This is a genomic window from Runella sp. CRIBMP (assembly GCF_009905605.1).
Classification (GTDB): domain Bacteria; phylum Bacteroidota; class Bacteroidia; order Cytophagales; family Spirosomataceae; genus Runella.
The window spans coordinates 229,942-287,612 of the sequence record NZ_JAAAKZ010000002.1 but is presented as its reverse complement, the minus strand read 5'-3'; the positions used below and the strand labels follow the sequence as shown (position 1 = coordinate 287,612).

The following is a 57,671-nucleotide window of genomic DNA, read 5'->3' as shown; positions in this document are numbered from 1 at the left end:
CGTTTTTGCAGGAACAAAAAAATCGAAATCCCAAAGGTGTACATTTAGTGGTGGTGCCTAAAACGTTGATATTCAACTGGCAAGCCGAGGCCGCTAAGTTTTGTCCCGAACTGACGCTTTATGTACACACGGGGCCGCAACGCACCAAAAATGCCAAGGTATTTAATCGCTACGATATTATCCTTTCAACGTATGGTTCTGTACGTTCAGATATTGAATTGTTGAGCAACTTTCGGTTTCATTATGTGGTGTTGGATGAGGCCCAGGCCATCAAAAATCCCGATTCGATGATTTCTAAGGCTGTAAAACTGCTCAACGCTCAAAATCGCCTGACCATGACGGGAACGCCCGTTGAAAACAATACCTTTGACCTGTATTCACAGTTTGATTTCTTGAATCCGGGCTTTCTCGGTCACGAAGATTTTTTCCGGACCGAATACGCTACCTTGATTGATAAATATCAAGACAAAAGCCGGGCGGCGGAGCTACGCCGTTTGATTTATCCGTTTATGCTCAAACGCACCAAGGAGGAAGTAGCCAAAGACCTGCCCGAAAAGACGGAAACGGTGCTGTATTGCGAGATGGACAAGCGCCAACGCAAAGTCTATAATGCGTTTCGAGATAAATACCGCGACATGATTGCGGGCAAAATGGCGGAAGTTGGACGAGAACAGGCGTCGTTTTTGATTTTGGAAGGCTTGCTAAAACTCCGCCAAATTTGTGATTCTCCAGCTTTGCTTTCCGACGACGAAGACTACGGACAAGATTCGGTCAAACTGGCTGAAATTGTGCGCGAGATTGAAGAAAATGCTTCTCATCATAAGATTGTGATTTTCAGCCAGTTTTTGAAAATGCTTGACTTGATTCGCCAAAAGCTCGAACGCGACCGCATCCCGTACGAATACCTTGATGGTAAAACGCAAGACCGCGCCGAGCGGGTCAATCGTTTTCAGGGCGACGACGAATGTCGCGTTTTTTTGATGAGCCTCAAAGCGGGTGGCGTTGGGCTCAACCTGACCGAAGCCGACTATGTATACCTCGTAGACCCGTGGTGGAATCCCGCCGTGGAGCAGCAGGCCATCGACCGCGTACACCGCATTGGCCAAACCAAGCGCGTTTTTGCGTACCGAATGATTTGTAAAGATACGGTAGAAGAAAAAATTGTGCAGTTGCAAGACCGCAAGCGCGCCCTCGCCGACGACCTCGTGTCGACTGAAGCGGGCTTCCTGAAAAAACTCACGCAAGATGATATTTTGGGGCTGTTCAGTTAAGGGTTCATGCAGGGCGCAGAGGAACAAAGTGTTTTACTCTGCGTCTTGGCGTCTTTGCATGAAAGAAAAACTGTTAGAAAGAGCGGGGTTTTTCCTTTGTAGAAAAATGTCTCTCAACTTCTAAACAATTAAAATGAAAAGATTTTTTCGGTACCTCAAACTTAGCTTTTTTACCCTTCCCTTACTTGCAGCCCAACAAGATAAACCCATTCGGGTCATTTTCTTCGGAGATTCCATTACCCAAGCGGGTGTTCGTCCAGGCGGATATATCGTAAAATTGGGTGAAATGCTCGAAAAACAAAACCTCAAAAGCAAATATGAACTCATCGGCGCGGGTATCGGCGGCAACAAAATTTATGACCTTTATCTTCGGATGGAAGATGATGTGTTGTCGAAAAAACCAGACGTGGTTATCATTTATATTGGTGTAAATGACGTGTGGCACAAAGCATCGCACGGTACTGGTACCGACCCCGACAAGTTTGTGAAGTTTTACGAAGCCATCTTGAAGAAATTGCAGGCGGCCAATATCCGCGTAGCCCTTTGCACCCCTGCCGCTATCGGTGAGCGCACCGATTTCTCTAATCAGCAAGACGGCGACCTTAATCAGTATTCCCAAATGATTCGGAATTTGGCCAAGAAAAACGGCCTGCCACTGATTGATTTGCGTAAAGCATTTTTAGACTATAATCTCAAAAACAACCCTAACAACGAAGAGAAAAATATCCTCACCTCCGACCGCGTTCATTTAAATGAGGTTGGTAATCAGTTCGTTGCGGATGAGATGTGGAAAGTACTTAAAGGGATGTAACAATCTTTTTATTTGTTCTATAGATAATGTGTTATGTTAAAGACCATAAAAATAACAAAAGTCGAATTTGACTCTACCATCAATGAAATGCAAAAACATGCTTTACATTGAGAAAAAGGTAACCCAAGCAAAAAAAACACTTAAACGAGTTGGCTTACCGAAAGATTTAGAGTATTGAGGGATGAAAAATACCCTATCATCTAAAAATCAGCCCTTCGCTTCTGAAATGTGGAGGTTTGAAAATGATTTTATTAAAATTGTAGCTTGGCGGTGAAAATATAACCAAAGGCATTTCTTTACCAAAGTCATTAGCGGTTGCAAAACCCTAATGGCTTTTTTGTTGCCCTAATTTTTGAAAATTTATAATTTGGTAAACTTATGTTTAAAATAAGTAAACAGAAATTTAGCAACTTTGCGAAAAAACGAATACGGTGCACAAAATGAGTTCAGGGAAATTGATGGTTTTTAACGGCCCAGGTCAGGAGATGCAGTTGCAGCAACGTGAGCTGCCTGAATTAGTGGCGGAAGAAGTATTGATTCGAAATTTATACACCACCATTTGCGGCAGCGACTTGCATACCTTTTGTGGGTTGAGAAAAGAAAACACGCCGACCATTTTGGGGCATGAGATTGTGGGGAAAGTGGTAAAAATAAGCGAAAGCCATTCGGGGAAAGACTACGCGGGCAATCCATTGAAAGAAGGTGATATTGTGACGTGGAGCATTTTTTCGGCCGACCCTGACTCTGAAATGTCGGCGCAGGGGATGCCACAAAAAACGGCAGGAGTGTTTAAGTACGGCCACGCATTGGTCACCGAAAATGACGCTTTTCATGGCGGATTGGCCGAATATTGCATCTTGAAACCGCATACCGCTATCCTTAAAATTCCTGATAATGTGTCGCTTCCAGTGGCGGCTACGCTCAATTGCGCGGTAGCGACGGTGGCAGGAGCGTTACGACTGGCGGGAACGGTGAGGGGCAAAACTGTGCTGATTACGGGCAGCGGTCTGCTGGGAATGGTTTGCGCAGCGATGTGCAAAGATGCGGGAGCTAAAAAAATAATCACGGCCGACATTGCGGCGACCCGGTTGCAACAATCCTTGGCTTTTGGGGTAGATGAAACTTGTCTCTTGACGCCCACATTGGGGGGGGGGAATGAAAGTAATTTATCTTCTTTTTATTCAAAAATAGAGGTAGTGTTTGATATGAGTGGCTCGCCAGAAGCGATGGAAGAAGGCGTGGCTGCCTTGGCGGTGGGTGGCGTGGCCGTTTGGGTAGGAGCGGTGTTTCGTCAACGAAAAGTAATGGTTGATGCCGAGCAAATCATTCGTCGGTTGATTACCCTCAAAGGATTACACAACTATAATTACGATGATTTTGTGTACGCCGTTGAGTTTATGCGTCGCTGTGCGCAACGGTTTCCTTTTGAGCAAATTGTCGGGAAGGAGTTTTCTCTGAATGAAGCCGAACAAGCCTTTGAATATGCCCTGAAAAACAAGCCCTTACGCGTGGGGGTTCGAATCGAAGAACCGTAACCAAAAGAGAAAATATGCAATCGCCTTTCAGAGGTCAGCAGTGGAAAATGTTGTTGGTAACGATGTTTTGTTACCTGTTTTTTTACACTGGTCGGCACAACTTTGGGTGGGCCGCCAAGGGCATGGCCACGTCACTCAATGTGTCTTATTCGTACATTGGATGGATTAGTTTTTCGATGTTGTTGGGCTACGCCATCGGCCAATTCATCAACGGCAACCTCGCCGACCGTCTAAGCGCCCGCGTTATGGTCACTACTGGCGCGTACCTGTCGGTTTTGACCAACATTGCCGTCAGTTATAGCGATTCCATCACCGTTATCATGATTTTATGGGCTTTGAACGGGTATTTTCAATCCATGGCGTGGGCACCAGGCGGAAAGTTAATCAGCAATTGGTGGAACGAGGAGGAGTTGGGAAAAGCATTCGGCTTTTATACGATGGCAGCGGGGTTGTCGTCGGTTCTGACGTATCTGCTGTCCATTGTGCTTTTGCAGCAAGGCATGGAATGGCGAATGCTTTTTCGTTTGCCAGTGCTGTTTCTGCTGGTAGCAGCAACCATTTTTTTGATTGTAGCTCGAGATAAACCCTCTGATGCTGGCTTTATTGACCCTGTTAAGAAAGACGGCACTTCCGAAAAAATTAGCTGGCTGACTCGCTACCGCGTGGTTTTGTCATACCCTCATTTTCTGCTTACTTCTTTCGCATTCGGTTTTGAAAGCATGGCGCGATATGGGCTTATTTTTTGGGTACCTGTACATTATCTTGGAAAAAACTGGAAAGACAACCCAGGCAACTTGTGGGTGACGTTTTTGCTGCCTGTTGGCATGGCGGCGGGAGCGTTGTCTTTTGGAATGTTGTCGGACTCACTGTTTAAGAAAAACCGCATCCATTCTATCCGTTTTGGGATGTTAATGAGTGCGGTTATGGCGCTGGTGGTTTATGTACTTCCCGCCAATAATCTGCTGTTGGGGGGATTTCTGATGCTTTCGGTCGGTTTTTTTGTGTACGGGCCTCAATCCTGCTTTTGGCCGTTGAGTCCCGAAATGCTCGGGCGGGATTATACCGGAACGGGCATTGGCTTTATGAACATGTTCGGCTACGTATTTGCGGCGTTGGGCGAACCGCTCTTCGGTTTTATCATTGATTGGGTGGGCAATACCAACATCATATTTGTATTTATCTCGGGTATTTGCCTCTTATCGGTTTTTATGATTTCCTTGGCCAAAAGGTCTTGGAATGCTGCTGGGCGCGTTGTATCACAGCCAGAAACATTGCGTTCTTAGCGTTTTTGTTGGCGAAATTCTCCACCACCAACAAAAACAACTTGCTTTAAAAATTACTGCCCAATTGCAATAATAGTATAGCTGTAGCTGAGGAGCGAGACATTGGTCGCGGTGGGATTGCAAAATCTGACGTATCCTCCCGTGCTCGTAACACTCTCGACCGTGAGGGTCAATCGCTGGTCGAATGTGCCACCCGCAGTCTTATTTCCTACTGCAACCGACGGAACGGCCGTGAATGTTCCAGCGGGAAAATTGAAGCCCGCTATATTGCAGCCGTTGCTTTGGACCAGAAAGGTAGAGGATGGTGTAGTGATGCTGCCGGTATATAATTTTAACTGGGTGGCGTTGCTATTTTGAAGCATCCCCATGTTGGCCGATGAGACATTTCCGCTGAAAGCTCCGCCTCCGCTCACGTTTAGGGTGGCGGTGGCAGATGGTACGGTACCTATTCCGATGGCACCACCGTTATTGATAATCATTCGGGGGGAAAAACCTGTTTCGGTTATTTCAAACCTATCCCCACCATCTGCGTAGGACAAGCGCCATAATTTTGCATCAGCCGTACTTTTAATGGCGATATTTCCATCCGTAATATGTAATTTTTCAACGGGTGGTATAGCGCTGTTGATGGCAACCTTTGCGCCGATGGAGAGCGGCGAATTGAACCGACCCGTACCGTTGACATCCAGCGGATAAGCAAGGGTAGATTTGTTGATGCCGACCAATCCTTTGGTATAATAGATGTTATTGTTGCTTCTTTCCCATTTGGATTCAGCAAAAGAAGAGGAGTTGACAAAGTTAAGGCAGTAACTCACTTTGTCATTGACGGCATTATAGTACAATTTACCAGTGCTTCCCTCGCTGCACGGAGTTGCCGTTAGGGTAGGCAAGGAGAGTGCATCAACGGCTAATTCACTGAATTGGGCCATTGATTTTTGGGTTAAAAACAATATTCCAAGGAAGATGAAAGCTAATTTCATGGCTCGATTTAGTTTTATATTATTGACCAATGCACAAAACGTTGAAAGTCACATTGGTTAATGTGATTGTGCTGGCCGTAGGGTTACAAAAACGGACCACGGCCTGGGTGGTGGTTGTGGATTGTACATTGATGACCAACTTCCCAAAATCTCCCGTACCGCCCGTAAGATTTCCAACTGTCACAGTTGGGGCAGCCGTGAAGCCAGCGGCGGTAAGGGAAGCATTGGCAGTAGCGCAACCTCCACTAGTGACCGAAAAGGAGGCGCCCGGCGCAACCGAGGCCGTATGGTATTTGAGTTGGGTACTTGTGGTACTTCTTACGATTCCTTTTCCGCTGTTTACGGTCAAATCGCCGCTGAAACTGCCGTTGCCTTCCACGGTCAATTTGGCGGTGGGCGCTCCCGAGCCGATGGTTATGTTGCCGCCGTTGGCAAACACCATGCGTGCAGTGCCGTTTTCACGAAGGGCTAGGCTGTTGCTTTCGTCAGCGTAATCAAATTTCCAGGTTTTGGCATCGGCAGTACTCGTAATGGCAATGTCGCCGTCTAGTACTTCAATGGCTGAAGAGGGCGTAGTGGTACCGATTCCCAATTTTTCGGTGTAGATGTCTCCCGTAAATCTTCCCGTACCGTTTACGTCTAGCGAAAATTGAGGTGTGGAGGTGTTTATGCCTACGTTGCCCCCGTTAAAATAAATGTCGTCAGGTTGAGAGAAAGGGGTGCTCCATTGCGAGGAGGCTGGTTTCCAGGTAGATCCATCACAAAACAGGAGGTTATTGGTGGTGCTGTTGTAATAAATTTTGCCCTTATCACTTACGGTACATCCAGGGGGCGTGGCTGATTTAGGGATGATAAAGCCGTCGGGCAGGATGGTGCCGTATTGGGCCTGTGAACAGAAAGGAATGAAAAAAGTGAGCGAGAGGAGTGGAAGATAAATAGTTTTCATGCGTTGTGTTTTCTTGATTACTGCTTCAAAGTTGGGTTATAACTAAGGCGAATTCGAAAAAAAACGTACGAATCGTTGAAAATGAAGCTTAAGTAAGGGCGTTTCTCTAAGTAAACCGTTTTGAACTCTTTGATTTAGATGAAGCCCCCCATGATAAAGTTTCCCCAATTTGGATATTCTGGCATTTAAATTGTTTTGAAAAATAAGTGAAGCTAAATTTACGCGTGGTGTGGTGCTTTTATGCTCATTAATGGCTTTTTTAACGTTGTGCGAAACTCACTGTCTATGAAATATTGTCTACTCTTTTTCTGCTACTGTTGTTTTCTGGTTCATTTACGTGCTCAATCAATCATTACTTTTGGTCAAGGAAATACCCCAAATGTTTCGGTGACGGCTTCTTCGCAAAGCAGCGCCGCGATTCAGACCTTAACTGGTACGGGCTTTTTGCCCAACTCTGCGGCGGCTTCGCGGTTTCTGTCGCAGGCTACGCTGGGGCATAATTTTGCTCACATACAGGATGTCGCCAATCTTGGCGTTGAGAAATGGCTGGATAATCAGCTTGCTCTGTCCAATTCTTTTCGTACCCAAACGTACCTAGCGCAGATTCACCAGATGATGGTAGACTCGTTAAAGTTTAAGTATCCCGCCAATACCTACACCCTTGCCAACGTGTTTGTGGGCAATACACATTTTGATGTTTCGTGGTTTCAGGGGGCCATGACCGCCCCCGATGCGGTCAGGTGGCGCGTGGCGTGGGCGTTGAGTGAGCTGTTTGTGGTGTCGAGGGTGTCGGCGTTTGACGATAACCCCTATGCGCTGTCTAGTTACTATGATTTATTGTTGGAAAATGGCTTAGGAACCTATCGTAATCTGCTGGAGAAAATCACTTACCATCCGGCGATGGGCGTTTATTTGACCTTTATGAACAACCACGCGACGGACTCGACCAATAAAGTTTACCCCGACGAAAACTACGCCCGCGAGCTGATGCAGCTTTTTTCGATTGGACTTTATAAACTAAATGTGGACGGAACAGAAATGCGGGATGCCAACAATAACCTCATCCCAACTTACAACAACAACGACATTGCGGGCTTGGCCAAGGTATTTACGGGACTGTCGTGGGGCGATAGCCGTTATCTGGGCGATAATGAAAAGAACAATTGGAGTTATACTTTGCCGATGAAGTTTTTCCCGATTGATTCGAGCGACGCCAAAAAAAATCCGTGGAAGACTAAACCGCGCATCGTGAACGGACACGAACCTGGCCCGAAGACGTTTCTGGGAGTAACGATTCCTGCCCGGCCCGTTTTGCAGGGAGAGCAAGACATCAAGGATGCCTTGGATGTGTTGGCAAATCACCCCAACGTAGGTCCGTTCATTGCCCGACGGCTCATTCAGCGGTTGGTCATGTCAAATCCTTCGCCCAGTTACATTCAGCGGGTGGCGACGGTGTTCAACAACAACGGAAGCGGAGTGCGTGGCGACTTAAAAGCGGTAGTTAGGGCGGTTTTATTGGATGCGGAGGCGCGAGATTGTGGTATCGACCAAACTGTAAGTACCGTCGGAGCACTTCGCGAGCCTTTTCTGAGATACCTGAATCTGATGCGTGGCCTGCCCCTGACAACGCAGGGAGGCGTATATCGAAATGTGATGGTGGATTTGTTCTCTCGATTGGAACAAAAACCTCTGAATTCACCTTCGGTGTTTAACTTTTTTCAACCCGATTTTCAACCCGATGGCGAACTGAAAACGCAGGGAAAGTTTGCACCAGAGTTTCAGTTGGTGAATTCCCAAACCATCACTGCCTACGTAAATGCGCTCGGTAAGTGGCTAATTGATGACGATCCCGTTGAATATTGGGGACTTTTTGACGGTGAAGCATATAAAACCGATCAAGATTCAAAATTTAATTTGGTGGCTGATTATGCCTTTACGCGCAACGATAAAATTGTTCAATTGCTCGACAAATATAACCTGCTTTTTACGGGCGGAAAACTGTCGGCCAAGACCTTGGATTTGATTCGTTCTATGGTCGTTAAAATGCCCTATTCCGAAAACTCCAACGGAGTGCCCAACGCGGACCAAGCCTATCGTCGCGTCAGATTGATGCTGGTATTGATTTTATCTTCGCCAGATTATCTCATTAACCGCTGATAATATGAGGGTTATCAAACAATAATTCATTTAAGGGTTTTATACTTAACTTATGAATAGACGGAATTTTCTGAAACAAGCTGGTTGCGTGGGTATGGGTTCAACCACCCTGCTCAGTACGCTGACCAACCTGACCTCCTTCAACGGGCTGGTGGGCAAACAGCCCAATGGAGCGGCTTATCCTACGGACTATAAAGCGCTGGTCTGTATTTTGCTTTCGGGCGGCGTAGACTCGTATAATATGTTGATTCCCATGGGAGTAAACGCTGGTGGTGATAACGGATTTAACGAATACAAAGCCATCCGAACCGACTTGTCGGTATTGAATCCCATTGCGCTCACCAACCCCCAATGCGTTGGTTTTCGGGGTATTGCGTGTAATTATGGTGCGTATGGTGTCCATCCCCAAATGACGGGTGTGCGCGATTTGTTCAACAGCGGAAAATTGGCTTTTATGTCAAATATCGGTACATTGGTCGAACCGATTTTGACTAAATCTGAATTTGAAAGCGGCCTCAAAAAGCTGCCCTTGGGGCTGTATTCTCACTCCGACCAAATCATGCAGTGGCAGACGTCGGTGCCGCAGAGCCGCGATGCCCTTGGTTTCGGTGGCCGCATGGCCGATTTGCTCAACGCCGCCAATGCCAATCATGAGGTGTCGATGAATATTTCATTGGCAGGAAAAAATGCTTTTCAACGGGGAAAGGATATTTCTGAATACGCCATCAGCAATAATGTTGAACCCAACCGTGTCGGTTTTGAAGCCCTGCCGTCGTGGTGGGGGAACTCTGGTTACCTGACCGATTTGCGCAACTCGACCATGGACAGTCTGGTGTCCCAAACCTACGCCAACCTGATGCAGCAAACCTATTCGTCGAGCACCAAAACGGCGACGGCGGCCTTTGCGTTGTTTAAAGAAGCCCTCAAAAAAGTACCAACTATTACCACTGCTTTTCCGACGAGCCGACTGGCAACCGACCTATTGGCTATCGCCAAAATCATCAGTGTCCGGAATGAGTTGGGCGCAAAACGGCAAATCTTTTTTGTCAACTACGGAGGCTGGGATATGCACGACGACCTGTTGTCGGGGTTGGATGACAAGCTGCCCGTAGTAAGTCAGGCGCTCAAAGCCTTTTATGACGCGACGGTAGAATTGGGCGTGGCCGACCGGGTTACTTCGTTTACCATTTCTGATTTTGCCCGAACCATCACCTCCAACGGTAAAGGCTCCGATCACGCTTGGGGAGCCAATCAAATTGTGATGGGTGGGGCCGTAAACGGCGGAAAAATTATGGGTGCGTACCCGAAAATGGATATTAATTACCCGTTAAATGTTTCGTTTAGAGGTAACTATATACCTGCTGTATCAACAGATGAGTTCTACGCGGAGTTGGCACTCTGGTACGGTGTTAGCCCGAGTGACTTGTGCTATGTGTTGCCTAATATCGGCAATTTTTACAGCTATTCGCCGGGCCAATATCCCATTGGATTTATGAATTTTAACGGAACCACAATTTCGTCCGACAATCTTCCACAAAACTGTTTGACGTATTAATGAATGGATTTAAAAGAAATAAGGATGGTATCCGTTGACATGACAATTCCGATGATAAAGATTTCATTTTTAGTTCGTTCCTGCTTTTGGGGAGTGTTGGTTTGGGTGGGTTTTTTCCTGAATACTAACGCGCAAACTTGCGTTGGGACTCCAGGGCAGGTCAAATGGTCTTACTGGTCAGGTTTTAATAACTCATTGCCCGACAGCGCCGATTTGGCCGCACTCGAAAATTTCCCCAGCCATCCCGACGGGACTCAGATGTTGAGTTCATTGAAAATGCCCGTCAATTATACCGAGTACTTCGCCGCCATGACCCGGGGTTATATTTACGTGAATCAAACCGCTACGTACACTTTTAACCTAACGGGCGATGACCACGCCCTTTTTTATCTGAGCACCGACGAGTCGCTTGCCAATAAACGCAAGCGAGCGGAAGTTACCTCTTACACGGACGTAACTGAACACAACAAAAGACCTGGCCAAACTTCCAAGACCATCGAACTGGTGGCGGGACAAAATTATTACTTTGAAATTTACAGCTTCGAAGGCTGTTGCAGAGACCATACAACGCTTTATTGGCGTAAAACCGCCAACTCCGACACCACTTGGCGAATCATTGACTTTAATAACATCAAACAATACGCTTGCGAGCAATCGTGCCCCGTACGCGGAACCGCTTGTAATGACGGCAATGCCCAAACCACCAACGACCAACACGACGGGTTTTGTAACTGCGTGGGAATCGCCCCGACGACGAACCCCTGCGTGGGTGAGCGTGGCGTGGTAGAAGCCTATTATTTTGACAATATCACGGGCAGTTATGTAGAACCCGATTTGGTGAATGCCCCAAAATTCCCGTTGTTACCCGACCGAAAAGAGAAATTAAAGGGGATTTCAGGCCCCGATTTTGCGTCTTATGCCAAAGACAATTACGGCTCGTTGGTGCAGGGCTATTTGACGGTTCCTGTTTCGGGAATGTATGAATTTAACCTCACGGGCGACGACCAAACGATGTTTTTTCTGAGTAAAAATGACTCTATTCAGTACAAGCAGTACCACCAAGCCATGGTGATTTTTGGAATCAACGAAACGGCTCACTCTACCTATACTTTTCAAAATACCTCACCCATTTACTTGCAAAAAGGCCAATTTTATTATTACGAGATAAGGCACAAAGAAAATGGTTGGCGCGACCATTTTAACCTGTACTGGAAAACACCCTTTCACGAGTTTAAAACGTGGAAACGGGTATCTGATTTTTATTTACACGACTACAAATGCGAGATTTCGTGTGTTCCCAACAATACCCCCTGCAACGATGGTAACGCTTTTACGAAGAACGATACCTACCAAAATTGCGAATGTGTGGGCACGCCTTGCACGGGCCCTGATTGCGATGACGCATCGGCGCAATACCAAAAATATGATTACTGCGCTCCGACCCAAAATATCACGAATTCGGGAGAAACGGGTTGGCTTTCGTGCGTAAAAGCGACCAATCCAAACCCCGCCAGAAGCGGTCAAAATCACTGGATTAAGTATGATTTGGGAAATTTATATACCCTAAAAGGAACGCGCGTTTGGAACTACAACGTGTTGAACGAAACGACCAAAGGCTTTAAGACGGTGTACATCGACTACTCGACCGACGGGGTGGTTTGGACGCAATTGGGGGGGCAGTATACGTGGCCCAATGCGCCTGGCGCGGCTCAATACGCGGGTTTTACGGGGCCTGATTTCAATAGCCTCACGGCTCGTTTTGTGCTGATTACGGCCACCGAAAACTGGGGTCATGCCACTTGTGCGGGTTTTAGTAAAATAACCTTCAACGCGCAACAGTGCCAACAAAGCGGCACCACCTGCGACGACGGCGACCCGTTGACGGTGTACGATAAATTTGACGGGAATTGCGGTTGCAAAGGCATCAAACTCGCCTGTTTGGAGGATACCATAAAAACAGGAAGAGTGACGCTCGTTCCAGCTGTTCACAAGGCCCAAAATGCGATTTTTTCAGAAGGACAGCTACCCACTACTCAGAATGTCGCTTTTACGGCGGGCAACAGTATCGTGCTGCTGCCTGGATTTCAGATTGATTCGGGCGCGGTGTTTTCGGCCAAGATTGAAGCTTGTTTGCAGTCGATATTTACCCAAAGTCAAATTTCGCAGGAAGGAAAATCACTCGCCACGGAATTTGGAGCGGAGCCAACCGACCAACCCAATATCAAGCGTATCATTTTTCGTCTTAACCAACCCGGGCAGGTGAAGTTATTGCTGAAGGATAAAAAAGGCCAAACGCTGGCAACAATCATTGACGATTACTACCAGAATTTGGGCACGCAAATCAAATACCTACCCACGGGCCGTCTTTCCAAAGGGGCATACGCGATTGAACTGACGGTCAATGATGCTAAAATCAACCAACAATTTATGGTGGAATAAGGGTTTACGAATATTTGGTACCTTTTCAAAAGATTGATTTTAGGCCTTCATTGGTATTCTTGGCAACAGGTCGTAAATTACCAACCTACTTTCTTACCCAAAACCGACCTACCCATGCAAGATGAAACCGCCGTTCAATGGCCCCTGTGGCGCAAGGTTATATTTCGTTTTACGGCTATTTATTTGGGATTTTATCTATCCTTTCTCCAATGGATGGGCAACTTGCCCGTCATTTCTACCTTTACTGAACTTTACAATGAGGTGGAGAAATTGCTTGTTGAGTGGGGCAATCACACGATTTTTCACGTCAAAGATGTACTAGTGCCAATGGGCGGCAGCGGAGATACTTCCTACGGCTACGCCCAATTGTGTTTTTTTGCGTTGGCCTCCATCCTCGGAACAGTGATTTGGTCGGTTTTTGACCGTCGAAAAAACTACGACAAGGCCTATCATTGGCTGATGGTGATTTTGCGGTACTACATTGCCATGATTGCCTTTACTTATGGTCTCATCAAGGTATTTGGTTTTCAGATGTCGTTCCCTTCGCTGAGTCAGTTGGCCACGCCACTTGGTGACTTTCTGCCCATGCGGTTTTCGTGGCTTTTTATTGGATATTCTACCCCTTATCAATTTTTTTCGGGTGCGGCAGAGGTGCTGGTGGGGATACTTTTGTTGTATCGTCGCACTGCCGTTTTAGGCGCTTTTTTGGCCGTAGGTGTATTTTTAAACGTGGCCGTTCTGAATCTTTGCTACGATATTCCAGTCAAATTGTTTTCTATCCACATGTTCGTTTTCAGCAACATTCTGCTGTTGGCAGATGCTAAGCGTTTGCTTAATTTCTTTGTTTTAAACAAACCTGCGCCGCCTACACTATCGTTTACTTTGCCCGAAAAATGGATGCGAATCGGTCGAATTGTGCTTAAAACCGCCTTCGTCGTAATATTTGCGGTGGTGCCTTTTTATAGCATGTACCAAAGCCTCCACCAGGTTAATGTGGTATCTCCCACAAATAAGCCCATCACCACGGGGATGTTTGAGGTGGTTTCTTTCGAAGCAGGCGGACGTATGAACGAGGACAGTCTTCGTTGGAAAGACATTGTTTTTGAGGACTACAACGGGGGCAGCATCTTGACCACCGATACCCTTTTTCGGCAGCGCTACAACCGGGCTTATTTTGCGTACGTAACGGACTCGTTGAAGCAGAATATCTCGTTTAAAAAGCGTTCGGGCGACAGCCTTTCTCTGTTTACCCTTCAATATTCCATGCCCGATACGAATCAACTTCTCTTGAAAGGAAAAATCAATAAAGACTCCCTAAAAGTAGTGCTCAAACGCCGTCGCCGAAACTTTCAACTGGCCGAAAGGCAATTTCATTGGTTGTCGGAAGATAACCGTTAATGTTTGATTATTTTATTTGATTTCGGCCCATGAAAAGGTATATTTTTGAATTAATTGTCTGTTTGTCAGTGTTTTGTATTTTTAATACATCTGCCCAAACATCGATACATTTCGTTCAAGAAACAATCAAAACCCATGTAAAAAGTCGCATTGATAACCGTTATTCGGTGGGAACGGTGGTTGCTTTTTTTGAAAATGGAAAAGAAACTTATTTTACGTATGGCTACGCGAACGCGGATAAAAAACAGGTGATTCTTCCCCAATCCGTCTTTGAAATTGGCTCCATCAGCAAAACATTCACGTCGCTGCTTTTGGCAGATTTAGTTCAAAAAAAGGCTATTCGCTTGGATGATTTCGTCGAGAAATACCTGCCCGATTCGGTCAAAATCCCGTCGTTCAATGGCCGTAAAATCACTTTTGCCGATTTGGCGACGCATACTTCAGGTCTCCCAAGAATGCCGACGAATATTGTGGCTAAAGATCCCGAAAATCCTTACGTCGAATATGGCGTAAAAGAATTATACGCTTTTCTGAAAACGGCTCAACTCGAAAATGGAATGGGGAATTATAATTATTCCAACGTCGGGGTGGGGCTGTTGGGCCATGTTCTGACGCGGATTTCGGGGAAAAGTTATGAACAATTACTCCAAAATGTGATTTGTAACCCCCTGAAAATGAACGAAACTAGTACCTTAAATTCCTCATCTTGGCTAACGACGGGGCATGTTGACAACAAACCCGTGTCGCATTGGGATTTTGATATCATGGCAGGCGCGGGTGCAATTCGTTCCAATGCCGAAGACCTCATGCGTTACCTGAGGGCGGAGCTTGACTTGTCGGCGGGGGCATTGGCCAGTGCTATAAAACAAAGCCAACAACCGCTGTACGTGGTGGATTCAACCCTAAAAATGGCCTTGGGGTGGCATATTTCTGCGGCCGCCAATGATGAGATCTACTGGCACAACGGCGGGACGGGGGGCTATCGGACGTTTGCGGGATTTAGTCAGAAAAGCAATAAAGCTATTGTGATTCTGAACAATTCTACTCAATCGGTTGATGATTTGGGGATGTATTTTTTCAACCCGTCCGTGACAATCATTCCTTCCAAAAAGTCCTTAACACTGCCAAAACTGGCAATGCAATCCTTCGTAGGAAAGTATAAAATAGACCCTAAACTTGAGTTGGAAATAACGCTGGACAACAATCAACTCTTTGCTAAATTGACGGGTGAGTCCATCGTGCCTGTGTACCCTGAAACGGTAACAAAGCTGTTTTGTCGTGAAGTAAACGCCACAATTGATTTTTTCAGGAATGATAAAGGAGAATTTGACAAACTAATATTAGACCTTAATGGGGATAAGATGCCCGCCACGCGGAAGTAAGAAAGGCTATATTTTTCGGTACTGTTCGGGTGCTTCTGCAGGGTGTAATTTTTGGTAAACCACCGTGCGCCAATGCAGCGCATCGGCATTTTCACCCCTCGAAAACCAAACGGCTTTGTCGAGCGAAAGGTAGGCGTTGTTCAATTCATCCAGTTCGTAATGAACCAATCCTTTCTTTAAGTGTACTTCCACCAGGGTGTTGTCAAACGATAATGCTTCGGTAAAATCATACAGTGCGGAGTAGAGATTGCCATCTTTCAAATTGCACTTTCCCCGGTATTCGTAAGCTAAGGCTGATTTGCGGTTTTCTTTTATTTTTTGGTCAAAATAAGCGTATGCGGCCGTATAGTCGCCTGATTCAAACAGCGCAATTCCCTCCGCAAAACGCTTCCGGTCTTTGTCGATTGGGGTGTCGTGGTCGGTGAGGTAGTAATGCAGAAAAAACAGCGATACGACAAGCGGGACAACGATGAGAGCATCCATGGTGGGTGATTTTTTTCTTGAAAGAACCGGTATATTTAAAAAAACCGTTTCTGGGTCGTTTTGGTTTCTGTAGGTCAAAAATTGGCAAAAAGATGTTATTAGTCATAAAAATAAGGGTACTTGTGTGACAAATGTCGCAGAACGTGCGTCTGGGCTGGCGGATATTTGCAGCGTACTTACGAAATACAATACCATTATGACACAGGAACATTTTTATGAAGTCTCGGTTGAGTGGAACAGCGAACGTAGAGGAACGATGAGCTCGCCTGTTTTGAATGATAGCCTTGAAGTAGCTACGCCGCCCGAGTTTCCCAAAGGCATGGCGGGCATCTGGTCGCCCGAACATTTGCTGGTGGCGGCGGTGAATAGTTGTTTAATGACCACTTTTTTGGCCATTGCCGACAATTCAAAATTAGATTTTACCCATTTTGCATCCAAGGGCGTCGGAAAACTAGAAGTGGTTGACGGCAAATACATAATCAGCGAAATCATCCTGATGCCCGTGCTGACGCTTCCCACCGATGACCAAAAAGAAAGAGCAATGCGGGTGCTTCACAAAGCGGAAGCGGCCTGTTTAATCAGCAATTCTGTAAAATCAAAAATTTTCTATCAACCCGAAATTATCGTAACGCAAGCGGAGTTAGTTGCTTAAAACCCCAAAAAATATGACCAAATACTCTTTCATGTTGCTGAGCGCGTTGGTTTTTGTATTCAATGCCTGCAACCAAAAAGGCGAAGGTGGCGGTGAAACCACCAGCGGAACGTTGTCGGCCAAGGAGTTTAAGGCCAAAATCGACGCCAATCCCGCCATTACGGTGGTGGATGTACGAACGCCCGAAGAATTTGCGGGCGGCCATTTGCCCAATGCGCACAACATTGACTGGAACAGCAACGGGTTTGAAAACAAAATTGACGGTTTTGAGCGTGACAAACCCATTTTGGTCTATTGCCTCAGCGGAGGTAGAAGCGCTGATGCGGCCCAAAAAATGCGGAGTTTCGGCTTTACGCAAGTGTTTGAACTGGATGGGGGGATGATGAAATGGCGGGCCGAGGGTTTGCCCGAAACTACCGCTGAAACGCCCAAATCGACGGGCATGAGTCGCCAGCAGTTTGATGAATTACTGAATTCCGAAAAACTGGTCTTGGTCGATTTTTACGCGGATTGGTGCGCTCCTTGCAAAAAGATGGCCCCGTTCCTCGAAGAAATCAAGACAGAGAAGGCCAACAAAGTCGACCTCGTAAGAATCAATACTGATGATAATCCAGAGTTGGCCCAGCAGCTTGGCATTGAAGGCCTGCCCACTTTGCTTTTATTCAAAAATAAAACCCTCGTTTGGCAAAACGTTGGGTACGTTGGAAAGGAAGAAGTGGAGAAGCAGTTGAACTGATTTTCGACATTTTTCGTCGCTTTTATACTTCATCAATACGTTATTCGTGATTGCATTCAGTGGCGAGGTTTCTTTCGCCACTCTTTTTTTGGCCGTTCTGACGGTCGTTTTCAAAAATCGCCCTAACTTTCGGGCTCACTTTTAGAAGAAGTAAACGACGCAAGCATAAAATGGCTGAACCTGAAATCAATATCCGAACCGTCAACGTAACCCGCTACGTCACGCCGTTGCGGGAGGGCGGCTCGCTACCTGCCATTGTGGAGGCCGACGATGATTTTTTGTACGTGATGAAATTTCGTGGTGCAGGGCAGGGCGCCAAGGCGCTCATTGCCGAACTGATTTCGGGCGAAATAGCCCGGGCGCTCGGTTTACGCGTCCCCGAAATCGTGTTTAGCAACCTGCACGAAGCATTTAGCCGGATGGAGCCCGACGAAGAAATTCAGGATTTGTTGCGCGAAAGCGTAGGGCTTAATCTGGCCCTGCATTTTCTGTCGGGAGCCATTACTTTTGATGCCTTGGTAACCACCATCAACGCCACCCTCGCGTCGCGGATTGTCTGGTTGGATTGCCTGATTACGAACGTAGACCGCACTCCACGCAACACCAATATGCTGATGTGGCACCGCGATTTGTGGCTGATTGACCACGGTGCATCGCTGTATTTTCACCACTCATGGGACAATTGGGAACAGCAGGCCAAACGCCCTTTTACGGCCGTTAAAGACCATGTTTTGTTGCCTTTTGCGTCCGAATTGGACGAAGTAGATGCCCATTTTAGAGCTATTCTGACGCCCGAACGGATTCAGCGCATTGTGGCGTTGGTGCCCGATGAATGGCTCGTGGATGAGTCCACGACGATGTCGCCCCAGGAGCGGCGGCAGGTGTACGCTCAATTTTTAGAAACGCGCGTTGCCGCGTCCGAACTGTTTGTCAAAGAAGCACAAAATGCCCGAAAAACACTTATTTGAGTACGCCGTGATTCGCGTGGTGCCGCGCGTCGAGCGCGAAGAGTTTTTGAACGTCGGGGTCATTGTCTATTGTTCAGCCGAAGGTTTTTTACAAACAAAATTTGAACTGAATGAGGCGCGACTGCGGGCGTTTTCGGACCGGATAGATATGCCCGAATTGACCGCACGACTGGGGGCTTTTGACCGAATCTGCGATGGCCGCTCTAAGGGCGGAACGATTGGACTATTATCACGCGCGGAGCGTTTTCGGTGGTTGACCGCCACCCGAAGTACCGTAGTACAGACGTCGGCGGTGCATCCGGGATTGTGCGAAAATGCCGCCGAAACCCTAGAGCGGCTGTTTGTCCAGCTAGTTTTGTAGGGCCTATTTCAGTGCTTTTTGATTTTCTTTTTCAGTTCTAAATAATCTTCCGACAGCGGGTCATTTCGTTGTTTTTGGGCTTTTTCGTATTCATTCATTACTTTTTTGAGCGAAAGTCCTTCGGGATTTACGTAATAGACATTGTCGCCCGCGTCGACGAGTAGCTTGCAGATTCCCCATTCCTGTTTGGAAGCGGCAGCTATGAGCGGCGTTACATTTTTGAGCGGTTCGAGGTCGCCTGTGGATTGTTTCAAATCTAAACCGTGTTGTATCAACAGTTGTACTTTTTCAAATGTATCATCGCCGTACTGAATGATGGATAAAATCAGCGGTTGGCCTTCTTCATTGGTCGCGTTGGGATTAGCCCCTTTTTCCAAAAAATACGCAAACATCGCTGGCTCCATAATTCCCGCATTTCTGACGTGCGTGTCAATTCGCCCTGCGGTCGTTGCTTCGATTTTTGCGCCTGCTTTGATAAGCAACTCAAACACGGGTTTCCAGTGAATGGGCGTGTGGGTATAGCGGCTAAAACGGTCGCGTGCGTAGTCGAGCAGATTGATATGGGCGTCGTTGTCGGCGTCGTTGAGGTTGGGCGGCGGATTGTGCAACAAAAACTTTAGCCGTTCTACATCGTACGAATCAATGGCTTGGGCAATTTTTTGCCGAGGCTCGTCTTTGAAGCAGGGCTTTGTTTCATCAGAATTCCAAGAAAACAAGCATAAGTCAGCAAGCTGTTTGCTGTAAAAGAGAAACAAAAACAGCCCCAGCAGCAGGGCAATGATGCGGTAATTTGCGTAAGGGTTATTGAGTCGTTTTTGCATGGCGGTGCTTCTAAAAGCGGTATTTCCCTGCAAAAATTAACGACACTACTAGCACTGAAAAATATAGAAGGCTGATATGGAATAAATGAATGCTGAAGCGTAGAATTCAGCAGTTGAATGCGTTACGAAAACCCACGAACAAAGTTTGTCAGGGCTTGCGGTCTTTGACCACCAAAAACAGGTCATTTTCGAGGGCTAAATACCCATATTCGTACACAAAGTAGTAGGTAGCACCTTTTTGGGTAGTGCGGGTATTGGTGAAAAAACCAAAGTCAAAGCCTTCGCGTAGGAGGGAGGCTTTGGAAATCTTGGCCTTGTCGTCTTTGCAGGCTTCTTCCAGAATCCGACGATTTTTGCGAAGCGTATTGTTGACGTTTCGGACAAAATTGTTGGAGTCAGAATTTAATTTGTTGTTGTAGGCGTTGCGGCACATGTCTGAGCAAAATTTCTTGTCAGACCGACCGATGATTTTTTCGCCACATTCTAAGCATTCTCTCATTTTTCTGGTTTTTCATTAAAAATTTTTGAAAACTGAATTTTAGCCTTTATACTTCAGTTGTCTATTGGCTCGATTTTACCATTGATTTTGGTTCACGAAAGCATAATTGTTTGAAAATCGGGTATCATATATTATGTTGAGTCTGCCTTTCAATGCCTAAATTGTTCAAAGGTTTGCGCTTGGTCTATTTGTTATCACTTTCATTGTCAAACAGTTCGTGTAATTTCTGTTGTAAAATCTTCTTGTCTGGTAGTTGTGTTTTGTATTCTGAAACCATTGTTGGTGATAGGCTTCTGCTTAGAGCATATTCCACAACTTCGCTGTCTTTGTCTTTGCACAACAACACTCCAATACTGAGATTTTCATTGGGTTTCTTCACGTCACGGTCTAATGCTTCTAAATAGAAGTTAAGCTGTCCTAAATGTTCGGGCTTAAACTTGTCTGCCTTGAGTTCAAAAGCGACCAAGCATTGTAGTCCACGGTGATAGAAAAGCAAGTCAATATAAAAATCGCTGTTGCCGACTTGTAATTTGTATTCTTCTCCAATAAACAGAAAATCTTTACCAAGTTCGAGAATGAAATTTCTCATCTGTCTAACAAGTCCACGTTGCAAATCACTTTCGCTATGTGGCTCAGATAAATTCAGAAATTCAAAAACATAGCTATCTTTAAATGTATTTGTAGTGTCTTGACTGGTTTCTCTCAACGCTGTTGATAGTTTTGTGTTACCAATCATTGTCCGCTCGAAAAGGCTTGCGGATATTTGACGGTCTAGTTCTCTAAAACTATAATTTTCTTGTTTGGTAAGTTTTAGATAAAACTCTCTTTCTTCGATAGTTTTACACCTTGAAAATATCGCCAAGTTATGTGACCAACTAATTTCTCTCAACACTGTTGAGAGTTTTGGAGAGTCCTTATAAGTCTCGTAAAACTGTTTCATTCTCCAAATATTCTTATCGGAGAATCCTTTTATTTCGGGTTCGTTTTGTTGAATATACTTAGCTAATTCTGCCACCACAGAGTCGCCCCAGTCAGATTGTTCAATTTTTTTACTGATGTATTCTCCAATATTCCAATAAAGGTTAATCAATTGGGCGTTTACGGCTTTTATCGCATTAATCCTAGATTGTTTAATAAGTTGAATTATGTCCGTAAACCGTTTGTCCATAGTATTTTAGCAAGCTACAAATTTAAAAATTATTGTCTTTTAGTGTAATTGTAATTAAGTTATTGTTATTCTTTGGATTACTCTAGCATTAACAGTGTTTTTCTTACTTTTTCATAGCGATATCATAAAGAACAGCTAGAATTGTTGTTATCATTTGAAAACTAATCATGCCAAGAAGATAAGCGGCCAATGCCATGAAAAAATTCTTTATGCTTTTATCGTAAACTACGCTTATGGCCCAAGAAATATAAGCAAACACAATCACATAAAAAGCATTGTCGACCAAAGAGCTGTTGAGGTAATAATTGAAAATTTGTTGCACTGAAAGTATTAGCATTCCCTCACCCATCACAAAGCAGATGATAACCACTACTTCAAAAAAATTGTACTGGTATTTCCTGAATAATAACTTGCAAAAAAAAGCAATCGGTAATATCATTAACAGGTTTGCATAGCCGTAGTTTTCTTGTATCCATTTATTCATTAAATACACACTTGAATTACCCAACATATTCTTCATACGCTGGTCAATCACTACATCTGTTTGTAGATAATGTGAAATTAAGGTATAGATAACAGATGATAAAATTAGAAAAGTAAGTGGCTTTGTGACCGTGTTTCTATTTATATAAAGGAAATGCTTGATTGTTTCAGCAGGCTTTATTAGTAGATTTTTAACGGTAAATAAAAAACCTCGCTCATATCCTACTAAATTTAATATTTCCTGACCAGCATATTTGGCATCAATTCTTTCAATAGATTTTTGGTGCCCGCAAAAAGAGCAAAAATTTTCCGTAATAATTTTATTACAATTGGGACAATTATCAGGCATTGATTGATTAAGGTTGCGTGATTTGATTTCTTTTTGTAAAATAATGTAGGTTTTAAAAAACGGCTAATACCAGCCGTTTTTATTTAGTATTTGCCGTGTAGAAGTCATAAGTTGCTTTTGCGATATCGGCTATAATTTTCTCGTTTGTATCAAAATTTTCTTTTGATTCGCTCACAAAAACACTGATAATAAAGTATTCACCATTTGGCAAAAAAACAATACCTATATTGTTAACGGCAGCCGTAATTCCAGTTGTTTTATTTGTTCCAGACCAACCTGTCTTATGTGCAACAATTGTTCCTTTTGGTAATTGCCCTTTTATTCTATTTTCGCCAGTTGTTGTTTCTATATTGGTTTTCCAAAAGAAATCATAGCTACTTTTTGAAAGCAAATTGTTTTTATTCTCATAAAACATCTTGAGCGTCTCACTTGCTGCTTTTGGTGTTGTCCAGTTCTGAAACATATTTTCCCACTTTGATTGCATTTCTTCTTCATTGTAGGTGATTTGTATGTCCTGAATGTTGTTTTTTTTGAAATATTCTTCCACCGTTTTAGGCGTTCCAATAAGTCTTATTAAAACATCGCAAGCGGTATTGTCACTATTTGAAACCGAATATTGAATTAATTTTTCAATGGTAAAAACTCCACCGTTGGGGTTTTCGTCTCTGAGTGGACTCCAAAAGTCCTTGGGTAAAAGTTCATCTTTTCGTATTTCTATTTTCTGGTCTAAGGATAGTTTTCCTTTGTCAATCTCCGATAAAACTGCTAATGCAATATGGAATTTAAATACGCTTTGCATCGGGAATCGCCTATCTCCGTGTAGCGACATGGTGTCTTTACCGTTGTTCCCGATAATTGAAACACCAACAATCGCATTCTTGCTTGATACGATTTGCTGAATGTTGCTCCTAAGAGCATCCGTCGAACTTTTTGAGGTCTGACAGTTTGTGAAAAAAAGTAATAATAAAAATATTACACTAACCGATTGAAGTATTCTTGTCATGTTTTTAAATGTTCATGCTATTTTTTAAAATCGATACTAAAGGTTTGGTAGATGTAACTTTACTCGGTTACAAGTCTTTATGCTAATTCGATTTTAGGGATTTTATCAATTGATTCTTTAAACCTAAATCATCTGGGAAGCACCATTGTTCTGCGAGTTTGCCATCCTTTATTCGGAAAATTGAGACTTCTGAGATCATAACTTTGGTCCCAGTGGAATCAATTCCTTCATAGTTTCCAGAATGTGTTCCCGTGGAATTATAACGTATTACCACCTTATCTTTCTCAATAATAAAATCAACCACTTCTTCATGCCAGTCAGGGAATAGTTTTCTCCAATTTGTGATTTCAGTTTTAGCTCCCTCAATACCGCTCCATTCAACATCAGTTAAATAATGGCAGATAAAGTCAGGCGCCACAAATTCACTTAATTTTTCTGTTTGGCCAGTGTTCCAGGCATCTTGCCACTTGAGCACGAGTTTTCGATTGTAATCTGCGTTGTCAGCTCCACTATTTGATTGACAACTCATACAAAGGAATAGAACAGCAATTAATGCTAGGATTGAATAATTGGATTTCGTCATTACAGATAATTATTTAAATTCTTTAATTTGTAAATTTACGAGTCATTGTTTGTTGAGCTAGTCCAATTATTGCCAGCGGTTTGCAGCTTGGCGTACGGGCGGATTTTTAGCACAAAAATTCAATAGAATTACTGCCGTTGAACCTTGCACAAATGTTTCAAAGAAGCACTTCAGCCGCCATATTGCCAAACCGATGTTATGGCTCGTTTTTCTTATCTGCATTGTTTCATTATTTCGTATTTCAAACTGTCTGTCTGTTTGTTGTATTGAAAGTCATAATACTTTTCCAAACTGTCTTTGGAAGAAACTATCATTTCCAAGTATTTGTATTCAGATAGTTTGTCAGGTGGAATCTGTGTCGCCATTCCCATACCTTCAAACCAAACACCAACTTCTGAACTGCTTGTTACTGTCTTGGCATCTTCCCAAAACATATAGTTTGCTCTTTCAGGAATTTTTGTCCTGTCACCCGTTTTAGTCAAGTAAAAATATTGGTGGTTTATGTATCCACTTTCTATTTTACCCTTATACAACAAAATTCCATTTTCAGGAAAGTTTAGTTGTTCTCTTCCGTCCTTTTTGATAATTTCTTGTCCGCAGTCGATTTGCTGAACTACGATTGCCTTTCCTTTAAAATTGTCAGGAAAGTTAAAGTCAAGTTTTTGAGCGGTCGCTGTTCCAATAATACCTGATAAATAAAAAAACAAATGCATCAAAGGATACCAAAATATTAATGGTAAAATTGTCCAAAGTGTTTTCGTCAAAATCTTTGACTTACTAAACCATAAAACTCCAACTCCGAAAATAAAAACAGGAACAGTAAAAATTAGCAAATACGGATTGAGCGAAACCAAAAAGGTCAGGGAAATTATTGTCAGTCCGATTATGTATTTTTTATCTTTCAATTCAGTTTCGTTTTGTTGTTTCGTGTCGGTCTTTTAAAATGAGCCATAACACCCATATACCTGCAAGTTACAAAAATACTACCCGTTTGCAAACGATTGTAAGCGGTATTTATGAGCTTCCAAATGCAAGGCGGCGGCCTTAAAATTTATGGCTGGCGCTTCTGGGTTTGGAATGGATGAAGTGAATCTGAATACTTTTCCAAAAACGAGGTTGTGAGCAACCTCAGAGCGGTTTTGAGAAACCGTTCTCAAAAGCCATTGTAAATTTTCAGACCCCCCAAAATAAAAAGTGGGCAGCGATTTTGCTGCTGCCCACTTTTACGCTTCTAATACTCAATTACTTCTCCGCTTCGGCGCCAAACATTCCACCGCCTTCGACAAGATTGGCGAAGAAAATACTGTTGAAAAACAGACGGGTAGTGCCGAGCCAGTAGCTGCGGTAGGTTGGGTCGTCGGCAAACAGTACGATTCGTCCGTTGCCCGTCGTGCTTAATATAATGGCGGCGCTGTTGCTTACTTTGCCGATGTTTTGCTTCGAGGCGTAGCCGTTTATGAAGGGTTTTTCGGCGTATTGGGCCACGGTAGCGTACTTGTCGGTACTTTTTTGCAGTAGCGTCGGGCCATTTTTGTTAATAAAAAGGCGGCGGTCGCTGAGTCCAAACCCAATTGGATGCGAAATGTCAATGTCGGCCAAAAAGATAGCGCCGTTGATTCGCTTCGAGCCTTCAACATCCTGTTTACTCACAAAATCAAGTCGTTCGGTGGCATTGGTGCCTTTGGGAGCGGGTGCTTTTTCGTCGGAGTCGGCCAATTTTTCCTTTACTAACTCATTCTGGACTGCCCAAGCCGTGGCGGTTTGAAAAGTAATGAGCGTACCGCCATCGGCCACCCATGCTTTGAGCTTGTCGATTACCGCTTTGTCCCAGGCGCTGTAATTTCCGCCGGGCAACACGATGGTGGTGTATTTTTTCAACGTCGCTTGCCTAAAATATTGCAGGTCAAGCTTCACCACAGGCATCCCCAGTTGCTGACTCAGCAGAAACCAAACCTGACCGGCTTCCCCCGCCGTCACACCCTGCCCAAACGCCAACGCCACTTCGGGTTTGCGAACGGTTTTGATGTTGTTGCTGCCGAGGTCAATCCCTCCGGCGCTAAAACCCGTGGAGATACCCGTAAAACGCACATTACAATCGGCCGCAATGAGTTGCAGGTGCGCATAGAGCGAATCGGCCGGGAGCGGCTGCCCCGCCACTGGAATCACCAATGTGCCGTAGCCAAAGGATTTTTTGCCGTTGTTGATGGCCGCCGTAAAGGGTTTAAAGGCCGTTTTTACTAAAATATTTTTGCCCAACAACTGATACAGTGCCTTTGCGGCGTTGTATTCAGTGTAGTTTAGAAGGTAAGCATACGATGATTTCCCGCCTTCTACGGCCCCTTTGGCTTGTATCGTTGCCGTTACGGGTGCGCCTTTGGCTATCTCTTTCGTTTTGAGTTTGGCGTATTGCAATCCGTACGCATGAATCACACTCCAGCCCGTATTGTCATAGAAAAGGCTGTCTTTCAGACTGATTTCTTCAAACAAAGAATGGATAACCAGAAAATTGGGCTGCTCTGCCGGAACGAGGTAGGCTTTTCCTTTCTCAAAACTTTTTCCCTCTACGGTGGTGTTGGTGGCAAGGTCATAGACCTGAATGCGGTGTTGCAACAACAAACCCAGAAATTTTTGAGTAAGGGATTCGTCCCGGCTGTCCCCGAAAACATAGGCTTTGGCGGTATTTGCCCTTGCCTGCTCCAGTCCGTAGTTGAAAAAGTCTTTCTGAATTTTGAACAGGTTTGTTTTTTCGGCGATGGCGGCTTTCAGGGACGAGAAGCTCGTGGCCAAGTGGTTGCGGATGGTAAAGGGAAAGGTAAGCAGGCCATTGGCGGTTTCTTTCATCATCCCGCCGCTGCCTGCCTGCTCAAAAGTAGCCGCGATGGTGCCGTAAAACTTGGGGTAGGTTGAGCCGTAAATGGGGGAGAGGTTATCAAAGTTTTCTTTGGTAAAATACAACGAACCTATTTCATCCAAGGCTTTGGCGTGGTATTTGGCAAAAATCGCATTTTCATCGTAGATGAACTGCGGAATAATCGGGCTTTCGTGCCGTTTGGGAGTAGGTTCAAAATAATATGTAGCGTTGGCACCCATTTCGTGAAAATCAATCTGAACGTTGGGGTACCACTGATGAAAAAACTCAACCCGATTGCGACTTTCTACGTGGACGAGGTTGAGCCAGTCGCGGTTCAAATCGGCAAAATAGTGGTTGGTGCGCCCGTTGGGCCACACTTCCATGTGTTCTTTGTCCAGCGGGTCGGCTACGGGCGGGAAGGATTTGTAGCTGTTGAACCAATTGGCGGCGCGGTCTCTGCCGTCAGGGTTGAGGGAAGGGTCAATAAAAATGACCGCTTCTTTCAGCCATTGGGTGGTTTCTCCGTACTGCGCGGCGGCTAAATAATACCCCATTAGTAAACTCACCTCGCTGCAGGAGCCTTCGTTACCGTGGACGCTGTAGCCCAGCATGACAATCACGGGGGCTTTGCTGCTCAATACGGGTTTGGAAGGGTCAACGGTAGTGATGTGCTCTTTCCTGATTTCTTCCAAGCGGCTGTAATTTTCGGGAGCGGTAAAAGTGACCACGATTTGCTCTCTTTCTTCGTAGGTTTTACCGAGAGATTGCACATGGACGCGGTTGCTTACTTTGGCCAATTCTCTGAAATAACCCACAATTTGGTCATGCCGCGTATAGTGCGACCCGATGGCATACCCCAGAAACTTTTCGGGAGTCGGAACCGTGGGGTCAAACTTGGTGGCTTTAGGGAAGTAATAATTGGTTTGGGCGTGGGCAAATTGAACGGCCAAAAAGACCGTTAAGAACAGCAATCGGGCTGTTTGACGTAAAATTCTCATAGTTCGCTAGGTTCATTTGGTTTTATAAGTAAATGTAAATTTTTAATTCATTGGCAGGAAATAAAATCTGCGTTCATTCAGTCTCTTTTTCGGGAGGGAAGTATTATTCGTTTGTAAACGCTTACAATTGTTTTTATCCAACTGGAAACGTGTACTAACCGAATCGTTTTTGGCCTATCCACCACCTTTGTATCGTCAATTCGGGGTAAAACCATTGGCGGGAACAAATTCAATAAACACAAAACTGTAAGGAACATGAACAAGGTAACATTGATTGGCAACGTAGGAAACGAAGTGATTGTACGGGATTTCGACAACGGCAAATTGGCCTCTTTTACGATGGCAACGACCGAAAGCTACACCAATAAAAACAATGAAGAAGTGACCAATACCACTTGGCACAACATCGTGGCATTCGGAAAAGTAGCGGACGTGTGTAAGCGGATGGCGGCCAAGGGTAAGCTGCTTTCGGTAGAAGGAAAGATTAACTACCGGACGTACAAGAACAAAAAAGATAAGATGATTTACGTCACCGAAATTCAAGTGTATAAAATTGAGGAAATAGAAAAAAAATAGTCGTTTAAAGCCTGCTTTCTTCAATGGGAAGCAGGCTTTTTTATTCAGGGTTTTGGGGAGGAATCAAGATGTGAAAAATACGATTCGTTGATTTTTATATACCGTTTGATAACTATTTGGTAGCATTGGTATGTTTAAAGGGGGGGAAATTTGATTTTTAGAATCGAAATTAGAACCTTGCACTATACTTCAGCGAAATGAAACATCCTTGATGTCTTATAAGGGTTAATACATGCATTATTGTTTTATCATCAACAAACCCAAAAGGGCATTCAAGCCATTCTCGTTAAACACTTACATTCATTGTTTGATTGCTTTTGAGTACACACTTTACCCTTAATCTATGAGTGCTTTGAATGGGAAAATCCTTTTAATTGAGGATAAGCTTGACAATATTCCTCATATTGAGAATATGATTAAAGAAGCCGGCTATGAAGTTTTCAGGGCGGCGGGCACTCCTCAGGAGGCGCTCAGAATGACCATATTAATGCTTCAATCAACCATCATTATTGCCAATGATTCATTGAGCAATTCGATTCTTTCAACCGCCCGCGAACTGAATAAGGAAATTTCTATTATTATGTTGGGAACGTCTGACGAAACGCTGTTGCTCCCAAGTAGCGAAGCAGGTAAAACGGCTTATCTAAAAGCCCCCTTTACAACGTCTGTTTTAAAAGCAGTAATTGACTTTATCAGCCGCTAAAAAAGTCTCTCGCAATATTGTGTTTTCTTCTTGGTGCCTATAAAACCTTTCCCTAATCTGGGGAGGGTCAGCGACATGGTTTTTAAATAATCTTCTTCACAACCCAAAGGCTATCTTCTGTATCAAAACAATTGGGATATTTTCATTGATTGGCACTGCTTTTGGAGGATTATATAAAATACGTATACCTACAACGTTAGAAGGGTGCTAAAAAAGTATGTCAATGGATAAATGTGTGGCATAGTGGGAATATTACGCCCCTTTAGAATGGGGACTTTTTTCCATGTTAGCAACTTTTCGTGTTTGAATAAACTTTGAAAAGTCATGTTTGAAAAATATTTTTTTATTAGTCTATTATTTTTTGTCGGTTTCCTAAAGAGTTCTTTCCAAGTCGACTATCCATATGAAGTGCGTTATTTTTCGTTTATGTTGGAAAATCAGCCCGTGAAAATGGCGTACATGGACATAGCACCCGTGGTTAATACGGGCAAAACCATAGTTCTGTTACACGGCAAAAACTTTAACGGTTATTATTGGAAAGAAGTAATCCCTGGGCTGCTTAAACAGGGCTACCGCGTCATTGTGCCCGACCAATTGGGCTGGGGCAAATCCGATAAGCCAAACGTGCAGTATAGTTTTCACTTATTGGCAACCAATACCAAGCAGTTGTTGGAGGGGTTGAGAATACCCAAAGCCGTCATTGTTGGTCATTCAATGGGCGGGATGTTAGCGATTCGGTTTTCGTTACTTTATTCCGAAATGGTCGAAAAATTAATCCTTGAAAACCCCATTGGCTTAGAAGATTATAAAACATTTGTCCCTTATCAAGCCCATGAAAAATTGGTTGAGAAAGAAAAAAATGCCACCTACGAATCGTATAAAAAATACCAGCAGAGCTATTATCCCGCTTGGAAACCTGCGTATGAACAATACGTAAAAGCACAGGCCGAAGCACTTTCTGAGCCTGTATTTCCACAAACGGCGCAGGTCAATGCGTTTACTTATGAGATGATTTATGAGCAGCCTGTGGTTTATGAATTGGGGAATATATCGGTGCCAACGTTATTGATTATTGGCCAAGCCGACAGAACAGTGGTAGGGAAAGAATACCTGACTGCGGAGCAGAAAAAAACGCATGGGAATTATCCAGTCTTGGGTAAAAAAGCAAATCAGCAAATAAAAGGCTCGAAGTTGGTAGAGTTGGAAGGGGTGGGGCACATTCCGCACATTCAGGATACGGAACGATTTCAGAAAGAGATTCTTAAATTTTTATAGCATTAGGTCGTCGTTTTTATCCACTTATAACGCACTAAACTGTTACGTATATGAATAAGGTTAGCATTTACATTATTGTTTTATTGGTTCTTTTTTCGGTGGCTATTGTGATTTTTTAACGGCTCATGGTTGTATTCTAAATGAAAAGTCCCTGCACATGCTTGAGCAGGGACTTTTGTAAGGGGTTATAATGAGCTTATGGTACAACCTTTTCGACGGCATGGCCGCCAAATTCATTCCGCAGGGCGGCCACCACCTTGCCCGTGAAGGTATCATCCTGCTGCGAACGGTAGCGCATAATCAACGATAGCGCAATGACTGGGGTAGGAATCCCCATATCAAGGGCGGTTTCAAGCGTCCATTTTCCTTCGCCCGAAGAATGCATTACTCCTTTGATGGTATCTAATTTTGGGTCTTTTGAGAAAGCACTTTCGACGAGTTCCATGAGCCAGCTCCGTACGACCGAGCCGTGGTTGAACACCCGCGCTACCTGTTGCAGGTCGAGGTCGTATTTGGATTGCTCCATCACCTCAAAGCCTTCTGCAATGGCCTGCATCATGCCGTATTCGATGCCATTATGCACCATTTTTACAAAGTGACCGCTTCCTGGGCCACCTGCGTGCAAATAGCCGTTTTCTACCGAAATATCTCTAAACACAGACGCGCAGTGGTTAAACACTTCATCTTCGCCGCCAATCATGGTACAAGCGCCGTACAAAGCGCCCTCAACCCCCCCGCTAGTGCCACAGTCTAAGTAGTCTATGCCTTTGGATTTGAGGTAGTTGTAGCGGCGTACCGAGTCGTTGAAATTAGAGTTTCCACCATCAATGATGATGTCGTGTTGATCGAGATGAGGAACCAGCAATTCAATACAATCATCAACGGGCTTACCGGCAGGAACCATTAGCCAAATTACTTTTCGACCGTCTAACTGTTGACACATTTCGACGAGGCTGTAAGCGGGAGTTACGCCTTCGAGCGATATATTCTTAATGTTGTCGATTGCAACGTCGTAGGCTACCACTTCATAGCCATGACGATGCAGGTTTAGCGCCAAATTGAAGCCCATTTTGCCAAGGCCAACGAATCCGATTTGCATCTTGTAAGTATTGAAAAGTTAGTATTGAGTAGATAGATAGGGTGGATATTGAATCGTTCGAAAAACAAAAATAGAATTCTCATGACTCAATACCCACTACTCACTACTTAAATTTTATTTGTCCCACCACACTTTGGTATCCAAATCGTCGGCTCCTTGCCGGCTAATGGCCTCTTTGACATTGGTGCTATTGACCGAAATCTCTGAGTTCGGGTAAGTTAGGCGTCTGATAAAGTCACCTTTGATGGCTTTTCCCGGAAACGGATTGGGCGTCAATTTAGGGAAACCGCTGCGTCTGAAATTGGCAAATGCTTCTGGCCCGTTCAGAAAAGAGGCAATCCAATATTGAGTATTGATTTGCTCCAGCGCCGTTGCTGCTCTGAAGGGATTGGCTTCCAGATAAGCTGTAATGGCGGCTGCAGGTACTGCTGAGTTGGCATCGTGGATGGCCAATTGTTCCATGTGTAGGCGCACTCCGCGATTATAGTAAGCTTCGGCTGTAGCACCCGTAACCCAGCCTCTTTGGGCGGCTTCGGCCAACAGCAGTTGTGTTTGGGCGGCGGTTACCAGAAAAGTAGGCGCTTGGTTGCGGCCCATGCGGGTGCGGTCCAACTGCGTAAATTCGTAAAAACTCGCAAATTTATTGAGGGCTACTTGGGTGGCAATGGTACTGTTGTTAAACCCAAAAGGCATACCCGTTTGCACGGCTGGATCAGTGCTGGCCCGGGCCGCTACTTGCTCTGGTCCTGACTTGGCTCCCACGTAACGTACTGCGATGGAACGCAAGCGGGGGTCGTTGGTGGCTTTCAGATAATCAACAAAAGGCGCTCCCAAATATACGTTGGCGGCCTCCGTGGCATTGAGCGTGTTTCCAATTCCATTTACATAGTTGGCGTCGTGCCGAATCATCGCGTTGTCGGTGTTGGTTTCCATTACGCCTGCTTGGACCGCCCGGCCCACTACCTGCTGTGCTTGGGCCGCATCTACTTTGCTTAGGCGCATCCCCGCCCGAAGCAACAGCGAGTTGCCGTATTTTTTCCAAAGGGCCACGTTACCACCGTATAAAATATCGGCGGTTTCGATGGGTTTAGACGCATCCAACGCGGCGGAGGCTTCAGTCAACTCTTTGATGATACCTGCATATACAGTTTGCTGGGTGTCGTATTTCGGGAGGAAAACTTGTGAGGTATACCCCTTTGCGGCATCTGCATAAGGGACATCCCCGTAGCTATCGGTTAGAATCATAAAGGCGTGTGCCTGAAGAATCCGCGCCATATTGGTCAAATTGCTGCGGTTGGGCAGGGCTTTAGTCTGATCAATCACATCTTGGGTGTGTCGGATTACCGTGCGGTAGTATTTCTGCCAGTTTTGCACCGTATTGTCGCGGATGTCTTGGTTGAAATTGGCCCCTGCCAAAACCCCTTCGTTGGGAGTTACCATTTGTTGTACAATACCTGCTTCGTACCAAATTGTACCCGTGGTATAAGACGAATTGACAACCGCGTTGTTGAGAATAAACGCGGGGTTAATGGCCGTGGCCGCCGTTTTGTTGATATTGAGCTCATCAAAACCTTGGTCGCAGCCCCCCAACCCAGTAGCGACTGCCGCCCAAAGGGGGAGTGAAAAGGCCAATTTTTTAAGTATTTTTTTCATTGTATATATCAGTTTTGAAAATTTCCCCGAGAATGATTAAGCCCCCTCGGGGGTTTTGGGGGTTTGGCTTAAAATTTCAGGTTCACGTTAAAGCCCAAACTGCGTGTGGAAGGCAAGCCCGTTGATTCCATGCCCACAAGGTTGTCTGACGAGTAGCCGAAGGTTTCAGGGTCAATGTTATCAACCCATTTTTTGAGCAAAAATACGTTGTTGGCTACAAGGCTGATACGTGCAGCTTTGATACCAACATTTTTAGGTAAAAACTTCGTTAAATCATAGCCTGCCGTGATTTGACGAAGCTTCCAATAGCCGCCATCATAAATAACGGGTTCGATGAGGGCTTGCGAGCGCACCACTGACCAATAATCCTGCACTGGTGCCTTAACTGTATTGGTCTCGCCTTTTTCATTGACGCCCACGCCCACTACACCACCTTCTCGGCCCGTCAGGGTCATTTTGTGTAAACCGTGGCGTACGGCGTTGAAGTTGGTACCCGACAAAACAGTATTGCCCAGTTTAAAGTCAATCAAGAACGAAAGGTTGACGCCTTTAATATTAAAAGAGTTGTTGATACCACCTATCCAACGCGGTAATGCCGTGCCGAAAGAAATCAGGTCGGCGGTGCGGAGCGGTAGGCCATTGGCCCCAAATACCATTTGCCCCTGCGGGTCTCTTCTAAAACCGAATCCGTAAATCTGGCCCATTTCCTGTCCTACCACTTGGCGTAGTTCTCCGTTGAATACGTGCGTACCCACCGTGATTCTTTCACCAGGGGTATCGGTCAAAAGACTAAGCACGTTGGTTTTGTTATAAGAACCATTGAGGGTCAAATCCCACTGGAAGTCAGCATTTTTGATGGGGACTAAACCGAGTAGCATTTCTGCTCCGTTGGTGCGGCTGCGGCCACTGTTGATCAGCGTGTTGATAAAACCCGATGCGTCGGAGATTTGGGCCGACACGATTTGGTCGGTCGTGATTTTCTGATACACGGCCACATCAAGTGTTACACGATTTTTAAACAGTTTCAATTCCAAACCTGCTTCTTTTTCCGAAGCCCGCATGGGTCGGAGGTTGGCGTTGGGTAGTGTATTGCCTGACGAGCCACCTACGGGCTGGGCAGCCCCGGCGGGGTTGGTCAACAAGTTGGCGTTGATGCCGTAAAATAAGTTGTTGGAGTAAGGCGATACGTCGGTGTCGCTGCCCACTTCGGCGTAAGCTACGCGCACTTTACCAAAATTAAGCCAATTGGGGATATTTTCAAAGGACTGAGAGAAAACATAACTACCCGAAATAGAAGGGTATAAAATGCTGCGGTTTTCTGGAGAAAGCGTTGAAAACCAGTCATTTCGTGCTGTAACGTTCAAAAACAGAAAGTCTTTGTACGAAAACTCACTCGACCCGTAGATGGAGTTGACGGCACGCTCCGATAAGCCGTAGATTGGGTCTTTGACCCGTCCGTTCATAACGGTATATAGCCCGCGCACCACAAAATCGGTTACTTGAGTGGAGTTCAAATCAGAACGTCGGTACATCTGATTTCCTCCGACGTTGATGTCAATGCCAAAATCACCGAAGGTTTTGGATGCCGAAATCAAGATGTCTGCGTTGGTTTCTCTAAATCTACGCGATTCTTGGGTATAAACACCGTTGACAAAACCCGCAGGTGCCGCCGCCAATGACGCTTGTCCTGTAGGAAAATTGTTGTAGTCTTGGTCGCGGCTCCAGTAGTCTTGTCCTACACGCCCCTGTACAAACAGCCAAGGGGTAAGGTTATATTTGATTGAAATATTACCAAAAATCCGGTCGCGGCGAATGTTCTGAAACTGCTCGGCCAACGTAAAATAAGGGTTGGTACGGTTCATGAAGCGCGAATAAATGTACTCATTGCCGGCGGCATTATATTTTTTGGCTTCGAGCAAATCAAACGGCATGGTATTGGCCATGTTGTAAATCGCTGTAGGGATAGAGTTGTCTTGATTGGCGATGTTTGGCGGGTTTTTGTTATATTCGTTTGAATAGTTAACGTTTCCTGAAAAACTTAGCTTTTTAGATAAGTCATACGCAAAGCCCAAGTTGATGGTTTTGCGGTTAAAGCTGTTATTAGGCACAATTCCTTTGCTGTCCATGTTGGCAAATGACAGATTAAAACCACCTTTCTCAGAGGCTGCCGCCAATGATACCGTATTGGTGAAGTTGGAGCCATTACGGAAAAATTTCCGAATCCGATTGCGTTGGGCCTCATAAGGAACAGTCACGTTGTCAAATAATATGTGCGTCATACCAGGCTGGATTTTCTCACCAAACGACCACTGTCCTGAGGTAGGGTTGGGGGCGGTGGGGCGTACACCGTTTTCTCCTTGACCGTATTCATACTGATAGTCCGTAAAATCGAGCGGGGTTTCGTTGGTGTAGTTGGAGTTTACCGTTACGCCGATGCCCTTGCTATCGCCTTTGGTTTTGGTCGTAATCATGATGACCCCGTCTTTGGCGCGGCTACCATAAAGCGCCGCAGCTGTGGCACCTTTCAGTACAGTCATGCTCTCGATGTCGTCGGGGTTAATGGAGCTAAGGCCATCGCCACCATCGGAGGTATTACCACCTCCCCGCACACCAATAGAGTTGTCGGAAGCCGCGTTGCCTGGGTTGGTACCAAAGTTAGTGTTGTCAATGGGCACACCGTTTACCACAATAAGGGGGTTGTTTTGACCCGAAATAGACGACTGTCCCCGTATCCTGATTTTGGAAGTACCCGCAGGTCCAGTACCAAGCCCCGAGATGTTGACGCCCGCAATTTTGCCTTGCAGGGTATTTATGAAATTGGGGGTACGGTTTTCGGTAAGGGCTTGCGAATTAACCGTTGTAGTAGCATAGCCAAGCTTTTTGGCTTCTTTTTTGATTCCAAGAGCCGTCACGACAACTTCTTGGAGGGCTTCGGCGCTTTCTGCCAATGAAACATCCACTTTGGTTTGGTTACCGATGGCAACTTCCTTGGAGCCGTAGCCAATAAAACTAAAGACCAAAGTGGCACCCGAGGAGGCTGTAATGGCATAGTTTCCGTTTCCGTCGGTAGAAGTACCCGTGTTGGTTCCTTTTACAAGTACAGATACACCTGCCAAGGCCGATTTGTCGGCGGTGTTGGTAACGGTTCCCGTAATGCGCATTTGGGCCCGGAGCATAGGGGCTAGGGCAAGGAGAGCTGTCAATAGCAGGGTAGCTCGAAGCAAGAGTAATCGTTTTCTCATCTTTCTAAAGTAAAATTGTTTGTTCAGTAAAATTTAGGGTATTGAACTGACTACAAAAAAAACACAGAATTGTGCAAAAAACTTCTACGATTAGACGATGTAGAATTTTGCAATATTTTGATGTTTTATTTAAAAAAATTAATAATGTAAGATTTGGTTAATGAGTTTACTAAACTGGCCCATTTTTTCGATGACTGAATTTCGGCATATCAAGGAATTGATACGGCTTAAAAACCCAACGGTGCGATTGGACGAATGGCCCGTACGGGTCAGGGGAGGGCTACAGATAGTATGTATTCTGGAAGGAAAATTTGAGTGGCTGATTGAGCATCAACGCCATGTGCTATACCCAAACGACGTGGTTGTATTGTGCCCGTGGCACGGCTATGGTAGCCCGACCAATACCCTCGAAATCGGCAGTTTGGCGTGGCTTACCATCGAACCTGCGTCTTTTGAGCCCTCTAAAGAACTTTTTTTGGGAGAATGGTCGGCCATTGCAGAAGCTGAGCAAAAGCTGATGGGTAGGTTGTTTATGACCCAAGCTCCGATGGTTTTAAACAATTTTAAATGGGTCTGTGATTTACTTCAACGAATTGAAACTGAAGTGAAACAGGCTGAATTTGCCTATCAAACCCGTGTCAATCAGCTGCTGGATGAACTTTTAGTTACAATTGTACGACAGCTCAGTCAACAACAAAATCAGCGCCGTGATTTTCCGCAGGCTTTTGCGCAGCTGGAGCAACTGCTTCGTAATAGCCTTGACCACCCATGGACGGTCGAAGAAATGGCGGCGGTGGTGGGCTTAGGAAGTACGGCTTTTACGGAGAAGGTAAAAAGTTTTTCGGGTTTTTCTCCGCTCAACTACCTCATAAATATACGAATAGCCGAGGCCATGAAACAATTGAGACAAACGGCCAAAAGCCTGACCGACATCGCCTTGGATACGGGGTTTTATTCCTCACAACATTTTTCAACCACGTTTAAAAAACTCACAGGCTACACGCCTGGGCAGTTTCGGAAACGAGGCACGCAATAAAAAAATACTACAGCCAGATTTAGACAATAAACAAGTTCAAATCACTAAATTTTTCATTCACAATTCACAGCTTTTAACGAATGGATTGTATTGTAACCATAGATATTGGTACTACCAAAGTAAAAGTATCGGCCTTTGACCAAGCGGCCAATCTCATCGGTTGGCGTCAGGGAACGTACCCTACGTTTCACCCGCAGCCCAATTACAGCGAGCAAGACCCCGAACAAATTTTTCTGACGGTTTTGTACGCCTTGAAAAGCCTGTTGAACGATGAATTGACCAAAAAACACAAGCCCGTGGCGCTGGTTTTTGGGGCGTCGATGCATAGCGTTTTACCCATTGATAAACAGGGGGTTCCGCTTAGAAATGCCGTTATTTGGGCCGACAATCGGGGCCGTGACGAGGCCAATGCCCTCAAAAATTCTGACGAATGCCGACTGATTTATGAACAAACAGGAACGCCGGTGCACCCGATGTCGCCGTTGATTAAAATCCGTTGGTTTCGTACCCATACGCCCGCTACTTGGTTTGAAAAAGTCTATAAGTTTATCTCCATCAAGGAATATATTATTTACCAATTGACGGGGCAACTGGTTGTTGATCAGAGTATTGCTTCCTCAACTGGACTGTTCAATATTCATACCCACCAGTGGGAAGAACGGGCGCTAAACTACGCGGGGATTCAACCGCACCAGTTGTCGGAATTGGTCCCGATTGATTATTCTGAGTTAAAACTGAAAAAAGAGTATGTGCGTCTTTTTAGACTGACCAGCGCGGCCAAACTTATCATTGGCGCGAGCGACGGGTGTTTTGCTACCTTGGGGGCGGGTGTAGTTACCGAAGGCGACGCCACCATCACCATTGGGTCGAGCGGTGCCATGCGTGTGGCGGGCAAACAAGTTATCAAAGACCCTAAACAGCGGTTTTTTAACTATTTATTAAATGAAGGAACGTATATTTCAGGCGGGCCGACGAATAATGGCGGCGTTGTTTTTGAATGGTTTGTGCAGCAGTTTGGGGCTTCGGGCATTCACTTAGACTTGGAATACACCGTTAATCAACTCTTGATTGAAGCCGAACGAGTGCCCGCCGGTGCGGGGGGGATGCTGTTTTTGCCATATTTATTGGGAGAACGTGCCCCGCTCTGGAACGCCAACGCCCGAGGGGCGTACATTGGTGTGAACATTACCCATGAGCGCCGCCATTTTATCCGCGCTACCGTTGAAGGAATTATTTATGAAATGCATAGCATCGGTAAGCTTCTCCAGCAATATCGTTCCATTCAAAATCTTTACATTAACGGTACTTATGCTACTTTACCGCTTTTTGCGCAAGTATTGTCGGATGTCTTTGGCAAGAAAGTGTATGTCAATGACAAGCATGATAGTGCCAGTGCTGGTGCGGCTTTGCTGGCGTTGACGCACTTGGGTGTTTATCCAGATTTGGAAGCGGCCGCTAAAACCATTCGTTCGGTAGAATCGTATCAACCCAACCCCGTAAACCACGAACGATATGCCCGTTTTACGGAGATATTCGACCGTTTAAGTCAAAAATTGGCGGAAGATTTTGATGCATTAGTAGCATTACAATAGCTCTGGCATGATTTATGTGGTGAGGGTGTTAACGTGATACTAACCACCTAAAATTATGTTGAGATTTGTGACTTTGTGGATTGTTGTTTTTATGGTTAGCGCTGTTTCATGGGCGCAAAACAGTGAAAATTCGTCTAAAATTTGGCGGTTGAATGAGGAGGGGAAGATACAAGCCTCTCATAATGAAGGAAAAACGTGGGAAGATGCTGGCGCCAATGCAGAAGCTCGATTAAACGCCCTTCATTTTGTGAATACAAACGATGGATGGGCCGTAGGACAAAACGCCACCCTGCTGCACTGGGATGGGGAAAAATGGGGAGAGGTACTTATTTTCAGTACGGCTAATCTTTTCTCCGTCTATTTTCAGGATACTAAAAACGGATGGGTCGCTGGAAGTAACGGAACCCTGCTGTTTTGGGATGGAACAAGTTGGAATGAGGAAGTTTCCCCAACGGCCGAAACGCTCATTAATGTAAAACGAGCCACCAACGGAAACTTGCAAATTACTGCACAAAGCGGTGCCCTATTTGAAAAGGAAAATGGGCAATGGAAGGCGAAAGCGGCACCTATAGCTCCTTTACTTTCGGCTTCATTGAGCAAACTGGAAGAATAATGTCACTTTAAATATGTTTTTATTTCCTTGATAAGCGCCTTGTATTCAGCAAGTTCTTCTGCTTTCTTGTAATACAAGGTGGCTTTGGCACGGTCGCCGGCACGCAGGGCAATGCGGGCCAATCCTGCGTAGGCAAATGCGTGGTATTCCTTGGTATACTCAGAATCAAAAGGCTGCCTGAGTGCTGCCTGATAGGCTTTGGCCGCTGCGCCGTCGTGTTTGAGATGCTTTTCTTCCACTATTCCTTCAAATGTGTGGGCGGCAATGGGAAAAAATTTGTCAGTTCTTCGTTTAAATCTTTCCAAAAACGGCTCTGCCTCTTCGTACTGCCCCAAAAGCAAGAGTGCTTCAATGTTTTTCATCAGAAAAACGGGGTTATTTGGGTACTTTTGTGACAGTGATGATAAATAATTTGAAGCTTTTTCGTAGCGTAATTCATGTTTTAAAAAAATTCGGGCTAAATAAAAAGCCGATTCTGTACGCGTAAATATGCCTTTTCGGGCCGCAATATCCATTTGGCGAAGCCCTTCTTCGCGGCTACCATCTTTGAAGAAAAGAATCAGGGGTTTCACAATGGGGTGGTCTTCGGGATAGCGAATCACGTAGTAATTATACAGTCCCGATGAAAAATAAAATTCGGGATTTCTCTCCATGTATTTAAAGCCATCCATGACGTAGTTATAGGCCTTTTTCCCTTCAGAGGCCGCCTTGATTTTGTCGTCGTTGTAGTTGTGAATCAACGCAATATACCCGTGGCCAGCCATCGAAAAAAACGCCGCTTCAGGGCGCGTTTTTGCGTCCTTTTCCAGCACTTTTGCCTTATTTAAGCACTCTTGCAGATAGCTTTGGTATTGCCCGCTCATGGCTTTATTGTCTTTGACGGGCAGATATTGCCAATGCAATTGGATGGCCTTCAACAACGGATTGACGGGGTGATTGGGGTATTTTGCCTTGATTTGCCTAGCCAAAGGTTCAACCGCACCAAACTCATAGTTGTAAATATGGTCGATGGCTTCCAAAACCAGATTTTGGGTGGGCGCATCGTATAAAAGTTGTGCTTTGGCAAATGGAGGAATAAGAAAAAATAGAAAAAAAACAATTCGTTTCATGTGGCTGTTAACGGACAAACAAATAGATAGAATCGGCTAATTTTTGGCATTCAACTTGAAACCATTAGCTTTGTTCTTAACGTTAAATCACCAATAAAGAGTTTATTGATTTTTGTTTTTTCCGGGAAAGATTCACAGATTTTTACTCGACTCATTTATTTTTACCTGACTCCAGTTGCTAGCCAGTTGACTGTGAACTTATTACACTATGATACATTACGCGCATTTTACCCTTGACAACGGGCTGGAAGTTTACGTTCATGAAGATCATTCTACGCCGATGGCGGCAGTCAATATCCTTTACAACGTCGGTTCTCGCGATGAAGAAGAAAATCGCACGGGTTTTGCTCACCTTTTTGAGCATTTGATGTTTGGCGGTTCCCAAAATATTCCGGCTTACGATGAGCCGCTTCAGAAAGTAGGGGGCGAAAACAATGCCTTCACTTCGCCTGATATTACCAATTATTATATTACCCTTCCTGCGGTCAATCTTGAAACTGCTTTTTGGCTCGAATCCGACCGCATGATGAGCTTGTCGTTTGACCCAAAAGTTTTGGAAGTACAACAAAAGGTAGTGGTTGAGGAGTTTAAACAACGCTATCTCAACCAGCCCTACGGTGATGTATGGCTCAAACTACGCCCTTTGGCTTATGAGGTACATCCGTATCGTTGGGCCACCATCGGCAAAGAAATCAGCCACATCGAAAATGCTACCTTGGACGATGTACGTCACTTTTTCTATAAATATTACCTACCCAACAACGCGATTTTGGTGGTAGCGGGTGATGTGACCGTGCCCCAAATAAAAGCACTAGCCGAAAAATGGTTCGGTCCGATTGCTCCAGGGGAAAAATATGTACGAAATTTGCTCCAAGAACCGCGCCAAACAAAGGCCCGGTTTGCCGAAATTGAAGCAAAAGTTCCGCTCAATGCCATTTATAAGGCATACCACACTTCAGGCCGTTTTGCTGATGATTTTTATACAGTTGATTTAATGACAGATGTGTTGGGACGTGGAAAATCGGCCCGTTTGTACCAGAAATTATTGAAAGAACGCCCCTTGTTTGCCAATATCAATGCGTATACTACCTCATCGATTGACCCAGGCTTGTTGGTGGTGCAGGGAAATTTAAACGCGGGTGTCACCTTGGAAGAAGCCGATGCCGCCATTGAAGAAGTGTTGCAAGAGTTGGTCGAAATTCAGTTGCCTGCGCAAGAGTTGGCCAAAGTGAAAAATCAGGCCGAGTCTACGTTGGCATTTTCGGAAATAGAGCTGCTCAACCGTGCCATGAACTTGGCCTTTGCAGCCAATGCTGGCAATCCAGAGTTGGTTAATCAAGAAGCAGAGAAAATACAGGCAATTCGGGTGGAGGATATTCAAAACAAAGCGAAAGAATTGTTGCTAAAAGAAAATTGTTCTACCCTGTATTACAGAGCGGCCATGGTTTAGGAAGAGAAATTGATTAGAATGTAACAAATAATGGTTATAAAGAATGAAATTTAGAGTTGGTTCGGGATACGACGTTCATAAACTGGAAGAAGGCAGGGATTTTTGGTTGGGTGGTATTAAAGTGCCGCACACCCACGGGGCCAAAGGCCATTCAGATGCCGACGTGGTTTGTCATGTGATATGTGATGCATTGTTGGGGGCTGCCAATATGCGCAATATCGGCTATCATTTTTCCGATAAAGACCCGCAATGGAAAGGCGTAGACAGTAAGTTGTTATTGGCAAAAGTGATGGAAATGATTCGCGAAGCGGGCTTCGAAGTGGGCAATGTAGATGCCACAGTTGTGTTGCAAGAACCAAAACTCAATCCGCACATTCCTGCCATGAAGGAGTGTTTGTCGAAAGTGATGAACATTCCCGAAGAAGATATTTCTATCAAGGCCACAACCTCCGAATGGATGGGTTTTGTGGGTCGTAAAGAGGGCATTGCGGCGCACTGCGTAGCGCTGATTTATAAAGATTAATTCCTATTTATTAACCCTTTCTTAAAATTCCATCTTATGAAAATACTGGCAAGCGGTGTTTTGTTTCTCGGAGTGTTGACGGGCATGGCCCAAACGATTGAGCCGCCCCTCGGATTTGAAGAGTACGATCCAGTCTCAACACTTAAAGTAGCAGAGCACAAAGTTACCCGCTCTAAGTTTCCATTTATTGACGTTCACAACCACCAATACCGGATGAATTCACAAGATTTGTCAAAGTTGGTAGCCGACATGGACGCCCTTAACATGGGAATCATGGTCAACCTGAGCGGGCGTGGATTTTCGCAAGAGTGGGAGGAAGGCACCGCTACCATCAACGGAGCCCTAGCCAATGCCCGTAAAAATTATCCGAAACGCTTTCTGGTTTTTACGAACCCCGAACTCAAAAACATCGGCTCGCCAGGCTGGGGCGCGCGTGCGGCCAAACAAATAGAAGACGATGTAAAAGCGGGGGCCGTAGGCATGAAAGTATATAAAAATCTGGGTTTCAACGGCGTAAAAGATACCGATGGCAAACGCGTGGCCGTCAGTGACCCGCGCTTAGATCCACTTTGGGCCAAATGCGGAGAATTGGGGATTCCTGTCATCATCCACACCGCCGACCCGAAGTCTTTTTGGGACCCTATGGATCGGTACAATGAGCGCTGGCTGGAACTCAAAACCCACGCCGGGCGTAAACGAAGCAATAATGACCCCGTACCGTTTGATTCATTGATGCGCGAACAGCACGCGGTTTTTGCGCGCCATCCCAAAACTACCTTTATTAATGCGCACATGGGTTGGTATCCCAATGATTTGAAAAAATTGGATAGCTTGATGCAGAAATTTCCAAATATGAACGTCGAAATCGGGGCGGTGATTGCCGAATTAGGCCGTCAGCCGCGTGCCGCAAAAGCGTTTTTTAACAAATGGCAGGACCGAATTTTGTTTGGAAAAGATAGTTGGGTTCCTTCCGAATACGCCACGTATTTTAGGGTATTGGAAACCGAAGATGAGTATTTCCCTTATCACAAAAAATACCACGCTTTTTGGCGGATGTACGGCATGGGGCTGTCGGATGAGGTGCTGAAAAAAGTCTATTACAAAAATGCCCTTCGGATTATACCGGGTATTGACAAAACGCAGTTTCCAGAGTAAATCATTACGCATACGGACACTGCATTAATCATCAGCCCTGATTTTACGTTTTTACTTTCCAATGAATATACCCAGTCATACGCTTTCCTCCGTTCAAACCCTGCTTCAATCTCGCGGCTACATTGCCGACGAATACGTGGCTATGTCGGTGTATTTGGCAATGCAGCTCAATAAACCGCTTTTGATTGAAGGCCCTGCGGGGGTGGGTAAGACCGAGATTGCCAAAGTGATGGCCCAAGCCCTCAACACCGACCTGATTCGGCTGCAATGTTATGAAGGGCTAGATGCCCACCACGCCATTTATGAATGGAACTATCAACACCAATTGCTTTTCCTGAAAATGGGGGAGAATGATAAAGACGGACGGAATCAAGAAGCGTTGGAGAAGACGATATTTAGTGAAAAGTTTTTATTGAAAAGGCCTCTCTTGCAGGCGCTTACGCATTCAAAGTCGCCTGTGTTGTTGATTGATGAAGTAGACCGGGCCGATGAAGAATTTGAAAGTTTTTTGCTCGAAATGCTCTCAGATTGGCAAATTACCATTCCCGAATTGGGAACCATCAAAGCCACGCACATGCCGCACGTTATTTTGACTGGTAACCGCACCCGCGAATTGTCGGAAGCCTTGCGCCGCCGGTGTTTGTACCTGTGGATTGATTATCCGCCTTTTGAAAAAGAGCTCGCCATTGTCAAGTCCAAAGTAGAACAAATTGATGCCACTTTGGCGCGGCAAATCACGGCTTTTATGCAGGCATTGCGTGAACAACGACTCAATAAGGTGCCGGGCATTGCCGAAACGCTCGATTGGGCGCAAGCCTTGGCGGGGATGCACATTACTCATTTGGAAAAATCATTGGTAGAATCTACACTCGGGGTTATCCTCAAAGATTGGCAAGACATCCGGGAAACCCAACTGAGTCTTTCGGAGCTGTTTGACAAAGTGGGCATAAAATCAAAATGGGAAGATAGTTAAGGAAGCTATTCATTCGTGAAAAGCTATAAAGTTGTCGAATCAAAGCACTATTTTTGTGGCCAAATAATTTAAATTTATGCAAAAGAAAATCGTTCGCGTAGGCGATATTGAATGTGGTTCCGACGAATTGTTCCTGATTTCGGGGCCATGTGTGATTGAAGACGAAAAAATCATGATGACCGTAGCCGAACGCCTGAAAGAAATTTCGGAGCGGTTGGGCATCAAAATAATTTATAAGTCTTCGTTTATGAAAGACAACCGCAGCAGCCTTGACTATTACATGGGCCCTGGCTTAGAAGCGGGTATTAAGATTTTGGCCAAAGTGAAAGAACAATTTGGTTTTACGCTTCTGACCGACGTGCATTATCCAGAGCAGTGCGCTCCAGTGGCAGAAGTGGTGGATGTATTGCAGATTCCAGCTTATCTGTGTATGCAGACTACCTTGGTGGTAGCCGCCGCAAAAACAGGCCGCGTGGTGAATTTGAAACACGGGCAGTTTTTGGCCCCCGAAAACATGAAACATCCCGTCAAGAAAATTGAAGATAGTGGAAATGAGCAGATTATCCTGACAGAGCGTGGTTATACGTTTGGATACAATGACCTCATCGTAGACCCGCGCAGTTTTTATCACATGAACAAAACGGGTTATCCAGTGGTTTTCGACGTTACGCACGCGATTCGTAAATACGGAATCCCTTCCAAAGATAGCAAAGGCGGTGCGCGCGAATACTTGCCAGTACTAGCCCGCGCGGGCGTAGCGGCAGGCGTAGACGGACTTTTTGTAGAAGCTCATACTTGCCCATCAGAAGCTTTGTGTGATGCCGCGAGTCAGTTGGATATCAACTACTTGGAAGAGTTTTTGAAGCCATTGATTGAACTCCACAACGTAGAAGTAAAATACCGCGCTACTGCCCAGGAATTGGCGTAGTAATGACATCTCTCCATACGCTGGCAACCTAAAAAACCTCCTGCCTTTTGTGGTCATTCAACCACAAAACAGGAGGTTTTTCGGTGTATTTTATGCTGGATAAACTTCTTCCAAAAACTGAATAACGGCGTTGGTGAAAGCGTGATTGGAGTCTCCCGCCACCATGTGGCCCGCTCCCGAAACCGTTAGACTTCGAACGTGGGGTACGGCATCCAGAAACTCGGCCATCACGCGGTCGCTTACCACGTCACTCATTCCACCGCGCACAATTAACGTCGGTGCTTTGAGGTTTTGGGCGGCTACAAAGAGACGCTCTTCATAGGCAATCTGCTGGTCGGGCGTAGCATCTTTCCACACTTTGAGCATGGTTGGGTCCCAATGCCAGTAATAGCGTCCGTTGCGAAAACGAAGATTTTTTTCTAAACGAGAATAATTGTCTTTTCTGGAACGTTGCGGAAGATATGAGGCTACGGCATCAGCGGCTTCTTCCAACGATGCAAATCCGCTTTCCAGATGCGAACTCATAAAAGCAAAAATCCGCTCGATTCCTTTTTGTTCGGCTTTGGGGGCAATATCTACTAAAATGATGGCGGAGGTAAGTGATTCTGCCGATTCTCCTTCCAAAACCAATGCCGTGATTCCTCCCATCGAAGCGCCGATGATGGCGGGTTTGCCGCCTACTTGGTGAATAATGGCTTTTAAATCACTGACCAGTGCATCGACCAAATAGGCTCCTTTCGACGACCAACTGCTGTTGCCATGTCCGCGCGCGTCGTAGGTGATGGCGTACCAACCCCGCTCCGCGAGCCGCTGGGCGGTATCGCCCCAAGAGTGGTGCGTTTGGCCACCACCGTGCAACAAAAGAATGGGTGGAGCGCTTGCATCACCCCACCCTTCGGCATGAATAAAAAAATCGGGCTCCGTTTCAAAACGGATAATAGAAGATTGCATAGTTGATTACAGCGCTGGAACAAGCTCCAGATAGACATTAAAAGTTAATCCGTTGTAATTTATTTTATTTAACAAAACCATGCGCGAACGTTCCAGTTTGTTAATCGGAAATTGTCCTTTCAAATCTTTAATGTCAATGTCCAATGTTTTTTCATTGTCCAGAAAATTCCAAGTACCGCCGTTGATAACCGTGCGCGCAACGGGGTCAATGGCGCGAACGGTTTTATCATCGCTGAATTGGATATTGATACCAAAAAGCGCCTTTGATTGTTCTGGTAATGAAGCGGTGTTGATGACATTGCCGTTCAAATCAGTAATTTTGTCTACTTTCCACGGGTTGGTCGTCAGCACCCTGACCGTTGCCTCATTCGTGGGTTCGTCGGTTTTTGAACGGTCGCAGCTAGCCAAAAAGAAAGTAAGAAATAGAGAATAAATGAACGTCAGTTTTTTCATAGCTTGTGTTACGAATTAAATTTGTACTCAAAATTAGTATTTTTATTATTTCATGTCCTAATTTATCAGCCCTAAAGTTAAGCGTTATGAAAAAGGAAATGGTTCTTTAGGGATTGATTATTAACGAATAATGTATTTTTTATGCGACAAAATTGGTGTTGGTTGACAGGGTTGATTGTCTTAGTTTTTAATTCGTCCTTTGCGCAAGAGTGCGTTGCTCCTTTACAATGGACGCCCGTGCAGAGAAATAACGCAATTGAATGGGAAAAATTTCCAGATTTTTCACTTCCTTTTAAGATTATTTATGAAGGGCCGCGTTTTGGCGACACACAATCTTGGCCTTTACGACGCGGATTTAGCCATTTAGCTAGTTTTTCAGGTAATGAAAGTGCCACACTTCCCGTAAACAAAAGGGCCATCACATGGTATCATATTGCCACCGATGCCAATACCCAACCTTGGTCAGAACGCAATCTGGAAAGCCCTTGGGCCAATGATTTGGGACTCTATCGGGATACTTGGAACAATCAATTGCGGAACATGGCGGGAATGTTCGACGATTCTCGGGGCAGTGACCGACCTGCTTATGATATCATAGCCCTTGATATTGAGCGAATTCACGATACCGATCGCGAAATCCTGACCATTAAAAACAATCCACGTGTTCCAGAAAATTATCGTAATCTGAGTGATGCCCAGTTTGTTGAACGCTACAAACGAGATATTCAGCGCCTGTATGCTGCACCTGCTGATTATGTAAGAGAGCGTACGAGTGACTCAACCCAATTTGGGAGTTACAGTGATGTGTTGATTCGGGGGAGTTTCAATAATTGGCTTGGAATGACGCTCACGCCGTGGAGCGACTGGACAACCGACCCCAGTCTAATTTTGCACGTGATGCGAGATACCCTTTCGGGAAAAGTGGGTGGCCCGTTTCATAACAACCTCAACTTTCTGACGCCTTCGTGCTATTATTACTACGATTACAATACATCCCCTTTTGGTAAAGATTATTTGGCCTATATTTTATTTGTTATTGAGGTGAATCGGGCGTGGTCTACCAAGCCTATTATCCCCTTCGTTTGGTTGCGGTACCACGATGCTTTTAACCCTACGATTCCCTTTGTACCCAATTTTGTGGCCGAAGCCACGGCCATATTTCCTTTTTTCTCAGGGGCCAAAGGCTTGTGGTTATGGGAGGGACCCGTAGACCTCGCGCGACAGGATAACTTTGGGACGTACGAATATTTTATTGCGGGCTTGCATCGGCTGTCACAATTTAAAAATTTCTTTGAAGGTGATAATGAGTTGGTTATCCCGCAGCCAGCTGTTGAGTCTGCCAAAAGCAAATCTCCGATTTGGCGCGGTGTCATCAAAGGCAATGAGATTTTAATTGCCGCCCAGAATCCCTATGCTACCTCCGATACCCAGGAGACCGAAGTGAGGATGACGCACCAAAACTGGCAAAAAACCATTACCTTGAAAGGACGAGAGGTTTTTTTGTGCAAGTTTGACTATAATACGATTTCGTCCATTCCTAATGTATCTTCTCTGTTGAATCTCAAAGTGATGCCCAATCCTGCCACCGACAAAATTATGTATAGCTTTGAAAGTATCACGGGCATGTTGGGCCATGCTCGATTGGTGGATATGACTGGGCGTACGTTGGCTCAGGAGGAATTCAACGTGAATGTAGGCCTTCAAAAGCACGAATTTAAAGTCAACCATCTGCCAACGGGATTGTATATTTTACAAGTACAGGCGGGTAAATATACAATGAGTGAACGGGTGGTTGTTGTTAGATAATCCATTAAAAAGGGGCTGCATCTACAGCCCCTTTTTAATGGATTTGTTACACCTTACCACCAAAGGGTTGCCCAGTGCGGACGAGTGCTTCAAAAACTGCTCGTTGACGAATTGCAAAGGCTTCAAACTTTTTAAACAAATTTTTGGGTTGACCGCCTTCAAAATAAGCGATAATATATTCAAAATTGATAGTATTCATGGTCTTAGTTTGTTGATGAATCTAATGCAAAGTTCGGAATAATACAACATATCGCCAAATGTGTAATGAGAATAGTACAAATTATGGTGGACGTAGTCCCAGAAACACCTTAAAGTTGTTGAGTAGATGCAGTAAGTTCTTGAAATAATTACATGCTATATTGTCTCGAAATTTGCCAAAAATAAGGTTTTAAATGGTAATATCATGTTAAAAATCTACTGATTTTTCCCTTTAAAATGGGTAAAATGAGTCATGCTTGGGAATATGTTAGATTAAATTCCGAAAAGTACACAGTAAGAATTCTACCACTACACGTTTGTTTTCCAAAAACATATCCTTCATTTCTACTTACCACGTATGCAAAGTTTAAAATCAGGTCCTTTCGAAATTGGTTATCAAAATGGCTTCTTACGTCAAATCACCCATCAGGGCGTCGAAGTGCTGCGGATGATGTATTTTGCGCTGCGCGACCATAATTGGGGTACATTTGGTCAATTAATAACAAATGAAGTTATTGATATTCAGGAAAATAGCTTTTCTATTTCGTATACTTGTACCAATATAAATGAAGCACAGGTAGCCATTTTTGAGTGGAATGTGCGCATTCATGGAGACAACGACGGAACAATCACCTTCCAAATTCAAGGTGAGACATTGCAGGCAGTTCGGCGAAACAGAGCTGGTTTTTGTATTCTGCACCCTATTCAGGGAACGGCAGAGCAACCCGTCACGATTTTTCACGAAGATAACACTAAAACTGAAACGCACTTTCCGCGCTACATTGCCGCGCAGGACCCTTTCTTGGACATTCGGGCCATGCAATGGCGGGCGGGTAACGGCGGTGAGTATCGTCTTGATTTTGAGGGAGATATATTTCAGACGGAAGACCAACGCAATTGGGGCGATGCGTCTTATAAGACGTTTTGTACACCGTTGTCACGGCCTTTTCCCGTGCAATTGCAACCAGGAGATAAGGTTTGGCAACACGTTACGATGCGCCTGATTTCCATTCCTGCGTATTCTTCATTACAGCGGTCGGAAGAGAAATCATCCCGCAGGAAATTTCAGTTGGGAATTGCTGCTTCGGTCGAAACTGAGCGTTTGTCTGAAAGGGCTGTGGAATTGCTAAAATCGCTAGATTTGGGTCACTACCGCATTGACTTGGCCCTTTCAGACACAAATTGGATTGCGAAATTTTCAAACCATTGTGAAAACGCCGCTTTGCTGAATTTGCCGCTCGAAATTGCGCTTTTTTTAGCCGAGGCTTTTGAGAATCAATTGGCTGATTTTGTGGGTGTTTGTGAGCAGAATAACCTTAAAGTTAAACATCTACTTTTATTCTCGGCCCAACAATTAGTGACGCCACAGGCGTTGATTGACTATGTACCAAACCTAAAGCGGCAATTGCCCAATACGAAAATCGGCGTTGGTACCGACTATAACTTTACAGAGCTTAACCGAAACCGATTTGACGTTGGAGCGGCCGATTTTGTAAGTTTTTCGTTTGACCCACAAGAACACGCCTTTGATGATTTGTCACTATTAGAAAACACCGAAACCGTGCAATACTCGGTAGCAAGTGCCGAAAACCTCTACGGTAAACCAGTGCATTTGTCATTTATTGCGTTGCGCAAACGCTCGAATCCTTACGCGACCAATCCGTCTGATTTTGTGTTACCGATTGAAAAACAAATAGATAATCGCCAAAAAAACAATTTCGCAAAGGAGTGGACCGCAAAAGTGTTAGCGCATTTATCCCAAACCAACGTTGTATCGGTCACGATGTTTCGAACAGTAGGTGAATTGGGAATTATGAATGAAAAAGCAGAGGCGTATCCTGTTTTTGAGGCGTTGTTGAAGCCCTAAAAAAATACTGACCCCACGTTGATATTTGTAGGAAAAGTCTTCACTACAAACCTCTGGCGTGGGGTCAATTTTTATGAAATAAAGCAATCCTATATAAAATGCAAAACGCTGTTGGTTGATTACTTTACATTTTAATATTTTTCTGTTCCTAAGAGATTTGAACTTCGTGTTTTTTGCTTCGCAACCATTCTGGGCGATTGGTCCGAACGCGGGCGCCTAGTTCGTTGAGCATCGAATACAGCCCAAAATATGTACGGTTGATGTACAAACCGTCTTTTGAGCCCCGTGCAACCTTTGAATTACGGATTTCTTCGACTTTGGCCAATTCATCGGCAAAAGCATATACCGTATCAAAATAGGAATGATCACCAAAATCAAATTCTTCGGAGGCGAAGGGCTGTCCTAGCAACCGAATCATCTGTTTGAATAAATCGGTGAATAGCGCTTTTTCGCGCGGGCCGTCTTCTTTTACCAAAAATTCTAGATTATAAAAAATCTTTTCGATGAGCGCGTCATCATCAACCGTGTCGGGATTGATGAGCGTAAAATAATTATCGTAGAAATAGTCAGGAATAACCTTGACGCAGCCAAAATCAATCACGCCCATCGTACCGTCGGGCCGCATCAGGAAGTTTCCAGGGTGGGGGTCGGCGTGTACCTGTCGCAGTTGGTGTACTTGATGGTCATAAAAATCCCACAATAATTGCCCGATTCCGTCACGTGCTTCCTGCGTTGGATTAGTTTGTAAGAAATCCTTCAAGTGAAGACCTTCGAGCCAATCCATGGTCAAAATGCGCTTTGAGGACAATTGAGGATAATATTTAGGAAAAATAAGCCCTTCAATGTGACTACATGCTTCCGAAATTTCGACCGAGCGACGCAGTTCTAGCTCATAGTCTGTTTCTTCCAATAGCTTGGTTTCTACTTCTTCTGTGTAGCGTTCTACGTCTTTTTCGTTTAATCCAAACAAGGTGACTGCCAGTGGTTTAACCATTTTTAGGTCAGAGCTGATGCTTTCAGCTACGCCTGGATATTGGATTTTGACGGCCAATCGCTTACCGTCTTTTTGCGCCTCGTGTACTTGGCCGATAGAAGCGGCATTGATGGCGTTGATGTCAAAGCTGTCGTATAGTTCATGCGGCGCTTTTCCAAAATAACCGCGAAATGTTTTGACCACCAACGGGCCCGAAAGCGGCGGCGCGGAGTATTGCGACATCTGAAACTTATCAACATATTGACGTGGCAACACGCTGCGGTCCATGCTCAACATTTGGGCTACTTTGAGGGCGGAGCCTTTCAGTTCACTCAACGATTCATAGACATCCGTGGCGTTGTCCTGATGTAGTTCGTCGCGCGTCATGGAGGGGTCCATTATTTTTTTGACGTTGTATTTCAGGTAGTTGCCGCCAATTTTGGCGCCAGTTTTCAAAAATTGGGTGGCCCGTGCTACTTTGGAGGTGGGGATACTGTTTTGTTGTTTCATATTACAGAATACGAATACTTATCTATTTTGATAGACAAATTTGGCTAAGTCAACGACCGTATCAACGAGGGAGCGTCCCATGAGGTCAAAGGCGGTGTTAACGGTTTTTTCGATGGCGGTGTCGGTCAATTCAAAATTGCGGCTTGTATCTTTTACCCAAAAGTCCAAAAGATATAAAGTATTGAGCCAAACGGCTTCGGGATAACGGTTTGATACGTAGGGGCGGGCCACAATCTCGCGACTTTCGCGGCCTTCATACATCAAATCGTGGGCGTAAGTGATAAAAGCTTCCTTAAAAGGACGTAATTCTGGCGGGTTTTTGGCGGCGATGGGCTGGGGAAGTTTGCGATAACTGTACGTCACAAAACTACGGTTGGATTTTAGCACTTCCACCCATGTATAATAAAAGGCCAATAGTTTTTCGCGTACCGAATAGCCCTGATACGTAGGGTCATTTTCGGCGTTGGTGCGGGCTTGTTGAAAGAAAGAAACCCACAAATCCATGTCGATGGACTCAAACGAAGTATAAAATTCATATAACTCCCCCTCAGTCATTTTGAGTTTTTTGGCAAATGCGTAAAAGGAGGCGGGAGGTTGACCGTGGTCAAGCACGTATTCAACGTATGTTTTTCGGATTTTTTCGGCTTTTTCCATGAAAAATGAAGTCTGTTGTCGTGGAGAAGGATTAATCATACTGTTTTGTTGAATGATTAATCTATCTAATTTAAACAACGAACTGTGCCTAAAAAAGGTTTGTAAAAAACTGGATTTTCGTCCTTTATTGCTAGGCAAACTGAAATCAACTTTTGGATTTTTAGCCTAAAAAAATGAGCCATAAAAAAAACCGCCCAGAAGGAGCGGGGTTTGGGTTTAAAGTGGAATGTTTTTTTAGCTGCATTGTCCCAATACATACCAAAGTACGATGAAAATGAGGACGGTACTGAAACAACCGCCGCCTAATTTTTTTGCGCCATACCCGGCCAGTAACCCCCTGAAGATATTATTCATTTTGCGTATAGATTGATAGTGAAAGATAACCAAAGATTTGTAAAAAAGCAATCCATTCATACTTTCGACGTCATTGGGGAATAAAGTACGCAAAGTGGGGATTATTGAATGGCCATATTGCGCGGCATTACCCAGTTTGTTATCTTTAGAAATATGTGCCTTTAAAAACATTGGCTTTGTCCATTTTTTGGCTATGTTAGAACTTTTGTTGATTTATTGTTGCAGGAACACCCACTGATTATTACCCATTTATAGCTTTTATGATTCAGGAAAATCTATTATTGATTGTTGCGCTTCTTTTTGCGGTTTCGATGCTCTCGATGTTGAGCGAGAAACTTAAAATATCGTACCCCATTTTCTTAGTTATTATGGGTTTGCTGATTGGCATTATTCCTGGGATACCTCATGTAAGCCTCCATCCCGATATTGTTTTTCTGCTTTTTTTGCCGCCTATTTTATACGCGGCAGCTTGGAATACTTCATGGCGGGATTTTTGGGCGGCACGTAGGTCCATCAGTATGTTGGCCTTTGGATTGGTATTTTTTACGTCGACGGCCGTTGCGTTGATAGCACACTGGCTTATTCCTGACTTCCCGTTGGCTTTGGGCTTTTTATTAGGCGGTATTATTTCGCCGCCCGATGCCGTGGCGGCCACGTCGGTTTTGCAGGGCATCAAGGTGCCCAAGCGGGTAGTAACGATTTTGGAAGGCGAGAGTCTGATCAATGATGCCTCGTCGCTCATTGTTTTCCGTTTTGCCCTCGCCGCTGCACTAACGGGGCAATTTACGTTTGCCAAAGCCACCACTGATTTTTTTATGGTGGCTGGGTTGGGCATTGCCATTGGCCTCGGTATCGCTAACGTACTGTATCTTGTCCATAAATATTTGCCTACAACGCCGAGTATCGACACCTCTCTCACTATTATTTCTCCTTATTTGATGTACATCGCCGCCGAACATTATCATTTTTCGGGGGTAATGGCGGTGGTGAGCGGTGGGTTATTTCTGAGCTTTCGTTCCCACGAAATTTTTACTTATAATAGTCGCATTCAAGCTTACTCCGTTTGGGAAGCGCTGATTTTTATGCTCAACGGGCTGGTATTCATCCTGATTGGCCTGCAACTTCCCCAAATCATCACTGGTCTGGAGCAGTATACCATCATTGAGCTGATTTTCTATGCCTTGATTATCAGTGTTGTAACCGTTATCGTGCGGATAGTTTGGGTGTTTTCTGGAGCTTATCTTTCTTGTCGTTTGTCTAAAAAAGAGAAAAGGATGAAGTGGGAAAACGAATTTCTGATTGCTTGGAGTGGGATGCGAGGAGTGGTTTCTCTGGCGTCGGCGCTTGCGGTGCCGTTGACATTGACCAATGGATTAGCGTTTCCCCACCGTGACTTGCTCCTGTTTATCACCTTTGTGGTTATTTTGTTTACGTTGGTGTTTCAGGGGTTAAGTCTCACTTCCATTATTAAATGGCTGGATATCAAGGAGGAAGAAGGCGATGATAAAGAGCAAGAAATCGTGATACGTTTGCGTTTGGCCGAAGCCGCGTTAAACCATCTTCAAACCAACTACCCCGACGAGCTCAATTCCATTGACGCCTACACCCGCATCAAAGACCGCTACGAACGCATGGTCGATATTGCCAACCGCAAGCTGTTGAAGGAAGAAAAAGAAGTAGCAACTCCGCACTTTTTGCCCAAATACCGTCGGATGTTACTGGAGCTGGTCGCCATTCGCAGAAGCGAACTCTATAAACTACGCAACGAAAAGCAATACTCTGATGAGTTGCTCAGGAACAAAGAATACGAACTAGATTTGGAAGAAGCGCGGTTGAATGAGAACTAGTATCTTTGTTTAACCTGTTTTGGGTCAATTTTTACCTTTTCCAACTCAATCTTTTTGCGGATTGTTTCTGAAGAATCATTTACGGCAGTATTTTTTATTTTTAACCATAATTTAGCTCGTTGCTCCGAATTACCAACATTACCAAAATTAAATACCTTTTCTGCCTCCACTTCGGTATAAAGCGAACCCTGCGTTTCAATCTCTTTGATATAAGCTATTTTGGTGATGTCCAGAGCTTCTCGTCTAAATGCCAGCTCTTCTTTGAAATCAATTTCTAATAAGACTTTTTTGGGTTCTTTTTTTGAACTTACTTTAGGTTCTAGCGCAATATGAAAAGTATTGTTGCCGTCTGAAGTGCTTCGGTAAATATAGCCTTGTAATGTTTTGCCTTTGGCAAACGTAAGCTCATGGTTCCGATTTGCCCAATCAAGTGCATTGGTATTACGGGTGAGTGCCTTTGGATCTTTGAAAAGTGGATAAGTATGATAAATAACGCCTCCGTTTTCGAAGAAATAAAGTTCCGTTTGTTGAACTGGTTCGGGGTTACCACCTTCGTCCTGTACGCTATTTCGTTCAAATGTTGTATTCCCTCGAAATGAAAAATCTTCATTCGATAGTCTAATATTACTTTCATAAAATGTTACTTGGTAATAATGACCCGCCGAATTTGAGTCACAGGTTTTAATACCAACAGAGCGACGTATTGCATCAGAGTTTAAAAGTTTTGATGCAGTAATTTCTCTAAAAGCTTTAGGAGCGCCTTGACGGAGTATCGAACAAGCCCCTAAAATAAAGCAGGTTCCCCAAAGGGTTGACAAGTAGATGAAATGTTTCATTTTTGTAAATCCCAATAGTTTGCTTTATAATAAAAATTTAGTCCATAAGAAGAATGATGGAACGTCTTATGAAAAGATTGGCCGCGACTTTTATGGATTAAGTTTTGAATATCTAATTTGTCATGGTCCAAAAGGGTGAATGATGGCATAAAACCTGGTATCGTTGCCAACTCTACGCCTCCATAAATTCTTCCTTTATTGAAAAAAGCCTGCTTGGGGTCTGCATAAGGGACAAAACCCAATCCCAAATTATTGGCAACTTCAAAGGCATCGGCATGGTAGCCTGTAAAACGGTCAAACCCTAAAAAAAACCTTCTGATTGGGTTTTTACTTTCTGGTTTATTATCAAAGCTGTTTTTTAAATGGATACTTAAAAAACCCCCTCCAGTCCAATAGCGATCTTTTCCGTCGCCTAATCCTAGCCAATGGAAGGGTACGCCATCATTAAAATAATGAAGATCCCAATGCGTACCACCTACCGAAACACTGCCTACTCTTTGATTGAACCGATGTTTTACTCCATACGCATTGCTTAAAGTAGGTTTATTAAAACGAAAAATATACGTTGTGGCTAAATTGAAGTATGTATTAAATGGGTTGGTTAGAGGGGTGGGCGTTAATATACCCATACTGTACAGGGGGCGAGGATACAATAAACTGTCTCTTACACTGCCCGCAACGGCACCAAAACTAAACAGGGATTCAAAGTTTAATTTGTGGCGTTCAGCAACACTGATAGAACTTCCCATACCGCCCTGAAAAATGGCAATGGTATATTGGGAGTAAGGCATTAGGTTCTTGCCTATTTTTGCGCCAATCCCTGCGCCGATGCCAAGCCTGAAATTGGAAAGATAGCCATATTTGTAAACGATTTCCCAGCGGAGGTCGAAACTTACCCCGTAATTGAATTTTACATTATTGGAAGGTTCTATTATACTTTGAGCACACAAAGGAGAACTTACCCGAACAAAAACCCATAAAGCAATGATTGTTATCAATATCTTCTTCATAATAAATTGCTATTGGCAGTGAATGTATTTTAGTAGCCATGATGAAGGAAGCGATACTGATAACAAGTTAATTAAAGGAATGTGATTTGCACCGCAAACCTTTCTTTTTTTGCTGAAAAAATTATCAAGCGGTAAAATGCTGAAAATAAGCTTGTTTGCCTAGAATGTGATTGTGTAAATTCCTCTTTTTGGGCCAGTTGATTTTAAGGTCAACTTCTGCTTTTTGGTATCATATTGAAAGGCCATTGTTTGTCCGCCAAGCAGTACTTTTTTAGGGGCGGCAGAAGCGTTGATGGTTAGAATATGAGGTTTATTCTTGCCTTTAAACTGCAATGTAAGCCTATTGGCTTGTTGGTCAACCATCAGCGTTGTAGGCTTCTGGTCTCTGGTATCGTAAACCGTAAATTCGCTTTTCCCTTTGGGATAAATGAGCCATGTGAGGTAATTGGCCGAGGTGGAATCTCCCATGTTGGTATAGGCGCGTTGAATGTGGAGGGGGACAATGGCCCCTTCTTTTACATATACAGGAAATTCTTCAAGAGAAAACTTTTTTGTAAAGGTTTTTGGTCCTGT

Annotated in this window: 50 protein-coding genes (2 of these 50 only partly in view); 27 read left to right on the top strand and 23 right to left on the bottom strand. The window is 44.6% G+C overall.

Annotated features, from left to right (window positions below; translation table 11 throughout):
• From GVN20_RS06385 to GVN20_RS06370, 4 genes are all read left to right on the top strand, one after another.
• A protein-coding gene (locus tag GVN20_RS06385) for an SNF2-related protein (protein WP_166557533.1) crosses the window boundary here: on the top strand, positions 1–1,271 show its 3' portion. It extends 2,584 nt beyond the left edge of the window; 1,271 of the gene's 3,855 nt are visible here — the last part of the coding sequence; its start codon lies off the left edge, out of view; its stop codon occupies positions 1,269–1,271.
• Positions 1,272–1,404: 133 nt separating this feature from the next.
• Positions 1,405–2,082, top strand: coding sequence for an SGNH/GDSL hydrolase family protein (locus tag GVN20_RS06380; RefSeq protein ID WP_166557532.1), 678 nt, complete (start codon positions 1,405–1,407; stop codon positions 2,080–2,082).
• A 440-nt stretch (positions 2,083–2,522) separates the two neighbouring features.
• Positions 2,523–3,617 (top strand): zinc-binding dehydrogenase, encoded by a 1,095-nt coding sequence (locus tag GVN20_RS06375; protein WP_166557531.1) that lies wholly within the window; start codon positions 2,523–2,525, stop codon positions 3,615–3,617.
• Positions 3,618–3,631: 14 nt separating this feature from the next.
• Positions 3,632–4,900: an MFS transporter gene (locus tag GVN20_RS06370; RefSeq protein ID WP_166557530.1), complete on the top strand. Its 1,269-nt coding sequence runs from the start codon at positions 3,632–3,634 to the stop codon at positions 4,898–4,900.
• A gap of 53 nt (positions 4,901–4,953) precedes the next feature.
• Here GVN20_RS06370 and GVN20_RS06365 read toward each other — a convergent pair whose 3' ends face one another.
• Together GVN20_RS06365 and GVN20_RS06360 are read right to left on the bottom strand one after the other, a co-directional pair.
• Positions 4,954–5,880, bottom strand: coding sequence for a hypothetical protein (locus GVN20_RS06365; protein ID WP_166557529.1), 927 nt, complete (start codon positions 5,878–5,880; stop codon positions 4,954–4,956).
• Between the two features lie 19 nt (positions 5,881–5,899).
• Entirely contained in the window at positions 5,900–6,826 is a 927-nt protein-coding gene (locus GVN20_RS06360; RefSeq protein ID WP_166557528.1) for a hypothetical protein, read from the bottom strand.
• Between the two features lie 285 nt (positions 6,827–7,111).
• Between GVN20_RS06360 and GVN20_RS06355 the strand changes: the two genes are divergently transcribed.
• The 5 genes from GVN20_RS06355 (at position 7,112) to GVN20_RS06335 (ending at position 15,757) form a co-directional block, all read left to right on the top strand.
• Positions 7,112–8,983 (top strand): DUF1800 family protein, encoded by a 1,872-nt coding sequence (locus tag GVN20_RS06355; protein ID WP_166557527.1) that lies wholly within the window; start codon positions 7,112–7,114, stop codon positions 8,981–8,983.
• A gap of 52 nt (positions 8,984–9,035) precedes the next feature.
• Positions 9,036–10,538: a DUF1501 domain-containing protein gene (locus GVN20_RS06350; protein ID WP_166557526.1), complete on the top strand. Its 1,503-nt coding sequence runs from the start codon at positions 9,036–9,038 to the stop codon at positions 10,536–10,538.
• Positions 10,539–10,589: 51 nt separating this feature from the next.
• Positions 10,590–12,977, top strand: a complete 2,388-nt coding sequence (locus GVN20_RS06345) for a PA14 domain-containing protein (RefSeq protein ID WP_166557525.1) — start codon at positions 10,590–10,592, stop codon at positions 12,975–12,977.
• 114 nt (positions 12,978–13,091) lie between these two features.
• Positions 13,092–14,375 carry a hypothetical protein gene (locus GVN20_RS06340; protein WP_166557524.1) on the top strand — a complete coding sequence of 428 codons (1,284 nt, stop codon included), beginning with the start codon at positions 13,092–13,094 and terminating at the stop codon, positions 14,373–14,375.
• A 29-nt stretch (positions 14,376–14,404) separates the two neighbouring features.
• Complete coding sequence (locus tag GVN20_RS06335; RefSeq protein ID WP_166557523.1) at positions 14,405–15,757, top strand: serine hydrolase; 1,353 nt, start codon at positions 14,405–14,407, stop codon at positions 15,755–15,757.
• A 6-nt stretch (positions 15,758–15,763) separates the two neighbouring features.
• Here GVN20_RS06335 and GVN20_RS06330 read toward each other — a convergent pair whose 3' ends face one another.
• The gene (locus GVN20_RS06330) at positions 15,764–16,240 is read right to left on the bottom strand and encodes a hypothetical protein (protein WP_166557522.1); all 477 of its coding nucleotides are present in this window, start codon (positions 16,238–16,240) and stop codon (positions 15,764–15,766) included.
• A gap of 124 nt (positions 16,241–16,364) precedes the next feature.
• Here GVN20_RS06330 and GVN20_RS06325 point away from each other — a divergent pair, with 124 nt between their 5' ends.
• The 4 genes from GVN20_RS06325 to GVN20_RS06310 all read left to right on the top strand — a co-directional run bounded on the left by GVN20_RS06325 (position 16,365) and on the right by GVN20_RS06310 (position 18,957).
• On the top strand, positions 16,365–16,892 hold the full coding sequence (locus tag GVN20_RS06325) for an OsmC family protein (RefSeq protein ID WP_310586812.1): 528 nt from the start codon (positions 16,365–16,367) through the stop codon (positions 16,890–16,892).
• A gap of 13 nt (positions 16,893–16,905) precedes the next feature.
• Positions 16,906–17,628 carry a thioredoxin gene (gene trxA, locus GVN20_RS06320; protein WP_229598987.1) on the top strand — a complete coding sequence of 241 codons (723 nt, stop codon included), beginning with the start codon at positions 16,906–16,908 and terminating at the stop codon, positions 17,626–17,628.
• 170 nt (positions 17,629–17,798) lie between these two features.
• Positions 17,799–18,596, top strand: a complete 798-nt coding sequence (locus GVN20_RS06315; protein WP_166557521.1) for a HipA family kinase — start codon at positions 17,799–17,801, stop codon at positions 18,594–18,596.
• A complete protein-coding gene (locus GVN20_RS06310; protein ID WP_166557520.1) occupies positions 18,574–18,957 on the top strand; it encodes a DUF3037 domain-containing protein in 384 nt (127 codons plus the stop codon). The genes GVN20_RS06315 and GVN20_RS06310 overlap by 23 nt, the downstream gene beginning before the upstream one ends.
• 8 nt (positions 18,958–18,965) lie before the next feature.
• Here the strand turns inward: GVN20_RS06310 and GVN20_RS06305 are convergent, their stop codons facing one another.
• The 8 genes from GVN20_RS06305 to GVN20_RS06270 all read right to left on the bottom strand — a co-directional run bounded on the left by GVN20_RS06305 (position 18,966) and on the right by GVN20_RS06270 (position 27,712).
• Positions 18,966–19,778, bottom strand: a complete 813-nt coding sequence (locus tag GVN20_RS06305) for an ankyrin repeat domain-containing protein (protein ID WP_166557519.1) — start codon at positions 19,776–19,778, stop codon at positions 18,966–18,968.
• A gap of 148 nt (positions 19,779–19,926) precedes the next feature.
• On the bottom strand, positions 19,927–20,277 hold the full coding sequence (locus GVN20_RS06300; protein ID WP_166557518.1) for a hypothetical protein: 351 nt from the start codon (positions 20,275–20,277) through the stop codon (positions 19,927–19,929).
• 184 nt (positions 20,278–20,461) lie between these two features.
• On the bottom strand, positions 20,462–21,445 hold the full coding sequence (locus GVN20_RS06295) for a YhcG family protein (RefSeq protein WP_114065603.1): 984 nt from the start codon (positions 21,443–21,445) through the stop codon (positions 20,462–20,464).
• Between the two features lie 103 nt (positions 21,446–21,548).
• Positions 21,549–22,277: a DUF3667 domain-containing protein gene (locus GVN20_RS06290; RefSeq protein WP_166557517.1), complete on the bottom strand. Its 729-nt coding sequence runs from the start codon at positions 22,275–22,277 to the stop codon at positions 21,549–21,551.
• Between the two features lie 79 nt (positions 22,278–22,356).
• Positions 22,357–23,280: a class A beta-lactamase, subclass A2 gene (gene bla, locus GVN20_RS06285; protein ID WP_166557516.1), complete on the bottom strand. Its 924-nt coding sequence runs from the start codon at positions 23,278–23,280 to the stop codon at positions 22,357–22,359.
• Positions 23,281–23,362: 82 nt separating this feature from the next.
• A complete protein-coding gene (locus GVN20_RS06280; RefSeq protein ID WP_166557515.1) occupies positions 23,363–23,863 on the bottom strand; it encodes an ester cyclase in 501 nt (166 codons plus the stop codon).
• A 212-nt stretch (positions 23,864–24,075) separates the two neighbouring features.
• The gene (locus tag GVN20_RS06275; RefSeq protein ID WP_166557514.1) at positions 24,076–24,768 is read right to left on the bottom strand and encodes a DUF6843 domain-containing protein; all 693 of its coding nucleotides are present in this window, start codon (positions 24,766–24,768) and stop codon (positions 24,076–24,078) included.
• Between the two features lie 337 nt (positions 24,769–25,105).
• A complete protein-coding gene (locus GVN20_RS06270) occupies positions 25,106–27,712 on the bottom strand; it encodes a M14 family zinc carboxypeptidase (protein WP_166557513.1) in 2,607 nt (868 codons plus the stop codon).
• Between the two features lie 255 nt (positions 27,713–27,967).
• On the opposite strand from GVN20_RS06270, the gene GVN20_RS06265 reads away from it, so the two are divergent.
• The 3 genes from GVN20_RS06265 (at position 27,968) to GVN20_RS06255 (ending at position 30,266) form a co-directional block, all read left to right on the top strand.
• Entirely contained in the window at positions 27,968–28,288 is a 321-nt protein-coding gene (locus GVN20_RS06265; RefSeq protein WP_206023213.1) for a single-stranded DNA-binding protein, read from the top strand.
• A 343-nt stretch (positions 28,289–28,631) separates the two neighbouring features.
• A complete protein-coding gene (locus GVN20_RS06260) occupies positions 28,632–28,991 on the top strand; it encodes a response regulator (protein ID WP_166557512.1) in 360 nt (119 codons plus the stop codon).
• A 408-nt stretch (positions 28,992–29,399) separates the two neighbouring features.
• Positions 29,400–30,266: an alpha/beta hydrolase gene (locus GVN20_RS06255; RefSeq protein ID WP_310586811.1), complete on the top strand. Its 867-nt coding sequence runs from the start codon at positions 29,400–29,402 to the stop codon at positions 30,264–30,266.
• Positions 30,267–30,462: 196 nt separating this feature from the next.
• On the opposite strand, the gene gnd is transcribed toward GVN20_RS06255, so the two are convergent.
• From gnd to GVN20_RS06240, 3 genes are all read right to left on the bottom strand, one after another.
• A complete protein-coding gene (gnd, locus tag GVN20_RS06250) occupies positions 30,463–31,365 on the bottom strand; it encodes a phosphogluconate dehydrogenase (NAD(+)-dependent, decarboxylating) (RefSeq protein ID WP_166557510.1) in 903 nt (300 codons plus the stop codon).
• 114 nt (positions 31,366–31,479) lie between these two features.
• The gene (locus GVN20_RS06245) at positions 31,480–33,018 is read right to left on the bottom strand and encodes a SusD/RagB family nutrient-binding outer membrane lipoprotein (protein ID WP_166557509.1); all 1,539 of its coding nucleotides are present in this window, start codon (positions 33,016–33,018) and stop codon (positions 31,480–31,482) included.
• Between the two features lie 68 nt (positions 33,019–33,086).
• Positions 33,087–36,260, bottom strand: coding sequence for a SusC/RagA family TonB-linked outer membrane protein (locus tag GVN20_RS06240; RefSeq protein WP_166557508.1), 3,174 nt, complete (start codon positions 36,258–36,260; stop codon positions 33,087–33,089).
• A 190-nt stretch (positions 36,261–36,450) separates the two neighbouring features.
• On the opposite strand from GVN20_RS06240, the gene GVN20_RS06235 reads away from it, so the two are divergent.
• The 3 genes from GVN20_RS06235 (at position 36,451) to GVN20_RS06225 (ending at position 39,501) form a co-directional block, all read left to right on the top strand.
• On the top strand, positions 36,451–37,296 hold the full coding sequence (locus GVN20_RS06235) for an AraC family transcriptional regulator (RefSeq protein WP_229598986.1): 846 nt from the start codon (positions 36,451–36,453) through the stop codon (positions 37,294–37,296).
• Between the two features lie 80 nt (positions 37,297–37,376).
• Positions 37,377–38,888, top strand: coding sequence for a gluconokinase (locus GVN20_RS06230; RefSeq protein ID WP_166557506.1), 1,512 nt, complete (start codon positions 37,377–37,379; stop codon positions 38,886–38,888).
• A gap of 55 nt (positions 38,889–38,943) precedes the next feature.
• A complete protein-coding gene (locus GVN20_RS06225; RefSeq protein ID WP_166557505.1) occupies positions 38,944–39,501 on the top strand; it encodes a YCF48-related protein in 558 nt (185 codons plus the stop codon).
• A 2-nt stretch (positions 39,502–39,503) separates the two neighbouring features.
• Here the strand turns inward: GVN20_RS06225 and GVN20_RS06220 are convergent, their stop codons facing one another.
• Positions 39,504–40,610, bottom strand: a complete 1,107-nt coding sequence (locus GVN20_RS06220) for a tetratricopeptide repeat protein (protein WP_166557504.1) — start codon at positions 40,608–40,610, stop codon at positions 39,504–39,506.
• Between the two features lie 208 nt (positions 40,611–40,818).
• Here GVN20_RS06220 and GVN20_RS06215 point away from each other — a divergent pair, with 208 nt between their 5' ends.
• The 5 genes from GVN20_RS06215 (at position 40,819) to kdsA (ending at position 45,639) form a co-directional block, all read left to right on the top strand.
• A complete protein-coding gene (locus GVN20_RS06215; protein ID WP_166557503.1) occupies positions 40,819–42,060 on the top strand; it encodes a pitrilysin family protein in 1,242 nt (413 codons plus the stop codon).
• A 43-nt stretch (positions 42,061–42,103) separates the two neighbouring features.
• Positions 42,104–42,583, top strand: coding sequence for a 2-C-methyl-D-erythritol 2,4-cyclodiphosphate synthase (gene ispF / locus GVN20_RS06210; protein WP_166557502.1), 480 nt, complete (start codon positions 42,104–42,106; stop codon positions 42,581–42,583).
• Between the two features lie 36 nt (positions 42,584–42,619).
• Entirely contained in the window at positions 42,620–43,738 is a 1,119-nt protein-coding gene (locus GVN20_RS06205) for an amidohydrolase family protein (protein ID WP_166557501.1), read from the top strand.
• Positions 43,739–43,805: 67 nt separating this feature from the next.
• On the top strand, positions 43,806–44,711 hold the full coding sequence (locus GVN20_RS06200) for an AAA family ATPase (protein ID WP_409033838.1): 906 nt from the start codon (positions 43,806–43,808) through the stop codon (positions 44,709–44,711).
• Positions 44,712–44,787: 76 nt separating this feature from the next.
• Positions 44,788–45,639: a 3-deoxy-8-phosphooctulonate synthase gene (gene kdsA / locus GVN20_RS06195; protein WP_166557499.1), complete on the top strand. Its 852-nt coding sequence runs from the start codon at positions 44,788–44,790 to the stop codon at positions 45,637–45,639.
• Between the two features lie 90 nt (positions 45,640–45,729).
• Here the strand turns inward: kdsA and GVN20_RS06190 are convergent, their stop codons facing one another.
• The gene (locus GVN20_RS06190; RefSeq protein WP_166557498.1) at positions 45,730–46,590 is read right to left on the bottom strand and encodes an alpha/beta fold hydrolase; all 861 of its coding nucleotides are present in this window, start codon (positions 46,588–46,590) and stop codon (positions 45,730–45,732) included.
• 6 nt (positions 46,591–46,596) lie between these two features.
• On the bottom strand, positions 46,597–47,043 hold the full coding sequence (locus GVN20_RS06185; RefSeq protein ID WP_166557497.1) for a hypothetical protein: 447 nt from the start codon (positions 47,041–47,043) through the stop codon (positions 46,597–46,599).
• A 141-nt stretch (positions 47,044–47,184) separates the two neighbouring features.
• On the opposite strand from GVN20_RS06185, the gene GVN20_RS06180 reads away from it, so the two are divergent.
• On the top strand, positions 47,185–48,849 hold the full coding sequence (locus tag GVN20_RS06180; protein WP_166557496.1) for a T9SS type A sorting domain-containing protein: 1,665 nt from the start codon (positions 47,185–47,187) through the stop codon (positions 48,847–48,849).
• 46 nt (positions 48,850–48,895) lie between these two features.
• On the opposite strand, the gene GVN20_RS06175 is transcribed toward GVN20_RS06180, so the two are convergent.
• Positions 48,896–49,048: a hypothetical protein gene (locus GVN20_RS06175; protein ID WP_166557495.1), complete on the bottom strand. Its 153-nt coding sequence runs from the start codon at positions 49,046–49,048 to the stop codon at positions 48,896–48,898.
• A 357-nt stretch (positions 49,049–49,405) separates the two neighbouring features.
• Between GVN20_RS06175 and GVN20_RS06170 the strand changes: the two genes are divergently transcribed.
• Entirely contained in the window at positions 49,406–50,914 is a 1,509-nt protein-coding gene (locus GVN20_RS06170; RefSeq protein WP_166557494.1) for a hypothetical protein, read from the top strand.
• Positions 50,915–51,062: 148 nt separating this feature from the next.
• Here GVN20_RS06170 and GVN20_RS06165 read toward each other — a convergent pair whose 3' ends face one another.
• A complete protein-coding gene (locus tag GVN20_RS06165) occupies positions 51,063–52,397 on the bottom strand; it encodes an AarF/ABC1/UbiB kinase family protein (RefSeq protein ID WP_166557493.1) in 1,335 nt (444 codons plus the stop codon).
• A gap of 18 nt (positions 52,398–52,415) precedes the next feature.
• The gene (locus tag GVN20_RS06160; protein ID WP_114065626.1) at positions 52,416–53,051 is read right to left on the bottom strand and encodes a TetR family transcriptional regulator C-terminal domain-containing protein; all 636 of its coding nucleotides are present in this window, start codon (positions 53,049–53,051) and stop codon (positions 52,416–52,418) included.
• 614 nt (positions 53,052–53,665) lie between these two features.
• Here GVN20_RS06160 and GVN20_RS06155 point away from each other — a divergent pair.
• Positions 53,666–55,252 carry a Na+/H+ antiporter gene (locus tag GVN20_RS06155; RefSeq protein ID WP_166557492.1) on the top strand — a complete coding sequence of 529 codons (1,587 nt, stop codon included), beginning with the start codon at positions 53,666–53,668 and terminating at the stop codon, positions 55,250–55,252.
• On the opposite strand, the gene GVN20_RS06150 is transcribed toward GVN20_RS06155, so the two are convergent.
• The 3 genes from GVN20_RS06150 to GVN20_RS06140 form a co-directional block, all read right to left on the bottom strand.
• Entirely contained in the window at positions 55,249–56,088 is an 840-nt protein-coding gene (locus GVN20_RS06150) for a hypothetical protein (RefSeq protein ID WP_166557491.1), read from the bottom strand. The genes GVN20_RS06155 and GVN20_RS06150 overlap by 4 nt on opposite strands.
• Entirely contained in the window at positions 56,085–57,098 is a 1,014-nt protein-coding gene (locus GVN20_RS06145) for a hypothetical protein (RefSeq protein WP_166557490.1), read from the bottom strand. The genes GVN20_RS06150 and GVN20_RS06145 overlap by 4 nt, the downstream gene beginning before the upstream one ends.
• 159 nt (positions 57,099–57,257) lie before the next feature.
• On the bottom strand, positions 57,258–57,671 hold the end of the coding sequence (locus GVN20_RS06140) for a TIM-barrel domain-containing protein (protein ID WP_166557489.1). 1,353 nt of this gene lie beyond the right edge of the window; 414 of the gene's 1,767 nt are visible here — the last part of the coding sequence; its start codon lies beyond the right edge, outside the window — the gene reads right to left on this strand; the stop codon is at positions 57,258–57,260.

Coding starts and splice junctions, on each gene's coding strand:
- GVN20_RS06380 (WP_166557532.1), top strand. CDS start 1,405: ATGAAAAGATTTTTTCGGTACCTCAAACTTAGCTTTTTTACCCTTCCC.
- GVN20_RS06375 (WP_166557531.1), top strand. CDS start 2,523: ATGAGTTCAGGGAAATTGATGGTTTTTAACGGCCCAGGTCAGGAGATG.
- GVN20_RS06370 (WP_166557530.1), top strand. CDS start 3,632: ATGCAATCGCCTTTCAGAGGTCAGCAGTGGAAAATGTTGTTGGTAACG.
- GVN20_RS06365 (WP_166557529.1), bottom strand. CDS start 5,880: ATGAAATTAGCTTTCATCTTCCTTGGAATATTGTTTTTAACCCAAAAA.
- GVN20_RS06360 (WP_166557528.1), bottom strand. CDS start 6,826: ATGAAAACTATTTATCTTCCACTCCTCTCGCTCACTTTTTTCATTCCT.
- GVN20_RS06355 (WP_166557527.1), top strand. CDS start 7,112: ATGAAATATTGTCTACTCTTTTTCTGCTACTGTTGTTTTCTGGTTCAT.
- GVN20_RS06350 (WP_166557526.1), top strand. CDS start 9,036: ATGAATAGACGGAATTTTCTGAAACAAGCTGGTTGCGTGGGTATGGGT.
- GVN20_RS06345 (WP_166557525.1), top strand. CDS start 10,590: ATGATAAAGATTTCATTTTTAGTTCGTTCCTGCTTTTGGGGAGTGTTG.
- GVN20_RS06340 (WP_166557524.1), top strand. CDS start 13,092: ATGCAAGATGAAACCGCCGTTCAATGGCCCCTGTGGCGCAAGGTTATA.
- GVN20_RS06335 (WP_166557523.1), top strand. CDS start 14,405: ATGAAAAGGTATATTTTTGAATTAATTGTCTGTTTGTCAGTGTTTTGT.
- GVN20_RS06330 (WP_166557522.1), bottom strand. CDS start 16,240: ATGGATGCTCTCATCGTTGTCCCGCTTGTCGTATCGCTGTTTTTTCTG.
- trxA (WP_229598987.1), top strand. CDS start 16,906: ATGACCAAATACTCTTTCATGTTGCTGAGCGCGTTGGTTTTTGTATTC.
- GVN20_RS06315 (WP_166557521.1), top strand. CDS start 17,799: ATGGCTGAACCTGAAATCAATATCCGAACCGTCAACGTAACCCGCTAC.
- GVN20_RS06310 (WP_166557520.1), top strand. CDS start 18,574: ATGCCCGAAAAACACTTATTTGAGTACGCCGTGATTCGCGTGGTGCCG.
- GVN20_RS06305 (WP_166557519.1), bottom strand. CDS start 19,778: ATGCAAAAACGACTCAATAACCCTTACGCAAATTACCGCATCATTGCC.
- GVN20_RS06300 (WP_166557518.1), bottom strand. CDS start 20,277: ATGAGAGAATGCTTAGAATGTGGCGAAAAAATCATCGGTCGGTCTGAC.
- GVN20_RS06295 (WP_114065603.1), bottom strand. CDS start 21,445: ATGGACAAACGGTTTACGGACATAATTCAACTTATTAAACAATCTAGG.
- GVN20_RS06290 (WP_166557517.1), bottom strand. CDS start 22,277: ATGCCTGATAATTGTCCCAATTGTAATAAAATTATTACGGAAAATTTT.
- bla (WP_166557516.1), bottom strand. CDS start 23,280: ATGACAAGAATACTTCAATCGGTTAGTGTAATATTTTTATTATTACTT.
- GVN20_RS06280 (WP_166557515.1), bottom strand. CDS start 23,863: ATGACGAAATCCAATTATTCAATCCTAGCATTAATTGCTGTTCTATTC.
- GVN20_RS06270 (WP_166557513.1), bottom strand. CDS start 27,712: ATGAGAATTTTACGTCAAACAGCCCGATTGCTGTTCTTAACGGTCTTT.
- GVN20_RS06265 (WP_206023213.1), top strand. CDS start 27,968: ATGAACAAGGTAACATTGATTGGCAACGTAGGAAACGAAGTGATTGTA.
- GVN20_RS06260 (WP_166557512.1), top strand. CDS start 28,632: ATGAGTGCTTTGAATGGGAAAATCCTTTTAATTGAGGATAAGCTTGAC.
- gnd (WP_166557510.1), bottom strand. CDS start 31,365: ATGCAAATCGGATTCGTTGGCCTTGGCAAAATGGGCTTCAATTTGGCG.
- GVN20_RS06245 (WP_166557509.1), bottom strand. CDS start 33,018: ATGAAAAAAATACTTAAAAAATTGGCCTTTTCACTCCCCCTTTGGGCG.
- GVN20_RS06240 (WP_166557508.1), bottom strand. CDS start 36,260: ATGAGAAAACGATTACTCTTGCTTCGAGCTACCCTGCTATTGACAGCT.
- GVN20_RS06235 (WP_229598986.1), top strand. CDS start 36,451: ATGACTGAATTTCGGCATATCAAGGAATTGATACGGCTTAAAAACCCA.
- GVN20_RS06230 (WP_166557506.1), top strand. CDS start 37,377: ATGGATTGTATTGTAACCATAGATATTGGTACTACCAAAGTAAAAGTA.
- GVN20_RS06225 (WP_166557505.1), top strand. CDS start 38,944: ATGTTGAGATTTGTGACTTTGTGGATTGTTGTTTTTATGGTTAGCGCT.
- GVN20_RS06220 (WP_166557504.1), bottom strand. CDS start 40,610: ATGAAACGAATTGTTTTTTTTCTATTTTTTCTTATTCCTCCATTTGCC.
- GVN20_RS06215 (WP_166557503.1), top strand. CDS start 40,819: ATGATACATTACGCGCATTTTACCCTTGACAACGGGCTGGAAGTTTAC.
- ispF (WP_166557502.1), top strand. CDS start 42,104: ATGAAATTTAGAGTTGGTTCGGGATACGACGTTCATAAACTGGAAGAA.
- GVN20_RS06205 (WP_166557501.1), top strand. CDS start 42,620: ATGAAAATACTGGCAAGCGGTGTTTTGTTTCTCGGAGTGTTGACGGGC.
- kdsA (WP_166557499.1), top strand. CDS start 44,788: ATGCAAAAGAAAATCGTTCGCGTAGGCGATATTGAATGTGGTTCCGAC.
- GVN20_RS06190 (WP_166557498.1), bottom strand. CDS start 46,590: ATGCAATCTTCTATTATCCGTTTTGAAACGGAGCCCGATTTTTTTATT.
- GVN20_RS06185 (WP_166557497.1), bottom strand. CDS start 47,043: ATGAAAAAACTGACGTTCATTTATTCTCTATTTCTTACTTTCTTTTTG.
- GVN20_RS06180 (WP_166557496.1), top strand. CDS start 47,185: ATGCGACAAAATTGGTGTTGGTTGACAGGGTTGATTGTCTTAGTTTTT.
- GVN20_RS06175 (WP_166557495.1), bottom strand. CDS start 49,048: ATGAATACTATCAATTTTGAATATATTATCGCTTATTTTGAAGGCGGT.
- GVN20_RS06170 (WP_166557494.1), top strand. CDS start 49,406: ATGCAAAGTTTAAAATCAGGTCCTTTCGAAATTGGTTATCAAAATGGC.
- GVN20_RS06165 (WP_166557493.1), bottom strand. CDS start 52,397: ATGAAACAACAAAACAGTATCCCCACCTCCAAAGTAGCACGGGCCACC.
- GVN20_RS06160 (WP_114065626.1), bottom strand. CDS start 53,051: ATGGAAAAAGCCGAAAAAATCCGAAAAACATACGTTGAATACGTGCTT.
- GVN20_RS06155 (WP_166557492.1), top strand. CDS start 53,666: ATGATTCAGGAAAATCTATTATTGATTGTTGCGCTTCTTTTTGCGGTT.
- GVN20_RS06150 (WP_166557491.1), bottom strand. CDS start 56,088: ATGAAACATTTCATCTACTTGTCAACCCTTTGGGGAACCTGCTTTATT.
- GVN20_RS06145 (WP_166557490.1), bottom strand. CDS start 57,098: ATGAAGAAGATATTGATAACAATCATTGCTTTATGGGTTTTTGTTCGG.